The organism is Streptomyces sp. NPDC006798 (assembly GCF_040635975.1).
Taxonomy (GTDB): Bacteria; Actinomycetota; Actinomycetes; order Streptomycetales; family Streptomycetaceae; genus Streptomyces.
The window spans coordinates 57,672-114,119 of record NZ_JBEYIS010000012.1 but is presented as its reverse complement, the minus strand read 5'-3'; the positions used below and the strand labels follow the sequence as shown (position 1 = coordinate 114,119).

At 73.3% G+C, this 56,448-nt stretch carries 52 protein-coding genes and 1 riboswitch (2 of these 53 running past the window's edge); of the genes, 36 read left to right on the top strand and 16 right to left on the bottom strand.

Going from position 1 to position 56,448, the window contains the following annotated elements; translation table 11 throughout:
* Positions 1-335, top strand: the 3' portion of a protein-coding gene (locus ABZ714_RS10895; RefSeq protein ID WP_358824851.1) for a primosomal protein N'. It extends 1,816 nt beyond the left edge of the window; 335 of the gene's 2,151 nt are visible here — the last part of the coding sequence; its start codon lies off the left edge, out of view; it ends in the stop codon at positions 333-335.
* A gap of 569 nt (positions 336-904) precedes the next feature.
* On the opposite strand, the gene ABZ714_RS10890 is transcribed toward ABZ714_RS10895, so the two are convergent.
* Positions 905-1,456 carry a hypothetical protein gene (locus tag ABZ714_RS10890; protein WP_358824850.1) on the bottom strand — a complete coding sequence of 184 codons (552 nt, stop codon included), beginning with the start codon at positions 1,454-1,456 and terminating at the stop codon, positions 905-907.
* Positions 1,457-1,822: 366 nt separating this feature from the next.
* Between ABZ714_RS10890 and fmt the strand changes: the two genes are divergently transcribed.
* The 4 genes from fmt to ABZ714_RS10870 all read left to right on the top strand — a co-directional run bounded on the left by fmt (position 1,823) and on the right by ABZ714_RS10870 (position 6,079).
* Positions 1,823-2,767, top strand: a complete 945-nt coding sequence (gene fmt / locus ABZ714_RS10885; RefSeq protein WP_358824849.1) for a methionyl-tRNA formyltransferase — start codon at positions 1,823-1,825, stop codon at positions 2,765-2,767.
* 94 nt (positions 2,768-2,861) lie between these two features.
* The gene (locus ABZ714_RS10880; RefSeq protein WP_358824848.1) at positions 2,862-4,304 is read left to right on the top strand and encodes a transcription antitermination factor NusB; all 1,443 of its coding nucleotides are present in this window, start codon (positions 2,862-2,864) and stop codon (positions 4,302-4,304) included.
* Positions 4,305-4,445: 141 nt separating this feature from the next.
* The gene (locus ABZ714_RS10875; protein WP_358824847.1) at positions 4,446-4,853 is read left to right on the top strand and encodes a YciI family protein; all 408 of its coding nucleotides are present in this window, start codon (positions 4,446-4,448) and stop codon (positions 4,851-4,853) included.
* Positions 4,854-4,861: 8 nt separating this feature from the next.
* Positions 4,862-6,079 carry a DUF6596 domain-containing protein gene (locus tag ABZ714_RS10870; RefSeq protein WP_358824905.1) on the top strand — a complete coding sequence of 406 codons (1,218 nt, stop codon included), beginning with the start codon at positions 4,862-4,864 and terminating at the stop codon, positions 6,077-6,079.
* A gap of 17 nt (positions 6,080-6,096) precedes the next feature.
* Here the strand turns inward: ABZ714_RS10870 and ABZ714_RS10865 are convergent, their stop codons facing one another.
* The gene (locus ABZ714_RS10865; protein WP_358824846.1) at positions 6,097-7,839 is read right to left on the bottom strand and encodes an AIPR family protein; all 1,743 of its coding nucleotides are present in this window, start codon (positions 7,837-7,839) and stop codon (positions 6,097-6,099) included.
* Positions 7,840-8,065: 226 nt separating this feature from the next.
* Between ABZ714_RS10865 and rpe the strand changes: the two genes are divergently transcribed.
* Positions 8,066-8,761, top strand: a complete 696-nt coding sequence (rpe, locus tag ABZ714_RS10860; RefSeq protein ID WP_358824845.1) for a ribulose-phosphate 3-epimerase — start codon at positions 8,066-8,068, stop codon at positions 8,759-8,761.
* Between the two features lie 215 nt (positions 8,762-8,976).
* Positions 8,977-9,957 carry a sugar-binding domain-containing protein gene (locus ABZ714_RS10855; protein WP_358824904.1) on the top strand — a complete coding sequence of 327 codons (981 nt, stop codon included), beginning with the start codon at positions 8,977-8,979 and terminating at the stop codon, positions 9,955-9,957.
* Between the two features lie 229 nt (positions 9,958-10,186).
* Here the strand turns inward: ABZ714_RS10855 and ABZ714_RS10850 are convergent, their stop codons facing one another.
* Positions 10,187-11,563, bottom strand: coding sequence for an FAD-linked oxidase C-terminal domain-containing protein (locus ABZ714_RS10850; RefSeq protein WP_358824844.1), 1,377 nt, complete (start codon positions 11,561-11,563; stop codon positions 10,187-10,189).
* 182 nt (positions 11,564-11,745) lie between these two features.
* Between ABZ714_RS10850 and ABZ714_RS10845 the strand changes: the two genes are divergently transcribed.
* The 9 genes from ABZ714_RS10845 to fabG all read left to right on the top strand — a co-directional run bounded on the left by ABZ714_RS10845 (position 11,746) and on the right by fabG (position 21,223).
* Positions 11,746-12,765, top strand: coding sequence for a beta-ketoacyl-ACP synthase III (locus tag ABZ714_RS10845; RefSeq protein WP_358824843.1), 1,020 nt, complete (start codon positions 11,746-11,748; stop codon positions 12,763-12,765).
* An 82-nt stretch (positions 12,766-12,847) separates the two neighbouring features.
* A complete protein-coding gene (locus ABZ714_RS10840) occupies positions 12,848-13,090 on the top strand; it encodes an acyl carrier protein (RefSeq protein ID WP_358824842.1) in 243 nt (80 codons plus the stop codon).
* Positions 13,087-14,307: a beta-ketoacyl-ACP synthase II gene (locus tag ABZ714_RS10835; RefSeq protein WP_358824841.1), complete on the top strand. Its 1,221-nt coding sequence runs from the start codon at positions 13,087-13,089 to the stop codon at positions 14,305-14,307. Before ABZ714_RS10840 ends, ABZ714_RS10835 begins: the two co-directional genes overlap by 4 nt.
* A 121-nt stretch (positions 14,308-14,428) precedes the next feature.
* On the top strand, positions 14,429-16,291 hold the full coding sequence (locus tag ABZ714_RS10830; protein ID WP_358824840.1) for an acyl-CoA dehydrogenase: 1,863 nt from the start codon (positions 14,429-14,431) through the stop codon (positions 16,289-16,291).
* Between the two features lie 5 nt (positions 16,292-16,296).
* Positions 16,297-16,719, top strand: a complete 423-nt coding sequence (locus ABZ714_RS10825) for a thioesterase family protein (RefSeq protein ID WP_358824839.1) — start codon at positions 16,297-16,299, stop codon at positions 16,717-16,719.
* A gap of 1 nt (position 16,720) precedes the next feature.
* Entirely contained in the window at positions 16,721-17,641 is a 921-nt protein-coding gene (locus tag ABZ714_RS10820) for a fumarylacetoacetate hydrolase family protein (RefSeq protein ID WP_358824838.1), read from the top strand.
* Between the two features lie 91 nt (positions 17,642-17,732).
* The gene (locus ABZ714_RS10815; protein WP_358824837.1) at positions 17,733-19,328 is read left to right on the top strand and encodes an acyl-CoA carboxylase subunit beta; all 1,596 of its coding nucleotides are present in this window, start codon (positions 17,733-17,735) and stop codon (positions 19,326-19,328) included.
* A gap of 39 nt (positions 19,329-19,367) precedes the next feature.
* The gene (locus ABZ714_RS10810) at positions 19,368-20,450 is read left to right on the top strand and encodes a branched-chain amino acid aminotransferase (protein ID WP_358824836.1); all 1,083 of its coding nucleotides are present in this window, start codon (positions 19,368-19,370) and stop codon (positions 20,448-20,450) included.
* A gap of 53 nt (positions 20,451-20,503) precedes the next feature.
* Entirely contained in the window at positions 20,504-21,223 is a 720-nt protein-coding gene (gene fabG / locus ABZ714_RS10805; RefSeq protein WP_358824835.1) for a 3-oxoacyl-ACP reductase FabG, read from the top strand.
* A gap of 45 nt (positions 21,224-21,268) precedes the next feature.
* Here the strand turns inward: fabG and ABZ714_RS10800 are convergent, their stop codons facing one another.
* On the bottom strand, positions 21,269-21,838 hold the full coding sequence (locus tag ABZ714_RS10800) for an XRE family transcriptional regulator (RefSeq protein WP_358824834.1): 570 nt from the start codon (positions 21,836-21,838) through the stop codon (positions 21,269-21,271).
* Positions 21,839-21,905: 67 nt separating this feature from the next.
* On the opposite strand from ABZ714_RS10800, the gene ABZ714_RS10795 reads away from it, so the two are divergent.
* The 3 genes from ABZ714_RS10795 (at position 21,906) to ABZ714_RS10785 (ending at position 24,114) form a co-directional block, all read left to right on the top strand.
* Positions 21,906-22,589 (top strand): AzlC family ABC transporter permease, encoded by a 684-nt coding sequence (locus ABZ714_RS10795; protein WP_358824833.1) that lies wholly within the window; start codon positions 21,906-21,908, stop codon positions 22,587-22,589.
* A complete protein-coding gene (locus ABZ714_RS10790; protein ID WP_358824832.1) occupies positions 22,586-22,918 on the top strand; it encodes an AzlD domain-containing protein in 333 nt (110 codons plus the stop codon). The genes ABZ714_RS10795 and ABZ714_RS10790 overlap by 4 nt, the downstream gene beginning before the upstream one ends.
* 818 nt (positions 22,919-23,736) lie before the next feature.
* Entirely contained in the window at positions 23,737-24,114 is a 378-nt protein-coding gene (locus ABZ714_RS10785) for a helix-turn-helix transcriptional regulator (protein WP_358824831.1), read from the top strand.
* A 74-nt stretch (positions 24,115-24,188) separates the two neighbouring features.
* Here the strand turns inward: ABZ714_RS10785 and ABZ714_RS10780 are convergent, their stop codons facing one another.
* Positions 24,189-25,034, bottom strand: coding sequence for a metallophosphoesterase (locus ABZ714_RS10780; RefSeq protein WP_358824830.1), 846 nt, complete (start codon positions 25,032-25,034; stop codon positions 24,189-24,191).
* A gap of 325 nt (positions 25,035-25,359) precedes the next feature.
* Here ABZ714_RS10780 and ABZ714_RS10775 point away from each other — a divergent pair, with 325 nt between their 5' ends.
* Positions 25,360-26,826, top strand: a complete 1,467-nt coding sequence (locus ABZ714_RS10775) for a GuaB1 family IMP dehydrogenase-related protein (protein ID WP_358824829.1) — start codon at positions 25,360-25,362, stop codon at positions 26,824-26,826.
* A 283-nt stretch (positions 26,827-27,109) separates the two neighbouring features.
* On the top strand, positions 27,110-27,565 hold the full coding sequence (locus ABZ714_RS10770; protein WP_358824828.1) for an Lrp/AsnC family transcriptional regulator: 456 nt from the start codon (positions 27,110-27,112) through the stop codon (positions 27,563-27,565).
* 39 nt (positions 27,566-27,604) lie between these two features.
* Here the strand turns inward: ABZ714_RS10770 and ABZ714_RS10765 are convergent, their stop codons facing one another.
* Entirely contained in the window at positions 27,605-28,312 is a 708-nt protein-coding gene (locus ABZ714_RS10765; RefSeq protein WP_358824827.1) for a Repetin, read from the bottom strand.
* Positions 28,313-28,753: 441 nt separating this feature from the next.
* Between ABZ714_RS10765 and ABZ714_RS10760 the strand changes: the two genes are divergently transcribed.
* Positions 28,754-30,445 (top strand): NAD(P)/FAD-dependent oxidoreductase, encoded by a 1,692-nt coding sequence (locus ABZ714_RS10760; RefSeq protein ID WP_358824826.1) that lies wholly within the window; start codon positions 28,754-28,756, stop codon positions 30,443-30,445.
* Between the two features lie 49 nt (positions 30,446-30,494).
* On the opposite strand, the gene ABZ714_RS10755 is transcribed toward ABZ714_RS10760, so the two are convergent.
* Entirely contained in the window at positions 30,495-31,229 is a 735-nt protein-coding gene (locus ABZ714_RS10755) for a TetR/AcrR family transcriptional regulator (RefSeq protein WP_358824825.1), read from the bottom strand.
* Between the two features lie 149 nt (positions 31,230-31,378).
* Here ABZ714_RS10755 and ABZ714_RS10750 point away from each other — a divergent pair, with 149 nt between their 5' ends.
* Positions 31,379-32,125, top strand: coding sequence for an SDR family oxidoreductase (locus ABZ714_RS10750; protein WP_358824824.1), 747 nt, complete (start codon positions 31,379-31,381; stop codon positions 32,123-32,125).
* Between the two features lie 98 nt (positions 32,126-32,223).
* Here ABZ714_RS10750 and ABZ714_RS10745 read toward each other — a convergent pair whose 3' ends face one another.
* The 3 genes from ABZ714_RS10745 to ABZ714_RS10735 form a co-directional block, all read right to left on the bottom strand.
* Positions 32,224-32,910, bottom strand: coding sequence for a DUF5995 family protein (locus ABZ714_RS10745; RefSeq protein WP_358824823.1), 687 nt, complete (start codon positions 32,908-32,910; stop codon positions 32,224-32,226).
* A gap of 71 nt (positions 32,911-32,981) precedes the next feature.
* Complete coding sequence (locus ABZ714_RS10740; protein ID WP_358824822.1) at positions 32,982-34,451, bottom strand: solute carrier family 23 protein; 1,470 nt, start codon at positions 34,449-34,451, stop codon at positions 32,982-32,984.
* 667 nt (positions 34,452-35,118) lie between these two features.
* Entirely contained in the window at positions 35,119-36,351 is a 1,233-nt protein-coding gene (locus ABZ714_RS10735; protein ID WP_358824821.1) for an MFS transporter, read from the bottom strand.
* Positions 36,352-36,629: 278 nt separating this feature from the next.
* Here ABZ714_RS10735 and ABZ714_RS10730 point away from each other — a divergent pair, with 278 nt between their 5' ends.
* Positions 36,630-37,796: an ROK family transcriptional regulator gene (locus ABZ714_RS10730; protein ID WP_358824820.1), complete on the top strand. Its 1,167-nt coding sequence runs from the start codon at positions 36,630-36,632 to the stop codon at positions 37,794-37,796.
* Positions 37,797-38,124: 328 nt separating this feature from the next.
* Here ABZ714_RS10730 and ABZ714_RS10725 read toward each other — a convergent pair whose 3' ends face one another.
* Positions 38,125-39,237, bottom strand: a complete 1,113-nt coding sequence (locus tag ABZ714_RS10725) for a response regulator (RefSeq protein ID WP_358824903.1) — start codon at positions 39,235-39,237, stop codon at positions 38,125-38,127.
* Positions 39,238-39,271: 34 nt separating this feature from the next.
* Entirely contained in the window at positions 39,272-39,517 is a 246-nt protein-coding gene (locus ABZ714_RS10720; protein WP_358824819.1) for a hypothetical protein, read from the bottom strand.
* Between the two features lie 377 nt (positions 39,518-39,894).
* On the opposite strand from ABZ714_RS10720, the gene ABZ714_RS10715 reads away from it, so the two are divergent.
* From ABZ714_RS10715 to ABZ714_RS10675, 9 genes are all read left to right on the top strand, one after another.
* Positions 39,895-40,911, top strand: coding sequence for a D-2-hydroxyacid dehydrogenase family protein (locus ABZ714_RS10715; RefSeq protein WP_358824818.1), 1,017 nt, complete (start codon positions 39,895-39,897; stop codon positions 40,909-40,911).
* 521 nt (positions 40,912-41,432) lie between these two features.
* A riboswitch (FMN riboswitch) is annotated at positions 41,433-41,563 on the top strand.
* 168 nt (positions 41,564-41,731) lie between these two features.
* On the top strand, positions 41,732-42,829 hold the full coding sequence (gene ribD / locus ABZ714_RS10710; protein ID WP_358824817.1) for a bifunctional diaminohydroxyphosphoribosylaminopyrimidine deaminase/5-amino-6-(5-phosphoribosylamino)uracil reductase RibD: 1,098 nt from the start codon (positions 41,732-41,734) through the stop codon (positions 42,827-42,829).
* Positions 42,830-42,831: 2 nt separating this feature from the next.
* Positions 42,832-43,446 (top strand): riboflavin synthase, encoded by a 615-nt coding sequence (locus ABZ714_RS10705; protein ID WP_358824816.1) that lies wholly within the window; start codon positions 42,832-42,834, stop codon positions 43,444-43,446.
* Positions 43,447-43,496: 50 nt separating this feature from the next.
* The gene (locus tag ABZ714_RS10700) at positions 43,497-44,084 is read left to right on the top strand and encodes a nicotinamide mononucleotide transporter family protein (RefSeq protein ID WP_358824902.1); all 588 of its coding nucleotides are present in this window, start codon (positions 43,497-43,499) and stop codon (positions 44,082-44,084) included.
* Entirely contained in the window at positions 44,081-45,373 is a 1,293-nt protein-coding gene (locus tag ABZ714_RS10695) for a bifunctional 3,4-dihydroxy-2-butanone-4-phosphate synthase/GTP cyclohydrolase II (RefSeq protein WP_358824815.1), read from the top strand. Before ABZ714_RS10700 ends, ABZ714_RS10695 begins: the two co-directional genes overlap by 4 nt.
* Before the next feature lie 166 nt (positions 45,374-45,539).
* Complete coding sequence (ribH, locus tag ABZ714_RS10690; RefSeq protein ID WP_358824814.1) at positions 45,540-46,025, top strand: 6,7-dimethyl-8-ribityllumazine synthase; 486 nt, start codon at positions 45,540-45,542, stop codon at positions 46,023-46,025.
* Between the two features lie 33 nt (positions 46,026-46,058).
* Positions 46,059-46,340 carry a phosphoribosyl-ATP diphosphatase gene (locus ABZ714_RS10685; RefSeq protein WP_358824813.1) on the top strand — a complete coding sequence of 94 codons (282 nt, stop codon included), beginning with the start codon at positions 46,059-46,061 and terminating at the stop codon, positions 46,338-46,340.
* Between the two features lie 158 nt (positions 46,341-46,498).
* Positions 46,499-47,347, top strand: a complete 849-nt coding sequence (gene hisG / locus ABZ714_RS10680) for an ATP phosphoribosyltransferase (protein ID WP_358824812.1) — start codon at positions 46,499-46,501, stop codon at positions 47,345-47,347.
* A 14-nt stretch (positions 47,348-47,361) separates the two neighbouring features.
* The gene (locus tag ABZ714_RS10675) at positions 47,362-47,844 is read left to right on the top strand and encodes a PH domain-containing protein (RefSeq protein WP_358824811.1); all 483 of its coding nucleotides are present in this window, start codon (positions 47,362-47,364) and stop codon (positions 47,842-47,844) included.
* Positions 47,845-47,928: 84 nt separating this feature from the next.
* On the opposite strand, the gene ABZ714_RS10670 is transcribed toward ABZ714_RS10675, so the two are convergent.
* Positions 47,929-49,884, bottom strand: coding sequence for an AAA family ATPase (locus tag ABZ714_RS10670; protein ID WP_358824810.1), 1,956 nt, complete (start codon positions 49,882-49,884; stop codon positions 47,929-47,931).
* Between the two features lie 389 nt (positions 49,885-50,273).
* The gene (locus ABZ714_RS10665; protein WP_358824809.1) at positions 50,274-50,885 is read right to left on the bottom strand and encodes a hypothetical protein; all 612 of its coding nucleotides are present in this window, start codon (positions 50,883-50,885) and stop codon (positions 50,274-50,276) included.
* Positions 50,886-51,176: 291 nt separating this feature from the next.
* Here ABZ714_RS10665 and ABZ714_RS10660 point away from each other — a divergent pair, with 291 nt between their 5' ends.
* Positions 51,177-52,559 carry a peptidase C39 family protein gene (locus ABZ714_RS10660; protein ID WP_358824808.1) on the top strand — a complete coding sequence of 461 codons (1,383 nt, stop codon included), beginning with the start codon at positions 51,177-51,179 and terminating at the stop codon, positions 52,557-52,559.
* 134 nt (positions 52,560-52,693) lie between these two features.
* Here ABZ714_RS10660 and ABZ714_RS10655 read toward each other — a convergent pair whose 3' ends face one another.
* Positions 52,694-53,371 (bottom strand): CBS domain-containing protein, encoded by a 678-nt coding sequence (locus ABZ714_RS10655; RefSeq protein ID WP_358824901.1) that lies wholly within the window; start codon positions 53,369-53,371, stop codon positions 52,694-52,696.
* A 406-nt stretch (positions 53,372-53,777) separates the two neighbouring features.
* On the opposite strand from ABZ714_RS10655, the gene ABZ714_RS10650 reads away from it, so the two are divergent.
* On the top strand, positions 53,778-55,124 hold the full coding sequence (locus ABZ714_RS10650) for a nicotinate phosphoribosyltransferase (RefSeq protein ID WP_358824807.1): 1,347 nt from the start codon (positions 53,778-53,780) through the stop codon (positions 55,122-55,124).
* A 136-nt stretch (positions 55,125-55,260) separates the two neighbouring features.
* A complete protein-coding gene (locus ABZ714_RS10645) occupies positions 55,261-55,977 on the top strand; it encodes a response regulator transcription factor (RefSeq protein WP_358824806.1) in 717 nt (238 codons plus the stop codon).
* Positions 55,978-56,004: 27 nt separating this feature from the next.
* On the opposite strand, the gene ABZ714_RS10640 is transcribed toward ABZ714_RS10645, so the two are convergent.
* On the bottom strand, positions 56,005-56,448 hold the end of the coding sequence (locus tag ABZ714_RS10640; RefSeq protein ID WP_358824805.1) for a GAF domain-containing sensor histidine kinase. 1,272 nt of this gene lie beyond the right edge of the window; 444 of the gene's 1,716 nt are visible here — the last part of the coding sequence; the start codon falls outside the window, past its right edge; it ends in the stop codon at positions 56,005-56,007.

Below are 56,448 nucleotides of genomic sequence, written 5' to 3'. Positions count from 1 at the left end.
TGGCGGACCGGGCCGAGCTGGGCTTTCCGCCGGTGTCGCGGATGGCGGCGGTGACGGGGCGGACGGACACGGTGGCGGCGTTCCTGGCCGCGGCGGGCCTGCCGCCGGAGACCGAGGTCCTGGGCCCGGTGCCGCTGCCCGCGCCCCCGGCAGGGCGCCCCCGGCGCCCCGGCGACCCCCCGCCGGGGGAGCCGTGGTCACAGGCGCTGCTCCGGGTGCCGCCGGGCAGCGGGGCGGCGTTGGCGCGGGCGCTGAAGTCGGCGAGGGCGGCGCGGTCGGCGCGCGGCGGGACGGAGCAGGTCCGGATCCGCGTCGACCCCCTCGACATCGGCTGAACGCCTCCCGCTGAGGGGTGCCCGACTCCTGGGGCCCCGGTCCGGGCGCCCCCGCGTCGCCCGGCGGCTGAAGCCCGCTCGCGAGCCGCGGCGGGCAGTGGTGGGCTGGTCGCGCAGTTCCGCCCCCTTCGCCTGGCGGCGTGGGGGCCTCCAGCGCCCCTGGTTGCCCCCTGGGGGCCTTTGCGATGAGGGCGCCCTCCGGGCAGAGGCAGTGCCTCCTCCGGAGGAGTTTCGACCGCGAGCCGTCTGTGGCTGGTCGCGCAGTTCCCCGCGCCCCTCAATGCTCTCCCCGGCGCCGCCGCTCCACGAGGAGATCCCTCTCAAGGGCCGGCAGGTGGAGGAGGTCAGGGGCGCGGGGGAACTGCGCGACCAGCCGGCCACGGTCCGCGGACCGCGAACAAGAATCAGCGGCCGGGCGCGGCCCGGGTCGTGGAGCTCACCCGGAGGGCCGAGGCGCTGGGGGTCCCCTCATTGCCGAAGGCACAGGGCCCACGGACCGCGGACCGCGGACAACATCACGCCGCCGGGCGCGGCCCGGGGCCGGAGGACCCCGCGGCGGGAGGCGTCCGTCAGCCGTTGCGGGGGCCCGGGAAGGCTCCCGGGCGCGGGTCCGGCGCCGGCGCCGGGGTCGGGGGAGCCGCCGAGGGCGTGGGCTGCGGCGGCATGCTCCGGGCCGCCGGTACCGCCGGTACCGGCGGGAATCCGCGCGGCTCCGCCTCGGCCGGCGGCGGTGCGACCGCCGTCGCCGTCCCGTTCGCCGACGACGGCTGCGCGGTGCGCCGCGCGCCGTACCGCCGGTGTACCGCCTGCTTGGTGACTCCGAGCGCCGAGCCCACCGCGTCCCAGGAGAAGCCGAGCGAGCGGTCGAAGTCCACCGCGGCCGTGACCAGCGTTTCGACGCTGTCGCGGAGTTCCTGGGCGAGCCGGACGGTGGGTGCGGGGGCCCGGCCGTAGACGACGAACCCGGTGGAGGGGCCGGTGCGGCGCGGGCGGTACACATTGCCCAGCTGGGCGGTGAGCGTGCGCAACGCGTCCACCTGCCGGCGGACCCGTTCGATGTCCCGCACCAGGAGTTGCAGGCTGGCCCGGGCTTGGGCGTCGTGGGTTGCGTGGTCGGCCATCGGAAGCCTCTCGAACCGGCGTGGACACGTGGAAAGTGGAGAAGGGGCCGGGCCGCTGAGGGGGGCGGCGGCCCGTGTCGGCCGATCCCGCCGGGTCCGTGGTGAGCGGTTCCCCGGAGATCGGTCAATCTTTCTTGACCAACGCGGCACCCGCCGTTGTGGTCACGCTGCGGGGGCGTAAGCGCATATGTCGCGGTCGAGCGGGCTACCGTACGCCCCCCGCGCCCCCACCCGAACGGGCCCGGTCGTACGATCCGTACGCCATCCGCGCCACCCGCCGGACCGATCCGCTCGGGTGGTACACGCCCTAGACTGATGCGTCGCCCGTTCGCGTCGTTCGTACAGCCGAGAGGCAGTCAGTCACCCATGAAGCTCGTCTTCGCCGGTACCCCCGAGGTCGCCGTGCCCGCCCTGGACGCCCTGATCGCCTCCGAGCGGCACGAGGTCGCCGCGGTGATCACCCGCCCCGACGCCCCCGCCGGGCGCGGCAGGCGGCTGGTGGCCAGTCCGGTCGCCCAGCGTGCGGAGGAGGCGGGGATCGAGGTGCTCAAGCCCGCCCGGCCCCGGGACGAGGACTTCCTGGCCCGGCTGCGGGAGATCGGCCCCGACTGCTGTCCCGTGGTGGCGTACGGCGCCCTGCTGCCGAAGGCCGCCCTGGCCGTCCCGGCGCGCGGCTGGGTGAATCTGCACTTCTCGCTGCTGCCCGCGTGGCGCGGTGCCGCGCCGGTCCAGCACGCCGTGATCGCCGGGGACGAGATGACGGGCGCGGCGACCTTCCTGATCGAGGAGGGGCTGGACTCCGGGCCGGTCTACGGGGTGGTCACCGAGCTGGTCCGGCCCACCGACACCAGCGGTGATCTGCTGACCCGGCTGGCCTTCGCCGGGGCCGGGCTGCTGGCCGCGACGATGGACGGGATCGAGGACGGCTCCCTGAAGCCGGTTCCGCAGCCCGCCGACGGGGTGTCGCTCGCCCCGAAGATCACCGTGGACGACGCCCGGGTCGACTGGCGGGCCCCGGCCCTGCGGGTCGACCGGCTGGTGCGCGGCTGCACCCCGGCACCCGGCGCCTGGACCGTGTTCCGGGGCGAGCGGCTGAAGCTGGTCGCCGTCGCCCCGGACCGGGAGCGGACGGATCTGGCGCCCGGCGAACTGGCGGCGGGCAAGAACGACGTCCGGGTCGGTACCGGGTCGCACGCGGTGGAACTGCTGTGGGTCCAGCCGCAGGGCAAGAAGCCGATGCGGGCGGCGGACTGGGCGCGGGGCGTGCGGATCGCGCCCGGCGAGCGGCTCGACGCCGGTGCCGCGGGCTGACTCCGCCCGGCGGTGACCCGGGGCCCGGCGGCCGTACCGCCGGGCCGGACGTAACCTGGAACGACCCCGACTGATCGACGCACGCGGAGCACCTTTGAACGACCAGGCACGCCCCCGGGGCGCCCGCCGCCCCCGTCCCCACAAGCCCTACCGGCGCCCGGTGAAGGACCCCGTACGGATCCTCGCCTTCGACGCGCTGCGGGCCGTGGACGAACGCGACGCCTACGCCAACCTCGTCCTCCCGCCGCTGCTGCGCGCGGCCCGCGAGAAGGACGACTTCGACGACCGGGACGCGGCGCTCGCCACCGAGCTGGTGTACGGCACGCTCCGCCGCCAGGGCACCTATGACGCGATCATCGCGGCCTGTGTCGACCGGCCGCTGCGCGAGGTCGACCCACCGGTCCTCGACGTGCTGGCGCTCGGCGCCCATCAGCTGCTGGGTACCCGGATCCCGACGCACGCCGCCGTGTCGGCCAGTGTGGAGCTGGCCCGGGTGGTGCTGGGCGACGGCCGGGCCAAGTTCGTCAACGCCGTCCTGCGGAAGATCGCCCGGGACGACCTCGACACCTGGATCGAGCGGGTCGCGCCGCCGTACGACGAAGACCCCGAGGACCATCTCGCGGTCGTCCACTCCCACCCCCGGTGGGTCGTCTCGGCCCTCTGGGACGCCCTCGGCGGCCCCCGCGCGGGCATCGAGGAACTGCTGGCCGCCGACAACGAGCGGCCCGAGGTGACCCTGGTCGCCCGGCCCGGCCGGTCCACCGCCGAGGAACTGCTGGAGCCGGAGTCCGCCGAGCCCGGGCGCTGGTCGCCGTATGCGGTACGGATGACGGACGGCGGCGAGCCGGGCGCGGTCGACGCGGTCCGCGAGGGCCGGGCCGGGGTCCAGGACGAGGGCAGCCAGCTGGTGGCGATCGCCCTGGCCGGCGCCCCCGTCGAAGGCCCCGACACCCGCTGGCTGGACGGCTGCGCCGGCCCCGGCGGCAAGGCTGCCCTGCTGGCCGCGCTGGCGGCGGAGCGGGGCGCGGCCCTGCTGGCCGCCGAGAAGCAGCCCCACCGGGCCGGTCTGGTCGGCCGGGCGCTGGCCGGGAACCCCGGCCCGTACCAGGTGATCACCGCCGACGGCACCCGGCCCCCGTGGCGGCCCGGTGTCTTCGACCGGGTCCTGGTCGACGTCCCCTGCTCGGGCCTGGGCGCCCTGCGCCGCCGCCCCGAGGCCCGCTGGCGCCGCCGCCCCGAGGACATGGAGGGCTTCGCGCCGCTCCAGCGCGCCCTGCTCCGGGAGGCCCTCAAGGCGGTCCGGGTCGGCGGTGTCGTCGGCTACGCGACCTGCTCGCCCCATCTGGCGGAGACCCGGATCGTCGTGGACGACGTACTGCGCGGCCGGGGCGGCGCCCCCGTCGAGGCCGAGTGGATCGACGCCCGGCCGCTGATGCCCGGGGTCCCGGCCCTCGGCGACGGCCCGGACGTCCAGCTCTGGCCGCATGTGCACGGTACGGACGCGATGTATCTGGCCCTGCTGCGCCGTACCGGCTGAGCCCGGGACCCCGGCGGGCGGGAGGGCCCCCCGCGCGATCCGGGAAGAGGGCCGGGCGGCGATGTCGAGAACGGCCGTCCGGCTCCGTCCCAGGGGTGAGTACGGCCACCGAAGGCCGTACCGGCACCGAGGAGAGAGACCATGGCCAAGTACTTGCTGCTGAAGCACTACCGGGGCGCCCCGGCGGCGGTGAACGACGTACCGATGGAGCGGTGGACGCCACAGGAGATCTCGGCCCACGTCCGGTACATGGAGGACTTCGCCGCCGAGCTGGAGAAGACCGGCGAGTTCGTCGACGGGCAGGCCCTGGCGCCCGGCGGGACCTGGGTCCGGTACGACGGCGAGGGGCGACCGCCCGTCACCGACGGACCGTTCGCCGAGACCAAGGACCTGATCGCCGGCTGGATGGTGATCGACGTCGACGGCTACGAGCGGGCCGTCGAACTGGCCGGGAAGCTGTCGGCGGCGCCCGGCGCGGGCGGCCGGCCGATCCACGAGTGGCTGGAGCTGCGCCCGTTCCTCGGCGCGCCCCCTACCATCACGGAGTGATCCGACCGATGGACGAGGCCCTGCTGCGGAGTCTGACCCCGGTCGTCCTCGGCACCCTCGTCCGCCGCGGCGCGGACTTCGCGTCGGCCGAGGACGCCGTCCAGGAAGCCCTGGTGGAGGCCGTACGGGTCTGGCCCGACGCGCCCCCGAACGACCCCAGGGCCTGGCTGGTCACCGTCGCCTGGCGCAAGTTCGTCGACGGGAGGCGGGCGGAATCCGCCCGCCTCCGGCGCGAGGAACGCGTGGAGGAGGAACCGCCGCCCGGGCCCGTGCCCTCGGTGGACGACACCCTCCGGCTCTACTTCCTCTGCGCCCATCCGTCGCTGACGCCGTCGTCGGCGGTGGCGCTGACCCTGCGCGCCGTCGGCGGGCTGACCACCCGGCAGATCGCCCGCGCCTATCTGGTGCCCGAGGCGACCATGGCGCAGCGGATCAGCCGGGCCAAGCGGACCGTCTCCGGCGTCGCCTTCGACCGGCCCGGCGATGTCGCCACCGTGCTGCGGGTGCTCTACCTGGTCTTCAACGAGGGCTACTCCGGCGATGTGGACCTCGCCGCCGAGGCCATCCGGCTCACCCGGCAGCTCGCGGCGGCCGTCGACCACCCCGAGCCCGCCGGGCTGCTCGCCCTGATGCTGCTCCACCACGCCCGGCGGCCCGCCAGGACGGCGCCCGACGGCGCTCTGGTGCCCCTCGCCGAGCAGGACCGCGGCCGCTGGGACACCGGCCTGGTCGCCGAGGGCGTCGCCGTTCTCCAGGCGGCGCTCGCCCGCGACCGGCTCGGCGAGTACCAGGCCCAGGCCGCCGTCGCGGCGCTGCACGCCGACGCGCCCACCGCCGCCGAGACCGACTGGCCGCAGATCGTCGAGTGGTACGACGAACTGGTCCGGCTGACCGGCAGCCCGGTCGTCCGGCTCAACCGGGCGGTCGCCGTCGGCGAGGCCGAGGGCCCGTCCGCGGGTCTCGCGGCGCTCGCCGGACTGGACCCCGGTCTGCCGCGCCGTACGGCGGTGGAGGCCCATCTCCGCGAGCGCGCCGGGGACCGGGAGACGGCCGCCCGGCTCTACGCCGAGGCCGCCGGGCAGGCGACCGACACCGCCGAGCGCGACCATCTGACCCGCCGGGCGGCCCGCCTCAACACACGCCTCGCCGCCCTGCCCGGCGACGGCCCCGACGGCCCCGCCGGTCCCGAAGACACCGACGGCGCCGGTGGTCCGGCCGCGGGCTGACACCGGGCCGCCCGTGGTCAGTGCTGGATGTGGAACCGGGCCTGGGAGACCACGGACTGCCGCAACCTGCTGGTGAAGTCCGGTGTCCGGGCGATCCGGTCCACCCCGCTCGCCTTGCTGTTCCGCAGGGCGCTCTTGAAGCCGGTGTCCAGCGCGCCCGTCATCCGCCGCATCAGGTCGTCGTCCAGATGTTCGAGGTCGATATTGAGCAGATCGCGCTCGGTGGGCTGCCGCAGCCGGGTGAGGGTGTACGCCGACATCGACGCCAGCGGATAGAGCCAGTTCTCCTGCGAGTCGCCCAGCAGCGGCTGGTCGGCCGTGTACTCCTGGAGGAAGGCCCGCAGCCGGGTGTGGACGTCGAGGCAGAGCCGGTAGATGTCCAGATCGTGCCGGGTGGAGAAGATCTGGCCGTAGTACTGCTCGTTCAGCAGCAGTTCGTCGGAGTGGCGCAGCGCCGTATGCGGTTCGCGCAGGACGAAGGAGGTGAACTCCCGGGCCAGCCGGGCCATCGTGACGATCCGGTCGAGGGGCAGCCCGAGATTGCGGTAGTGGCTGGCCCGGCGTTCGTAGCGGTAGCCGCCCGTGTACGCCAGGCTCTCCTCGATGTCCTTCTGGATGGACTCCGTGGCCCGCAGGGCACCGGCGGGCAGCTGGGTCTGGCTGTTGGTGGCCCGGATGATCCGGTCGCGGGCGGTCCCCGACTCGGGCGCCACGACTATCTTGACCAGCAGGGACCGGTCCCGGTGATGTCCGCCCTGCTGGAAGTAGCTGTAGACCTCGTGGCTGGTCTGGAGGCCGTTGACGATCTGCGGGTCCTTGACCACGATCCGCTTCCCGGCGATCTGGGCGGCGTCCGCGACGATCGTCACCCCGTTGTTGAACCACCAGAAGTCCTCACCGGTACCGGACTTCAGGGTCTCGCCGATGGCGTTGTTCACCATCGTGGAGCCCGCGTAGTCCCGGACGTTGGACTCGAAGAGCTCCAGCCGCAGCGCCTCGTTGTCGGAGGTGATGAAGCGGTAGTACTCGTCCAGCCGGGCCAGGCAGACATAGCCCTCGCCGAGGGACGTACTCATCGGGGTCTCGGTGAAGACCAGCTGGGCCACCGCCTTGGCGCCCCGGGCGGTCCGCTCGCGGAGATCGGCGGCGTTGAGGTACTCCAGGTCGACCACGGTGTCCGAGGTGATCAGCGGGGCCAGCTCGCGGCGCAGCCGGTCGCCCTTCGCCTTCACATTGGGATGCGGCCCCTCCGCCGCCTTGTTGGCGTAGATGACCTTGATCCGGACCTTGGGGAACGAGGACGCCAGTTCCTCCAGGACCCGCAGGAACCGCCAGGTCCGGTCGAGCAGTTTGGCGTTGGTGTGAGGCGCCAGCTCGTCCTCGTCCCGGCTCATGTCCAGCAGGGCGGGCAGATGGAAGTGGAGCTTCTCGATCACCGACTCCTGGTAGCCCGAGGTGTTCTTCGCCTGCAGGATCACCAGCTCGATCTTGTTGGCCCTGGTCGACAGCCGCCGATGCGAGTCGGCGGTGATGAAGCGTTCGTCGACAAAGGTCCAGATGCCGTCGATCCCGCAGTCGTGGGCCCCGTCGACGATCCCGTCCATGATCTCGTCGTAGTCGAGATCCCAGTCCTGGAGGGCGTTGTCGGCGGCGAAGTAGGTGAAGAAGTCGTCCCGGCTCTTCTCGGGGGCCAGCGTGCGGTGCCGGTCCTCCAGAATCCGGTGGAGCAGACGCTGGTCATTGCTCTGTGCCGCTGTCATTCCGCGATCCCCCACGCACCGTCGGTCACCATGACGGACCGATGGTGGCAGGCCGGTGGGGCGGTGGGAACACCTTTCGCACGGTTCTGTCCGGAGAAGCGCGCCGGGAGTGTCCGTACCCCCCGACGGCGGAAGCCGTACGGGACGGAGCCCCGGGCCCGTCCCGAGGCGTACCGGAGACCGGACGGCGGCCGGGAACCGTGCCCGGACGTGGCAGGCTTGGCCCATGGCCGTACAGATCAATCCCAGTATCCTCTCCGCCGACTTCGCCCGACTGGCGGAGGAGGCCGGGGCCGTGGGGGGCCCCGGCGGCGCCGACTGGCTCCATGTCGATGTGATGGACAACCACTTCGTGCCCAACCTCACCCTGGGCGTCCCCGTCGTGGAGTCCCTCGCCCGCGCCACGGACATCCCCCTCGACTGCCATCTGATGATCGAGGACCCGGACCGCTGGGCGCCGCGGTTCGTGGAGGCCGGGGCCGGTTCCGTGACCTTCCACGCGGAGGCCGCCGCCGCGCCCGTACGGCTCGCCCGGGAGATCAGGGCCAAGGGCGCCCGCGCCTCCATGGCGCTGAAGCCCGCCACCCCCATCGAGCCGTACGAGGATCTGCTCCCCGAGCTCGACATGGTGCTGATCATGACCGTGGAGCCCGGCTTCGGCGGCCAGGCGTTCCTCGACATCATGCTGCCCAAGATCCGCCGGACCCGGGAGCTGATCGGCAAGCACGGTCTCGACCTGTGGCTCCAGATCGACGGCGGGGTCGCCGATGAGACCATCGAGCGGTGCGCCGAGGCGGGCGCGGACGTCTTCGTCGCCGGATCGGCGGTCTACGGCGCCCAGGATCCGGCCGCCGCCGTCCGGGGCCTGCGGGCAAAGGCCGAACAGACCATCGCCACGGCGGGCCGGGCCTGCGCACACTGACCGGAGGAGGTGCCGCGCGGCCGGAACCGGCCGTGCGACCGTCCGGAGCGCGCCCCGGGGTCACCTTGGGTGACCGCCGGGCCACACGGAGATGAACACGGCCCGACCGGGCTGATCCACAACCGCCGGATCTGACAGGATGACGGATCCGGAGCCGGAACAGGAGTGAGGAGAGCGCGGTGTCTGCTAGGTCGGCGGGACGGTCCGCCCTGCGGATGGGACCCGCGGAGCTCGTACAGGCGGCGGCGATGGCCCGCCGGTTCTATCTGGAGGGCAAGTCCAAGATCCAGATCGCGGAGGAGTTCGGCGTCAGCCGGTTCAAGGTCGCGAGGGTCCTGGAGACGGCGCTGGAGCGGGATCTCGTACGGATCGAGATCCGGGTCCCGGCCGAGCTGGACGCCGAGCGCTCCGACGCGCTGCGGGCCCGGTTCGGACTGCGGCACGCGGTGGTCGTCGAGTCCCCGGCGGAGGCCGACGAGTCGCCCGACCCGGAGAACCTGGGCGAGGTGGCCGCGGATCTGCTGGGCGAGCTGGTGGCCGAGGGGGACGTACTGGGCCTGGCCTGGGGCCGGTCGACCATCCATATGGCGGCGGCCCTCGACCGGCTGCCGCCGTGTACGGTCGTCCAGCTCACCGGGGTGTACGACGCGGGGACCGCGGAACGCGGCTCGGTGGAGGCGGTCCGGCGGGCCGCCCAGGTGTCGGGCGGCGACGCCCACCCCATCTACGCGCCGATGCTGCTGCCGGACGCCGCGACGGCCGCGGCGCTGCGGCACCAGACCGGGATCGCCCGGGCCTTCGACTACTTCGACAAGGTCACGGTGGCCGCGGTCTCCATCGGGTCGTGGGAGGCGGGCATCTCCACCGTCCACGACATGCTCACCGACGAGGAGCGGGCCCGCTACGCCTCCTACGGCGTCGCGGCGGAGATGTCCGCCCACCTCTTCGACCGCGACGGCCGCCGGGTCGGCCGCGATCTGGGCGAGCGGTGCATCACGGTCGAGGCGGACCGGCTGCGGCGGATCCCCGAGGTGGTCGCCATCGCCGGGGGAGTGCGCAAGGCCGAGGCGATCGGGGCGGTCCTCCGCTCCGGTCTGGTCACCAGCCTCGTCACGGACACGGCGGCGGCCGATCTGCTGCTGAACTCGCCGCCGGGTCTGCGCCCGGCCCTGGAGCGGGCCGACCCCGACGAGTGACGCGATACCCCCGGGCGGGCCGCCCCTCCCGGGGGAAACGTTTCTTGCTCTCCGGGCGGCGCGGTCCCGGCTCTCCCGGGGCCGCCCGGCCCGGGTCCTCCCGGCCCGCGCCCGCCGCCGTACCGGGCGTGTGCGGCAGGTGTCCGTAGCCGCCCGGGGTGTTCGTTCGCGCGATGCCCTCCGGGGGCGGTCGTGACGGCCGCCGGATCGGCCCGGGGCACCCTCGGCGTCAGCCGGTGAAGACCTTGCCCGGGTTGAGGATGCCCGCCGGATCCCACACCCGCTTGATGTCCCGGTGCAGGTCCAGCACCGCCGGGCCCAGTTCGTCGGCCAGGCCGCGCCGCTTCAGCAGGCCCACGCCGTGCTCGCCGGTGACCGTGCCGCCCAGTGCGAGCGCCTGGTCGACGACCTCTTCGAAGACCTCGCGGCAGCGGGCCAGCTCCCGCTCGTCGCCGCGCGGTACGACCAGCATCGGATGCAGATTGCCGTCCCCGGCGTGGGCCAGGGTGGCGATCCGTACGCCGTGCCGGGCGGCGATGTCCTCCAGCCGGCCGAGCATCTCGGGCAGGAGGGTGCGGGGGACGCAGACGTCCTCACTGAGGACCAGGCCCAGGCGCTCCAGCGCCGGGTAGACCAGCCGCCGGGCGGCGAACAGGGCGTCTCCCTCGGCCGGGTCGCCGGACCGCGCGCTCCAGGTCGCACCGGCCGACTCGAAACAGGCCAGTACGGTGTCCGCCTCCCGGGCGCCCGCCGCGCCGGGCGCGTCGCAGCGGGCCAGCAGCAGGACGTCGCCGCCGTCGGTGAGGCCCATGTTCTTCCACTCGTCGACGGCCCGCAGGGAGAACCGGTCCACCAGCTCCAGGGCGCTCGGGACCACCCCGGAGGCCACCACCCGGGCGACGGCCGTGCCGGCGCTCGGCAGGTCGGCGAAGTAGCCCACGACGGTCTGCTCCCGGGCGCGCTCGCCCCGCAGCCGTACCGTGACCTCGGTGACCAGGCCCAGGGTGCCCTCCGAACCGACCAGCAGCCCGGCGAGTTCGTAACCGGCCGAACTCTTGGCGGTACGCCGTCCCAGCCGGACCACGTCACCGCGGCCGGTGACCACCTCCAGGCCCAGCACGTAGTCCCGGGTGACGCCGTACTTCACACAGCACAGTCCGCCCGCGTTGGTGGCGACGTTCCCGCCGATGGTGGACCAGGGGGCGCTGGCCGGATCCGGCGGGTACCAGAGGCCCTTGGCGGCACACGCGGTCCGCAGGTCCTCGTTGACGACACCGGGCTGCACGACGGCCAGCCGTTCGTCCGGGTCGATCCGCAGGACCCGGTCCATCGCCGAGAAGCAGACCACCACCCCGCCCTCGACCGCGTTGGCGCCGCCGGACAGGCCGGTGCCCGCCCCGCGGGCCACCACCGGGATGCCGTGTTCCGCGCAGTGCGCCACCACGGCCGCCACCTCGGCGGTGTCGTGGGGCCGCACCACGGCGGCCGGGAGCGCGTAGGGCGCGCCCGCCGCTTCGTCATGGGCGAAGGACGCCACCCGGGACGGGTCGGTGATCACCCGTCCGGCCGGGAGGAGCCCTGCGAGATCAGTGGGTGTCGTGGTCACCCCGGCGAGGTTGGCAGCCGGGGCGGCGGTCGTTCAATTGGCCGTTGGTACAGGCACAACGCCCTGTACCAACGGCCAATTGAACGGCCCTCGGCGCTTCGGGCAGCCTTGCTCGTCGTCAGGTCCAAGCCGTGTCCACGTCAGGTCGGGGCCGGGTCAGCGGTCCTCAGGAGGGTGAGTCGATGACGGCAGTGCTGAGGGGAATCGGCGGTTTTCTCCCGCCCCTGACGGTCACGAACGACGACCTCTCCCGCACCCTGGACACCACGGACGAGTGGATCCGTACCAGGACGGGCATCCGGGAGCGGCGGTTCGTCTCCGGGGGCCTGTCGACGGGGAGCATGGCCGTGGCGGCCGGTGAGCGGGCCCTGCGGTCGGCCGGTACGGCCGCGGTGGACGCCGTGGTCGTGGCCACCACCTCGCCCGAGCGGATCTGCCCGGCGGTGGCGCCCGCGGTGGCCGCGCGGCTCGGTCTGGGAACGCTGGCCGCGTTCGATCTGACCTCGGCGTGCAGCGGATTCCTGTACGGGCTCGCCACCGCGTCCGGCCTGATCGCCGCCGGTACCGCCGATACCGTGCTCTTCATCGGATCGGAGGCGTTCACCACCTTGGTGGACCCGGCGGACCGGTCCACCGCGCCGATCTTCGGCGACGGCGCGGGCGCGGTCGTCCTGGGCCGGGGCGGACCGGACGAACCCGGTGCGCTGGGCCCGTTCGACCTCGGCAGCGACGGCGCGCTCGCCGATCTGCTGGCCATTCCGGCGGGCGGTTCCCGGCAGCGCTCCGCCGACGGCGGCCTCGGGCACGGCACGGTGCCCACGGGCGACTGGTATCTGCGGATGGAGGGCCGCCCCCTCTACACCCAGGCCGTCGAGCGGATGACGCAGTCGGCGGCGGCGGCCCTCAAGCGCGCCGACTGGTCCGTGGCGGACGTCGACTGGTTCGTCGGCCACCAGGCCAATGTGCGGATCGTGAACGCGGTCGCGGAGGAGCTGGAGCTGCCCGGGGAGAAGGTCGCGGTCAACATCGACCGGGTCGGCAACACCCTGGCCGCGTCCGTACCCCTGCTGCTGAACGACTACGCCGCCCGCGGCGAACTGAAGGCGGGCCAGCGAGTCCTGCTCTCCGCCTTCGGCGCCGGTCTGTCCTGGGGCTCGACCACCCTCGTCTGGCCGGAGATCCAGGCGGATCCCGTCGACTGACGCCGCCCGTTCCCCCTCTCCACCCGTTTCCGCTCCGCCGCCCCACCCCCCCACAGCCTGCCAGCCTCCAGGAGGAGACATCATGAGTGCAGCCCACGACTCCGTCGTCGAGGTCGTCGTCGCCCGCTTCGGTCTGGACGCCGAGGCGGTGGTGCCCGAGGCCACCTTCGACGACCTCGGTCTCGACTCCCTGTCGCAGCTCGAACTCGCCACCGCCCTCAAGAAGCGGCTGGGCGTCGTGATCAGCGACGAGGAGCTGTCCGAGCTCGCCACGGTCTCCGATATCACCGCCCTGGTCGAGCAGAGGGGCGCCTCGGTCCGATGACCGGCTTCGCGACCGCCGTCACCGGCATCGGGTTGGTGACCCCCGCCGGGATCGGCGTCAAGGAGAGCTGGGACCGCGTGGTCGAGGGCCGGCCGACGGCGGCGCACCACGCCGGCCTCGACGGCCTGCCGGTGACCATGGCCTGCCGGGTGCCCGACTTCGCCCCGGCCTCCCTCGGGCGCGCCGCCTGGCAGTGGGACCGCTACTCCCAGTTCGCCGTCGCCGCCACCCGCGAGGCGCTGGACCAGGCCGGGCTCGTCCCGGGCGAGTGGGCTGACAGCTCACGGGTGGCGGTGATCCTGGGCTCCGGCGCCGGCGGCACCGCCACACTGGAGGCGCAGCACCGGGTCCTGCTGGAGGAGGGGCCGGAGGAGATCTCCGCCATGACCCTTCCGATGGGGCTGCTCAACATGGCCGCGGGCCAGGTGGCGATCGACATCGGGGCCAACGGCCCGTGCTCGGCGCCCTGTACGGCGTGCGCGGCCGGGGCCAGCGCGATCGGCCTGGGCCGTGAGCTGATCAGGTCGGGTCTCGCCGACATCGTGGTGGCCGGTGGCGCCGAGGCGCCCATCACCCCGCTGTACGTCTCCTCGTTCGCGCGGATGCGGGCGCTGTCCCGGCGGCTCGACGACCCGTCGACCGCCTCGCGTCCCTTCGACGCGGCCCGGGACGGGTTCGTACTCGGTGAGGGCGCCGGAGTCGTCGTACTGGAGTCCGAGGAGCACGCGCGGGCCCGCGGCGTACGGCCGGTGGCCCGGATCATCGGGTACGGAGCCTCCGCGGACGCGCACCATGTGACGTCCCCGCACCCGGAGGGCAAGGGCGCCGAGCTGGCGGTCCGGGCGGCGCTCGCGGACGCCGGGCTGACCGGCCGGGACATCGACTACGTCAACGCGCACGGCACCTCGACGCCGCTCAACGACGTCATCGAGGCGGGCGTGATCAACCGGGTGGCGGGCCCCGACGCGCTGGTGAGCTCCACCAAGGGCGTCACCGGGCATCCGCTGGGCGCGGCCGGTTCGATCGAGGCCGCGTTCGCGGCGCTCACCGTGCACCACGGGGTGATCCCGCCGTCCGCGAGCACCACCGATGTCGATCCGCGGGTGGAGGTGGACGTCGTACACGGCGCGGCGCGCCGGGCCCGGGTCGAGGTGGCCCTGAGCAACTCGTTCGGCTTCGGCGGCCAGAACGCGGCCCTGCTGATCGCCCCGGCCTGACCGGCTCCGGCCCGGCCCGTTCCGACCCCCGTTCCGGGCCCCGCCCGGTCGCGGCGGCACCCTCCGCCGGTCCCCCCGACACCCCACCGCGAGAGGCACAGCCGCGGGAAAGGACCCACCCATGACCTCGTCGGCCTCCGCCGGGCTGTCCCGGCTGCTCTTCGACGGCAGGTACGAGCAGACGCACCAGGACCTGCGCGAACTGCTGCTCGACCCCGTCTTCGACCCCCGTGAGGGGCTGACCATGAACGAGGCCGGGAAACTGGCCTACGAACGGTCGAGAGCCGTACACGCCGGACTGGAACGCCCCCGGGAGATCCTGGCCGACCCATGGCGGCTGTTCGCCCTGGCCGAGTGGCCGTCGCTGGTGGACGTCTCCACGTTCTCGCTGCTGATGGTCCACTACAACCTGGCCTTCGGCACCGTCCTGGAGCACGGCGACCGGGAGGACCTGAAGGACCTCTGCGACGAACTGGACCGGCTGGACTCCTTCAGCCCGTACATGGCCACCGAACTGGGCTACGGCAACAACGTGGCCGCCCTGCGCACCGAGGCCGTCTACGACCCCGCCACCGAGACCTTCGTCCTCAACACGCCCGACGCCCTGGCGCAGAAGCACATGTCCTACAGCGGGTTCCGGGACGTACCCAAGCTCGCCGTGGTGATGGCCCGGCTCCAGGCGGACGGCAAGGACCACGGTGTCTACCCCTTCCTCGTCCGGATCAGCGACGGGAACGGACTCTGCGAGGGCGTCCACGCGGCGCCGTGCCCGGAGAAGCCCGTACAGGGCCTCGACAACGGCCTCACCTGGTTCGATCACGTCCGCGTCCCGCGCCGCCAGCTCCTCCACGGCGACATGGGCGGCTTCGGCGACGACGGTGTGTTCCGCCCGGCGTCCGGCAATCAGCGGAAGCGGTTCCTGCGCGCGATGAACCGCATCCTGCCCGGCCGGCTCTGTGTGTCCAGCGCCGCGACGGGCGCGGGCCGGGCGAGTGTGTACATCGCGCTCCGGTTCGCGGCCCGGCGGCTCACCAACGCGCCCGGCCGCAAGGACGTGCCGGTCATCGAGTACCGCAGCCACCAGCTCGCGCTGTACACCGCGCTCGCCCGGACATACGCGATGACGCTGCTGCTCAACCATGCCAAGCGGGAGTTCACGGCGGTGCCGCCGGACGCCGTCCCCGCCGAGCTGAACGATCTGATCTCCATCACCAAGGCGCTCGCCACCTGGGAGATGACCGATGTGATCGCCGTCTGCCGGGAGCGCTGCGGCGCCCAGGGCATCTTCAGCGCCAACCGGATCGCCGACTACGGGTCGCTGCTCCAGGGCCTGGTCACCGCCGAGGGCGACAGCCAGGTACTGCTGGCCACCACCGCCGGGCAGATCATCGCGCGGTACGGCGACGGCGACGGCGCAGGGCCCGCCCCGGCCCCCGACCCGGCCGGACGGGACCTGGGCGACCCCGCGTTCCTGGCGGCGGCGGTACGGCACCGGGAGGCGGAGCTGCTCCGGGAGGCCGCCGCGGCCATGGCGGACGACACCGGCGACCGGACGTACTTCGAGGCGTGGAACGGCACCGTCAACACCGGCCTGGAGATGGCCCGGGCCCGGGGCGTACGGATCGCGCTGGAACGCCTCGCCGCCGCCGTCGGCACGCTCGCGGACGAGACCGCGCGGACGGCGCTCGGCCTGCTGGCCGCGCTGTACGGGCTGACCGAGCTGCGCCGGGACTCCGGCTGGTATCTGGCGCGCGGTGTGCTCACCGCCGAGCAGGTGGAAGGGCTGCCCCGGGAGGCCGACGCGCTGTGCGCCCGGCTGGTGCCGTACACCGAGGCCCTGATCGACGGCTTCAACCTCTCCCCGGAGCTGCTGCGGGCGCCGATCGCCGCCGACGACTACGTGACCGCCTTCCAGGAGCGCACCGGCGCCTTCGGCCCGCCCGCCGCCGCTGCCGGTACCGCCGACGCCGCCGAGGGAAGCTGAGCGCCATGGGGAGACACCGCTACTTCTGCCCGATCCGCTGGTCCGACATGGACGTCTACGGCATCGTCAACAACGTCTCCTTCCTGCGCTATCTGGAGGAGGCGCGGGTCGACTTCGTCTTCCGGATGGCGCCGACCGACGGCGACGCCTTCTTCCGCGACGGATCGGTGGTGGTGGAGCACCGGATCCGCTACCGCGGCCAGTTGGTCCACCGGCACGAACCGGTGGAGATCGAGATGTGGGTCTCCGACCTCCAGTCGGCGACGGTGGCGATCGACTGCGTGGTCCGCGACGGCGACACCGTGTACGCCACCGCGACGACCGTGATGGCGCCGTTCGACTACCGGGCCGGACGGCCCCGGCGGCTCACCGACGAGGAGTTCCGGTTCTTCGAGAAGTACCTCGAACAGACCCCGGCGGCCGGCTGAGATGCGGCTGCTGCGGATCGGGCCGCCGGGCCGGGAACGGCCCTGCGCGGTGGGCCCCGGCGGCGTCGTACGGGACCTGTCCTCCTGGCTGCCGGACTGGACGGGGCCGGCCCTGGACCCCGAAGCGCTGCGGGAGACGGCGGCGCGGCTGGCCCGGGAGGCCGCCCGGCTCCCGGCGGTCGACCCGGCCGCCGAACGGGTCGGCCCGCCCGTCCGCCCCGGCGGGCATCTGCTGTCGATCGGGCTCAACTACCGGGCGCACGCCGCGGAGGCGGGCCTGGCGCTGCCCGATGAGCCGATCGTGGCCAGCAAGGCGCCGAGCACCCTGGTCGGACCGTACGACGATCTGCTGCTGCCGCCGGGCGGTGAGAAGACGGACTGGGAGGTCGAGCTGGCCGTGGTGATCGGCCGGCGCGCGCAGTACCTGCCGGACCCGGCCGCCGCGACGGGCCATATCGCGGGGTACGCCACCGGCAACGACGTGTCGGAGCGGAGCTGGCTGCTGGAACGCGGCGGGCAGTGGGTGAAGGGCAAGTCCTTCGAGTCGTTCGGCCCGCTGGGTCCGTACCTGGTCACCCCGGACGAGGTGGGCGACCCCGGCCGGCTGCGGCTGACCTGCCGGGTCAACGGCCGGACGATGCAGGACGGGTCGACCGCCGACATGGTCTTCGAGGTGTCCCATCTGCTCTGGTATCTGAGCCGTTTCATGGTGCTGCACCCCGGTGACGTGGTGCTGACCGGGACGCCCGGCGGTGTCGCGCTGGGCCGCCCCGACCAGCCCTATCTGCGGGCCGGTGACGTGGTGGAGGCGGAGGTGTCGGGTCTGGGAGCGCAGCGGCAGCGGTGCCGGGCGGCGGTCCCGGACGGCACCGGGTCGGCGTTCCCCGGCCCGCCCGCCGAGCCCGTACGGACCCGGTCGTGACCGGGCCCCCGCCCCGGCGCGGTCCGCACCGCCACGGCCCCGTCGGCCACGGCGCCGGTGGGCGCGTGGACCCCGGAAGGAGAGGGAACGGATGACCGTCCAGCAGGAGTCCACGGAGCAGCCGCCGGACACGCGTACCGGTATCCGGGCGCGGGTGGCCGACCTCCACGCGACCAGGGAGGCGGCGTGCGAAGGCCCGAGCGAGCAGGCGACCCGGACCCAGCACGCCAAGGGCAAACTGACCGCCCGCGAACGGATCGACGTACTGCTGGACGCCGGGTCGTTCAACGAGATCGAGCAACTGCGCAGACATCGCGCGGTCGGCTTCGGCATCGAGAACCGCAGACCGCACACGGACGGTGTGATCGCGGGCTGGGGGACGGTCGAGGGCCGGACCGTGTTCGTCTACGCGCACGACTTCCGGATCTTCGGCGGGGCGCTCGGCGAGGCGCACGCCGAGAAGATCCAGAAGGTGATGGACATGGCCATCGCGGCCGGTGCCCCCCTGGTCTCGCTCAACGACGGCGCCGGGGCCCGTATCCAGGAAGGCGTCTCGGCCCTGGCCGGGTACGGCGGCATCTTCCGCCGCAATGTGCGGGCCTCCGGGGTGATCCCGCAGATCTCGGTGATCCTCGGCCCGTGCGCGGGCGGCTCGGCCTATTCCCCCGCCCTGACCGACTTCATCTTCATGGTCCGCGGCACCTCGCAGATGTTCATCACCGGACCCGATGTGGTGAAGACCGTCACCGGCGAGGAGGTCAGCCAGGAGGGGCTCGGCGGCGCCGACGTCCACGCACAGGTGTCGGGGGTCGCGCACTTCGTCTACGAGGACGAGTGGACCTGTCTCGGCGAGGTCAGGTACCTGCTGTCCCTGCTGCCGTCCAACAACCGGGAGAACCCGGTGGCCGTGCCGTGCGCCGACCCCGAGGACCGGCGCAACGACGCCCTCCTCGGCCTGGTCCCGGCCGAGGGCAGGCTGCCGTACGACATCCGCCGGGTGATCGAGGAGATCGTCGACCACGGCGACTTCCTGGAGGTGCACGAGGGCTGGGCCCGCAATGTCGTCTGCGGACTGGCCCGGCTCGGCGGCCAGGTGGTGGGCATCGTCGCCAACCAGCCGCTCGCCCTGGCCGGGGTGCTCGACATCAAGGCCAGTGAGAAGGCCGCCCGGTTCGTCCGGACCTGCGACGCCTTCAACGTCCCCCTGCTGTCCCTGGTCGACGTACCGGGCTTCCTGCCCGGCGTCGACCAGGAGCACGACGGGGTGATCCGCCACGGGGCCAAACTGCTGTACGCCTACTGCGAGGCCACGGTGCCACGGGTCCAGCTGATCCTGCGCAAGGCGTACGGCGGCGCGTACATCGTGATGGACTCCCGCTCGATCGGCGCCGACCTCTCCTACGCCTGGCCGACCAACGAGATCGCCGTGATGGGCGCGGAGGGCGCCGCGAACGTCATCTTCCGCAAGCGGATCGCCGAGGCCGACGCCCCGGAGACCCTGCGGGTCCAGCTCGTCAAGGAGTACCGGTCCGAGCTGATGCATCCCTACTACGCGGCCGAGCGCGGCCTCGTCGACGATGTGATCGACCCCGCCGGGACCCGGTCGCTGCTCGTCCGCGCCTTCCGGATGCTGCGGACCAAACACGCGGACCAGCCGAACCGCAAACACGCCAACATCCCCCTGTGAACCGAGAAACCCCGTGAATCCCTGCCCCGGAGCGCACCCATGACGATCACCTTCACCACCGAGCCCGCCGTCCGCAGGCCGGTCGCCGAGCGGGCGGCACTGATGGAGTCACCCGCCTTCGGCGAGGTGTTCACCGACCACATGATCAGCATCGACTGGTCCCGGGACCGGGGCTGGCACGACGCCCGGCTGCATCCGTACGGGCCGCTGGTGCTCGACCCGTCGGCCCAGGTGTTCCACTACGGCCAGGAGGTCTTCGAGGGCATGAAGGCGTACCGCCGCCCCGACGGCACGGTGGTGACCTTCCGGCCCTACGCCAACGCGGCCCGGCTGAACCGCTCGTGCGCCCGGATGGCGATGCCGCCGCTGCCCGAGGAGACCTTCGTCGAGGCCCTCGAACTGCTGGTCGGCGCCGACCGCGACTGGGTCCCGGACCGGCCCGGGTGCAGCCTCTATCTGCGCCCCTTCATGATCGCCACCCAGCCCACCATCGGCTTCTACGGCCCTTCCCGCTCCTACCGGTTCATGGTGATCGCCTCACCCGCGGCCGCCTACTTCACGGCCGGGGCGAAGCCGCTCACCGTATGGCTCTCCCGGGACTACACCCGGGCGGCCCCCGGCGGCACCGGCGAGGCCAAGTGCGGCGGCAACTACGCGGGCACGCTGGTCGCGCAGGCGCAGGCCGGGGAGATGGGCTGCGACCAGGTGGTCTGGCTGGACTCGGCGGAACGCCGCTGGGTGGACGAGATGGGCACCAGCAACCTCTTCTTCGTCTACGGCGACCGGCTGGTGACGCCGGAGCTGTCCGGGACCCTGCTGGCGGGCGTCACCCGGGACTCGGTCCTCGCCCTGATGACCCAGCTCGGCCACCGGGCCGAGGAGGGGCGGATCAGTGTCGAACGGTGGCGCGCCGACGCCGAGTCCGGGGCGCTCACCGAGGTGTTCTCCTGCGGCACCTCGTCGATGATCACCCCGGTCGGCTTCGTCCGGAGCGCGGACGGCGACTGGACGATCGGCGGCGGTACGCCGGGACCGGTCACCGAGCGGCTGCGCGCCGAGCTCGCGGGGATCCAGGACGGTTCACGACCGGACCCGTTCGGCTGGGTCCACAAGATCGCCTGACCGGCGTCCGCCGGGTCGGGGTCCACCGAAAGCGCAGAAGGGTGAGGGAAGACATGAGCCGTTCCGTCCTCGTGACCGGCGGGAACCGGGGGATCGGCCTCGCGGTGGCGTGCGCCTTCGCGCGGGCCGGCGACAAGGTCGCGCTGACCTACCGCACCGGTGAACCGCCCCGGGCCGCGACCGACCTCGGCTGCCTCGCCGTCACCTGCGACGTCACCGACTCCGAGCGGGTGGACCGGGCGTTCAAGGAGGTGGAGGCGGCGCACGGCCCGGTCGAGGTGCTGGTGGCCAACGCGGGCATCACCCGGGACCGGCTGCTGCTGCGGATGGCCGAGAAGGACTTCACGGATGTGATGGACACCAACGCGACCGGTGTCTTCCGGGTGGTCAGACGGGCCGCGGAGGAGATGGTCGACGCCCGGTGGGGCCGGATCGTCCTGATCTCGTCGGCGGTCGGACTGCTGGGCGCGGCCGGGCAGACCAACTACGCGGCGTCGAAGGCGAGTCTGGTCGGCCTGGCCCGGTCCGTCGCCCGGGAGCTGGGCGCCCGGGGCGTCACCTGCAATGTGGTGGCACCGGGCCTGGTCGATACGGATATGACCAAGGACCTCGACGCGAAGCGGCGTACGGCCGTACTGAGCGGGGTGCCCGTGGGGCGCGGCACGGAGCCCGCGGAGGTGGCGGCGGCGGTCAGGTTCCTCGCCTCCCCGGAGGCCGCCGCCATCACCGGGGCCGTCCTGCCGGTGGACGGCGGCTGGAGTATGGGGCACTGAAGCCGGGCCGGACGCGCGGGGCGCCCACCCTCGGGCGTGTCCGGCTCATGAGTGCTCCGAGACGAGCACCGCGCGCGTCCCGGGCTCCAGCGCCCGGAAGAGGTGCGGGACATCGGCCGGATAGCTGATGTAGTCGCCAGGACCCAGTTCCACCGGCTCGTCCGCGGTGCCCACCAGGGCCAGTCCGGCGCCGATCACGACATGCTCCACGACGCCCGGCATATGCGGGGCGGAAAGGCGCTGCGGACCCGGCTCGGCCGTGATGCTGTAGACGTCCCGCCGGGCCCCGGGCGGCGAGGCGGCCAGCAGGGTGGCCCGGTAGTCGCTCTGCGCCGAACCGATGGCGGGGCCCTCACCCGCGCGGATCACCTGGACCGGGGGGCGGGAGGCGGCCAGCAGCCGGGAGAACGGGATCTCCAGCGCCACACAGAGCGCCCACAACGTCTCCAGGCTGGGATTTCCGGTGCCGGACTCCAGTTGCGAGAGCGTCGACTTGGCGAGCCCGGCGCGCCGGGCGACCTCGCTGAGAGAAAGCCCGGCCCGGACCCGCTCAGCCCGCAGGGCGGCGGCGATGACGACCAGGGGCGGCTTGAGCGAGGGGTCGGTTTCGGTCACGCGCGTTCGCTCCAATGGTCAATCGTTCACCTTGACGAACACTCTTCAGGTGTTCACTATAAATGCCATGCGTACGATATGGGAAACGCTCGGCAGGGGGCCGGTGCGGGACATCGCGCTCGTCTGTCTCGCCGTGGGGGTCATAGGTCTGTCGTACGGGGCCATCGCGGTCACCTCCGGCTTCCCCTGGTGGTTCCCGGTACTCATGGGGGCGCTCGTCCTGGCGGCGTCGTCCGAGTTCCTCTTCGTCGGCATCATCGCCACCGGGGGCAGCCCGATCGCCGCCCTCTTCGCGGGGCTGCTGGTCAACGCCCGTCATCTGCCGTTCGGTCTGGCGGTGCCCGATGTGCTCGGACGGGGCTGGCGGGGCCTGCTCGGCACCCATCTGATGAACGACGAGACGGTCGTCTTCGCCATCGCCCAGGAGGGTCCGGCCCGCAAGCGGGCCGCCTACTGGGCCTGCGGCCTCGGCATCCTGGTCTGCTGGCCCGTCGGCGCCGCGCTCGGCGCGCTGCTGGGCAGCGTCGTCAAGGACACCGACGCCCTCGGTCTGGACGCGATGTTCCCCGCCGTGATCCTGGCCCTGATCCTGCCCTCGATGAAGGACCGGGCGCTGCGGCGGACCGCGCTCGTGGGCGCGGCGATCGCCCTGGCCCTCACCCCCTTCCTGCCGGCCGGACTGCCGGTGCTGGCCGCCCTGGCCGCGCTGCCGCTGTTCCGGACGAGGAACCCCGAGGGAGCGGCGCGATGAGTGATTCCTTCCCCCTGCTGCCCGCGCTGCTGGCGATGTCCGCCCTGGCGGCCGGAACCTTCCTGCTGCGGCTCGCCGGTCCCGCCCTGCGGGCCAAGGTCGCCTTCCCGAAGCAGGCCGAGAAGCTGCTGGAGGTCTCGGCGGTCGTTCTGCTCGCCGCGCTGACGGCCACGGCCGCGCTCACCCGGGGCGAGGGCTTCGCCGGTGCCGCCAGGGCGCTCGGCGTCCTGGTCGGCGGAGTACTCGCCTGGCGCGGGGCGCCCTTTCTCGCCGTCGTCCTCGCGGCGGCCGGGACGGCGGCGCTTCTGCGACTCATCGGCATTCCCTGATGCCGTACGATCTCCCCCGGAGAGCGCCCGCCGGCACCTCTTCGCGCCATCGCCCATTTCGCGATGGTGGTGCCTCGCACGAGAATTCAAGCCTCCTGGCGAATTTCAGCCGCTCATCTCAGATATTGGATCCGGCATTGCTCAATCCGGTAGTGACCGAGTAATTTAGGCGTAAGGCGACGACCTCCAGAGGTCGGCCACCCGTGTACGCATTGCTCGGCTTTTATTCGGGATGCCGTTCCATCGAGATGCTCGGGGGGAACCATCGTGGGTGGGGGAGTAGAGCCCCTTTCGTTGCTTGCGTCGCGGGGCTCCCGTCGTACGACCCGTTCGCCTGGGGCGTTCGGCCCGCCGCCCTCTCCCCGCAGTCACCCGGAATTCCTTTCCGGTATCGACGTCGGACCCGCGCCTTAGCGGCTGCCCGAAATTTCAAGGGTGATCCGGCAGCTCGTGGACGAATTCCGAGCATTCACCGCACTCGTATCGAGCTGCCCGGGGCGAGGTGAATCCATGGATCGGGTCGGCGCCGAGTGGGCCGACTTCGAACATGCGGCCGAAAGCGGCCGGAATTCACCCGCCGCCCAGCGCAATTCGACTGGCCGAGAATTGATCTGCCCGATGCGCACCCGGACCCGACTTCATATGTTTCCCGGAACGACGACGCACCGTTCGCCACCCCCGTCCCCGCGGCCGACCGCCAGGGCGACCCGCTCTTCATGAACGCCGCGCGCCCCACCGGCGAGCCCGCACACGTCGGCGCGCGCAGAGTCACCCCATGAGACGACCGCCCGTGAGCCAGAGGACACCGAGGAACCGGCATGCGCACCGCAGAACCCTTGACCGCGTCCCGTCAATTTGCCGCCGCCCGGCAGGCGGCCCTGATCCACCAGCACGTCTGGGACGCCGCTCTGGCCCGGGTGCCGCTGCTGTCCGAGCGGGAACTCGATGTCTTCCGGATGCTGGCGAAGGGGTCGTCGAACCGGACCATCGCGACCCAGCTGGTCATCACCGAGCGCACCGCCAAGGCCCATGTCGCCCGGATCCTGGCCAAACTCGCCGTGGAGTCCCGGCTCCAGGCCGGAATCGTCGGCTTCGCCTGGGAGATCCTCACCCACAGCGCCGCGGTCCCCTGTGCCACCGATCCGACCAGATGCCACCCCCTGGGGGCGTCCCCGCCCCGCGCCGGGAGCGCGTGACCCCGGCGGGGCCACCGGTTTCCGGCCGCGGGGCGGGAACGCCCGCCGCCGGGACCCGGCGCGGCCCGGAGGTGTCACGCCTCCCGAGGGGGCAGGATCTGCCGGGCCAGCTCCGAGCGCAGGCCGTACCGGCGCCACTCGCGCGGATAGCCCAGCGACACCTCCTCGAACGGGACGCCGTCGTAGACCGTGCTGCGCGGGATGTGCAGATGGCCGTAGACCACCGCCTCGACCCCGAACCGGGTGTGCCAGTCCGCCGTTCTGACCGTGCCGCACCACTGGGCGAACTCCTGGTGGATCATCACCTCGGTGGGGGTGCGCACCAGCGGCCAGTGGTTCACCAGCACCAGCGGAAGATCGCCCGCGACCTCGGTGAGCCGCCGCTCGGTCTCCTCGACCCTGGCCGCGCACCACTCGGCCCGGCCCGGATAGGGGTCGGGGTGGAGGAAGAACTCGTCGGTGCAGACGATCCCCGCCTCCCACGCCTTGGCCAGCGACTCCTCGACCGTGCCGGTGCCCGGGGCCAGGAACGAGTAGTCGTACAGCAGGAAGAGGGGGGCGATCCGGACCGGACCGCCGGGGCCCCGCCAGACCGGGTACGGATCCTCCGGGGTGAGCACCCCGATCCGGCGGCACATCTCCACCAGCGCGTGGTAGCGCTCCACGCCGCGCAGGGGGCTGGTCTCCTGCTTGACCGTCCACAGCTCGTGGTTGCCGGGGACCCAGATCACCTTGGCGAACCGTTCCGCCAGGAGGGTGAGGGCCCACTCGATGTCCGCCATCAGTTCGCCGACGTCCCCGGCCACGATCAGCCAGTCGTCGGGGGACGAGGGCTTCAGCCCCGCCACGATGTCGCGGTTCTCGTCGTAGGAAATGTGCAGATCGCTGATCGCCCGTAACGCTCCGTCGGTTCTCGCCACGTCCGTCAGCCTAACTCGCCGCCCGTCCGGCTCTCCGTGACCGGGCCGTGACCGAACCGCCGCCGGGAGCGCGCCCGGGGTTCGGCCGGGCCGGGGTGGGGGTGCGAGCTGGGGCGTGGCCCGCTGCCGCCGCCCGCGCGGCATCGCTGATCTGTTCGGACTCGGGTAACCTTTCGACGTAAGGCAGGCCCACGGTCCTGCGCATCAGCCCCCGTATCTCCGCGGACGCCCACCGGGCGGCCTGGAGGAAAGTACAGCACGGGGGTTCTTTGTTGTGTCGTTCGTGGGAGTGACCTGCTCCGTTTCGCCTGAAAATGTGAGACTTATGCGTTTTCTTGAGCCCGGTACGGGCCGGCTGACCGCCAGCCCCGCGGTCCCCTACGACCTGACCTACGACGATGTCTTCATGGTGCCGAGCCGCTCCGCCGTGGGGTCCCGCCAGGGCGTGGACCTCTCGTCGAAGGACGGCACGGGCACCACCATCCCGCTGGTCGCCGCGAACATGACCGCGATCGCCGGCCGCCGGATGGCCGAGACGCTCGCCCGCCGCGGCGGTCTCACCGTGATCCCCCAGGACATTCCGATCGAGGTCGTCGCGGATGTCGTCGCCTGGGTCAAGACCCGGCACCTGGTCTTCGACACCCCGATCGTGCTCACCCCCCACCAGACCGTCGCCGACGCCCTCGCCCTGCTGCCCAAGCGGGCCCACGAGGCCGGGGTCGTGGTGGACGAGGACCACCGCCCGGTGGGCGTGGTCACCGACGCCGATCTGCTCGGCGTCGACCGCTTCACCCAGCTCTCCGAGGTGATGTCGCGCGATCTGGTGCTGCTGGCCGCGGACATAGACCCGCGCGAGGCGTTCACCAAGCTCGACAACGCCAACCGCCGCTACAGCCCGGCCGTCGACCAGGACGGCCGGCTCGTCGGCATCCTCACCCGCAAGGGCGCCCTGCGCGCCACGCTCTACACCCCCGCCGTGGACGACGCGGGCAGGCTGCGGGTCGCCGCCGCCGTCGGTATCAACGGCGATGTGGCGGGCAAGGCGAAGCAGCTGCTGGACGCTGGCGTGGACACCCTGGTCGTGGACACCGCCCACGGCCACCAGGAGAGCATGATCGCGGCGGTCCGCGCGGTCCGCTCCCTCGACCCGAAGGTCCCCGTCGTCGCGGGCAACATCGTCGCCGCCGAGGGCGTACGGGATCTGATCGAGGCGGGCGCCGACATCATCAAGGTCGGAGTCGGTCCGGGCGCCATGTGCACCACCCGGATGATGACCGGCGTCGGCCGCCCCCAGTTCTCCGCGGTGCTGGAGTGCGCCGCCGAGGCGAAGAAGTACGGCAAGCACGTCTGGGCCGACGGCGGGGTGCGGCACCCGCGCGATGTGGCGATGGCGCTGGCCGCCGGGGCCTCGAATGTGATGGTGGGCTCCTGGTTCGCCGGGACGTACGAGTCCCCCGGCGACCTCCAGCACACCGCCGACGGGCGGCCGTACAAGGAGTCCTTCGGAATGGCGTCGGCGCGCGCCGTCCGCAACCGGACCAGCGACGAGTCCGCGTACGACCGGGCCCGCAAGGCGCTCTTCGAAGAGGGCATCTCCACCTCGCGGATGTTCCTCGACCCGGCCCGGCCGGGCGTCGAGGACCTGGTCGACTCGATCATCGCCGGTGTCCGTTCCTCCTGCACCTACGCGGGCGCGGGATCGCTGGAGGAGTTCGCCGAGCGGGCGATCGTCGGTGTCCAGAGCGCCGCGGGGTACGCCGAGGGCAAGCCGCTGCACGCCAGCTGGAGCTGACACCCGGTCACGGCCCGGCCGCCCGGTCTCCCGGGGGCCGGGCCGCGGTCCCGGCGCCCGGCACCCCCGTGGCCCGGCGCCGGGCCGTCTCCGTCGGACCGTACGGACCCGCCCGTCACGGCCCGCGCGGCACGCTCCGGATGTGCGGCACGACCGGCGCGTCCGTGCCGGGACGCCCGAGGCCCGGCGGTGTGTTCTACTGCGTTCCAACCGGGGCGACGGCGCCGTGCCGCCCGCGCCGCCCGGGACGACCGGCCCACCGAAGAAGAGTGACCCACCCTCCGTGCGACTCAACGATCTCGACGAACGCATCGTCCACGCCCTGGCCGAGGACGCCCGCCGCTCCTACGCCGATATCGGCGCCCTCGTCGGTCTCTCCGCCCCCGCCGTGAAACGCCGGGTCGACCGGCTCCGCGACACGGGCGCCATCACCGGCTTCACCGTACGGGTGGATCCCGCCGCCCTCGGCTGGGAGACGGAGGGCTATATCGAGCTGTACTGCCGCAGCAATACGTCCCCGGAGGCCATCGAGCGGGGCCTGGAGCGCTATCCCGAAATCGCGTCGGCCTCCACCGTCACCGGCGAGGCCGATGCCGTCGTCCAGGTCTTCGCCGCCGATATGCGCCACTTCGAGCGGGTGCTGGAGCGGATCGCGGGGGAGCCGTTCGTGGAGCGCACCAAGTCGGTGCTGGTGCTCTCCCCGCTGCTGCGGCGCTACTCCTCGGGACCGCCCGCCTGACGGGCCCGGCGGGCTCTGCCCGGGCGGGGCGCGGCCGGTTCAGAGCGGCGGGTTCCAGGGCGGCACCCGGTAGTCGCCGCTGCCCGCCAGGACCTTCTCGAAGGGGGCCGGGCCCGCGCACTCCGGCACGCTTCCCATCCCGACCGGGTCGCCGGTCGAGGCCCAGCTGTGGCCCAGCCGGTCGCGACGGCCGTCGTCGTGGACCGTGATCCCCACCCGCAGGTTCGTCCCCCGGGCGATGCGCTCGATATCGGTCCTGGTCACCGTGCCGGTGACGACGGCGGCCCGGCCGCCGGTCACCAGACGGCCCACCTTCGCCTCCGCGAAGCCGCCGCCGGTGCCGTCGCAGGCGTGGTGGCTCCGGCGGAAGGTGCCCCGGGCCTTCAGGGGATCGTCGCCGTCGCGCGCCGCGAGCCGGGCGTCGAAGGAGAACGTGATCCGGTCGCCCGCGGTACGGAACAGCCGGGCCTCGCCGGTGAGCGCGGCGGCGTCCCGGGGCCGGTCGGTACCGGTCGCCGATGCCGATGCCGATGCCGATGCCGATGTCTGTGTCTGGGGCTCTGCCTGTGCCGATGCTGATGCCGAAGCCGCGCCGGGCGTTCCGGCGCCGAGTGTCAAGAGCACGGTGCCGATCGCGCCGACGGCGACGAGGACGGCCCGGACCTGCCGGGCGGCGCGCGGCCCCTGCGGGTCCGGCGGCCCTTCCCACGGGACGTCCGGGTGGTGGTGACGGGGTGGGCGGAGCACGGCGGTTCCCCTCGCTGTCGGGTGCGCCGGGCCGGGCCGGCCACGGCGGTACGCCCCGACCCTCCCGCCGGACCCCGCCGCGCCGCGTCGGCCCCGAGACGGCACCCGGCCTCCCCCGCGCGGCGGAGCCCGGCCCGGTTCCGGCCCGCCCCCGGCCGGACGGCACCCCGCGCCACCAGCGGCGACGCCCCGCGCAACGAATCGACGCCAGGGGCCCGGGAGACGCAATGAATCGTCCGCCGGGGCGCAACGGACGCGCCTTGTCCCGGATGAGGGCGAAACCGTAGGTTTCTGGGAGGCCCGGCGTACGGGCTCCACCACCCCCGTCGCCCGGATCCCGCCCCGCCGAATCCCGCCCGGACCCCGGATCCTGCCCCTTCCGAGGTGCCACCTTCCGGTGCGTCGGTCGCCTTTCGTTGTTCTCGCTAGGAGTTCGACCCCATGACGTCCACGGTGCCCACCGCCGTCCAGCACACCGACGCGCAGCCGCCGATCACCATGTTCGGGCCGGACTTCCCCTACGCCTACGACGACTTCCTGGCCCATCCCGCCGGGCTCGGGCAGATCCCGGCGACCGAGCACGGGACCGAGGTCGCGGTGATCGGCGGCGGTCTCTCCGGCCTGATCACCGCCTACGAGCTGATGAAGATGGGGCTCAAGCCCGTCCTCTACGAGGCCGACCGGATCGGCGGACGGCTGCGGACGGTCGGCTTCGACGGCGGCGACCCCGGGCTGACCGCCGAGATGGGCGCCATGCGCTTCCCGCCGTCCTCGACGGCCCTCCAGCACTACATCGACCTGGTCGGGCTCACCACCCGGCCGTTCCCCAATCCGCTGGCGCCCTCGACCCCGTCGACCGTGGTCGACCTCAAGGGCGAGTCCCACTACGCCGAGACCATCGCCGACCTCCCGCAGGTCTACCGGGACGTCATGGACGCCTGGAACGCCTGTCTGGAGGAGGGCGCCGACTTCACCGGGATGAACCGGGCGATGCGGGAGCGGGACGTGCCCAGGATCCGGGAGATCTGGGCCGGGCTGGTGGAGCGGCTGGACAACCAGACCTTCTACGGCTTCCTCTGCGCCTCCGAGGCGTTCCGCTCCTTCCGGCACCGGGAGATCTTCGGCCAGGTCGGCTTCGGCACCGGCGGCTGGGACACCGACTTCCCCAACTCCATCCTGGAGATCCTCCGGGTCGTCTACTCCGAGGCCGACGACCACCACCGCGGCATCGTCGAGGGCAGCCAGCAGCTTCCGCTGCGGCTCTGGGAGCGTGCCCCGGGGAAGATCGTCCACTGGCCGCAGGGGACGTCGCTGGCGTCGCTGCACGAGGGCGGCCACCGGCCCGCCGTGACCCGGCTGCACCGGACCGCGGGCAACCGGATCACCGTCACGGACGCCGCCGGGGACATCCGCACCTACCGCGCGGCGGTCTTCACCGCCCAGTCCTGGATGCTGCTGTCCAAGATCGCCTGTGACGACGCGCTCTTCCCGATCGACCACTGGACCGCGATCGAGCGCACCCACTACATGGAGTCGTCGAAGCTGTTCGTCCCGGTCGACCGGCCGTTCTGGCTGGACAAGAACCCGGTGACCGGGCGGGACACCATGTCGATGACGCTCACCGACCGGATGACCCGGGGGACGTATCTGCTGGACGACGGGCCGGACAAGCCCGCCGTCATCTGCCTCTCGTACACCTGGTGCGACGACAGCCTGAAGTGGCTGCCGCTGTCGGCGAACGAGCGGATGGAGGTGATGCTGAAGTCCCTCGGCGAGATCTACCCCGATGTCGACATCCGCGCCCACATCACCGGCAACCCGGTCACCGTCTCCTGGGAGAACGAGCCCTACTTCATGGGCGCGTTCAAGGCCAATCTGCCCGGCCACTACCGCTATCAGCGGCGGCTCTTCACCCACTTCATGCAGGACCGGCTGCCCGCGGACATGCAGGGCATCTTCCTCGCGGGCGACGACATCTCCTGGACCGCGGGGTGGGCCGAGGGCGCCGTGCAGACCGCCCTCAACGCCGTCTGGGGCGTGATGCGGCACTTCGGCGGCGCCACGGACCCCTCCAACCCGGGGCCGGGCGACCTCTACGACGAGATCGCCCCCGTGGAGCTGCCCGAGGACTGAGCGCCGGTCCGGCCGGAAGGCCGGGCCGCGCGCCGGCCGCCCGGTCCGGTCAGCCGCTCCGGGCGGCGGACGCGGCAGTTCCGGATCCGGCCGCTCCGGCTTCGGCCTCGGCTTCAGCGGCCGGTCGTACGGTCGCGTACGGCTCCGGAGCGGCCGGGACGTCCGGGGCCGCGGCGACCGGCGGCACGCCGCCCGTCACGGTCTCCCAGGCGGCGATCGCCCGTTCGGCGACCCGGGCCACCTCCTCGTATCCGGCTCCGTCCCTGGCCTGGACGGACATTCCCTGGATGACGGCGGTGTAGAATCGGGCCGCGGTCGCGGTGTCCGCGTCCGGCGGCAGTTCCCCGTCCCGTACCCCCCGCTCCAGCCGCTCCCGCAGCCGGTCGTTGCCCGCCGCCCTGACCTCCGCCAGGCACCGCCGGGCCGCCTCGTCGGTGGTGTTGACGGCCGCCAGGACGATCATGCAGCCGGTCGGCCGTCCTTCGCCGGTGTACGCGAGGGCGTTCCACCGGAGTACGGCGGCGACCGCCTCGTACGCCGTCGGCTCTTCGGCCAGCGCGCGGTCGATCGGCGCGCCCTCGGTGGCCGTGTACAGCTCCACCGCCTCCCGGAACAGGGCCTCCTTGGAACCGAAGGCGGCATAGAGGCTGGGGGAGTTGATCCCCATGGCGGCGGTGAGTTCGGTCAGCGACGCAGCCTCGTACCCCCGGCGCCAGAAAGTGTCCATCGCCCGGGTCAGGGCCACGCTCCGGTCGAAACTCCTGGGGCGTCCACGTCCCGCCATAACGGTCCCTCCTCGTCCTCGCCGCCACCGCCGGGGTCGTGAGGACGCCCCGGATCATTCTGTGTCGCTCGATAAAAATATACCTTGACGCGCTCCCCGGGGCGTGGTCGTATTTCTGTGTCGTTCGATATGGAAATGGGGGCGCACTCATGGGCGCACTGCTGGGCAAGGCGGCTCTGGTGACCGGCGGCAGCCGGGGGATCGGGGCGGCCGTCGTCCGCCGACTGGCGCGCGAGGGGGCGGACGTGGCGTTCACCTATGTCTCGCCCGCCAGCGCCGAGAAGGCGAAGGCGCTGGTCGCCGAGGTGGAGGCGGGTGGCCGCCGGGCGGTCGCGATCGAGGCCGACGCGGCCGACGGTACGGCGGTGACGGCGGCGGTCGACCGGACGGCGGCGGAGCTGGGGCGGCTGGACGTCCTGGTCAACAATGCCGGGGTGTTCCCGTACGGGCCGGTGGAGGACGTCACCGCCGAAGAGCTGGACCGGGTACTCGCCATCCACACCAAGGCGCCGTTCGTGGCGGCTCAGGCGGCGCTCCGGCATCTGCCGAGGGGCGGCCGGATCATCACCATCGGAAGCAACCTCTCCGACCGGGCCGTCCTGGCCAACGCCGTGCTCTACACCATGAGCAAGTCGGCCGTGACCGGGCTGACCCGGGCGCTGGCGCGCGAGGTGGGGCCGCGCGGCATCACGGTCAACGCCGTCAACCCCGGCCCGACGGCCACCGATATGAACCCGGTGGACGCCGAGGGCGCCGAGGAGGTCCGGGCCGGAACCCTGCTCGACAGCTTTCTCGACCCGGACGACGTGGCCGCGACCGTGGCCCATCTCGCCGGACCCGGCGGACGGCTGATCACGGGTACGGCGATCACCGTCGACGCGGGCGTCAACGCCTGACCGGCCCCGCGCCGTCCGGACACCCGCGCGGCCCCGCGCGTGATGTCCGGCCGCCGCGCACGCCGGATGCCGAGGGGCCGCCCCCGCCCGGCGCCCGGTCAGCGCCAGGGGGTCAGCAGACAGCGGCCGACCAGCCCGACCCCGGTATCGAGGCGCTCGGTGAACTCCTCCGTCAGCCCGGGGAGTTCCCGTACGCCCCAGAGCAGCCGGGCCGCCGACCAGGCCGCGTCCCTGGCCCGGTCCAGACTCCAGGCCCCGACCAGATGGGTCAGCGGATCGGCCACCTCCAGCAGATCGGGGCCGGGCATCAACTCCTCCCGGATCCGCTCCTCCAGCACCACCAGTGCCTCCCCGACCTGGTCGAACTCGTTCTCCAGCTCGGGCGGGGCGCAGTCCAGCGCCCGGCAGGTGTCGATCACCGCCAGCGCCAGATCGTGCCCGATATGGGCATTGATCCCGGCCAGGGCGAACTGGAGCGGCCGTACGCCGGGATGGCGCCGGTACTGGAACAGCGGCCGCCAGCAGGCCGGTGGCCGCCCGCCGGACTCGGCCCGTACCACCGCCGACAGATAGCGCTCGGCGAAGAGCACGTCGAGGGCGGTGGCCGCCCGGCGGTCCGGGAACTCGCCCCGGTCGATCCGCCGGGCGATGTCCTCGGTGACCGTGAGATAGACACGGTTGAAGACGGCCACGCCGTCACGGGCGGGCCAGCGGGCGCCGAGCGCCCGCATCCGGTCGGCCACGTCCGCCACGCCGACCGCTGCGCTTTCCTCGATCCGGACCATGGGGGCAGGGTCCCAGCCGGGCCCCCGCCCCGGGCCGGATCGCCGGGGGCGTCCCCGGAACGGACCAAGGGTCAGTCCTTGGCGGGGCCTTCGCCGGGGCGGTCGCCGCCCGGCGCGCCGGATCCGGTGGAATCCGTAGAGCCGGAGCGGGAGTTGGTGTCTGATTCGCTGTCGGAGTCGTACCGGGACGTGCCCTCGTCCAGCAGTGGTTCCTGGGTCTTCAGATGTGCCGGGGCGAAGGCCCGCAGAACGTGGTAGCCGGTAATCACGACGATGGTGCCGAGGGCGATCCCGCCCAGCTCGAAGTCGTCGGTGACCTTCAGCGACACCCCGCCGACCCCGATGATGATGCCCGCGGCGGCCGGGACCAGATTCAGCGGATTGCTCAGATCGACCTTGGCGTTGATCCAGATCTGGGCGCCCAGCAGACCGATCATGCCGTAGAGGATCACGGTGATCCCGCCCAGTACCCCGCCCGGGATCGCCGCGACGACCGCACCGAACTTGGGGCAGAGCCCGAAGAGCAGGGCGAAGACGGCGGCGGCCCAGTAGGCGGCGGTGGAGTAGACCCGGGTCGCCGCCATGACACCGATGTTCTCGGAGTACGTGGTGTTCGGCGGGCCGCCCACGGCGGTGGAGAGCATCGACGCCGCGCCGTCGGCCGCGATCGCGGTACCCAGCTTGTCGTCCAGCGGGTCCCCGGTCATCTCGCCCACGGCCTTGACGTGTCCCGCGTTCTCCGCGATGAGCGCGATCACCACCGGCAGCGCGATCAGGATCGCCGACCATTCGAACGACGGCGCGTGGAAGGACGGCAGCCCGACCCAGGCCGCGTCGCCGACCCCGGAGAGATCGAGCCGCCAGTGGTCCACGGCCTCACCGCCGCCCAGCGGGGAGTGGATCCGGCCGAAGACCCGGTCGAGCGCCCAGGAGAGGCCGTAGCCGAAGATCAGCCCGAGGAAGATGGCGATCCGGGAGAAGAAGCCGCGCAGACAGACCACGGCGAGGCCGGTGAAGAGCATCACCAGCAGCGCCGTCCACTGGTCCTGCGGCCAGTAGGTGCTGGCGGTCACCGGCGCCAGATTGAAGCCGATCAGCATGACCACGGCACCGGTGACGATCGGCGGCATCGCGGCATGGATGATCCGGGCGCCGAACCGGCGGACCGCCAGACCGGAGAGGAACAGTGCCACGCCGACCACGAAGACCGCGCCGGTGACGGTTGCGCTGTCGCCGCCGCCCGCCCGGATGGCCGCAGCGACGCCGACGAACGAGAGCGAGCAGCCGAGATAGCTGGGGACCCGGCCGCGGGTCGCCAGCAGGAAGATCATGGTGGCGACGCCGGACATCATGATCGCGAGATTGGGGTCGAGCCCCATCAGTACCGGGGCTACGAAGGATGCCCCGAACATCGCGACCACGTGCTGGGCGCCGAGCCCCGCGGTCCGCGGCCAGGAGAGCCGTTCGTCGGGGCGGACGACGGCACCCGGAGCGGGGGTCCGCCCGTCGCCGTGCAGGGTCCAACGCACGCCGAGGTTCACCGGGCGGCTCCACTTCTCACAGGGTTCGGTCCGAGGGGACCGGAGCGCGCGGCCGGGACGGTCGTCCCGGGGCGACGGCCCGGTCGATCGGTGCGCTGTCGCGGCCGATCGGCGCCATGGTAGTGGCACTTTTCGGCCGTTCGGCGCACGGCCGTGAACCGGGCGGCCCGCCGGGGCCGTTCTCCGGCCGCGGGCCACCCGGGAACGGCCGGAGTGCTTCCCCGAGGCCGGTGCCTGACGGGCCGTACGCGTCACCGGGGCCGGGACCTGGTCCCGTACGGCCGCGATCCCGGGCCCTGCTCCCGGCCGCGGGCCCGGCGGTACGGACGACGGCTGGCCGAAAACCCCCGTACCGAGGAGACGGCGAGCCGCGGGGGAGGGGGAGTGCGGCCCCGGACGGACGGGTGGCAGTGGGCCCGTCCGGGGCCGGATCGGGGGGCGGCGCCCAAGGACGCCACCGGGTGCCGGATGCCGCGTCGTCGTACCACCGCGCGGCAATCCCCTCAGGGCTGTCCCGTAATCCCCGGCGGGCGCACGACGACGGCTACGGCACTTCGCCGCGTTGTCGAATCGTCCGAATACGCCCAGTACGAGGACGACTCTCGCGCTGTGCGACGCACCGCGTCTGACGCCGTGCGCTGATCCGCCGCGGATTACGGGACAGCCGTTAGCCGCGTGGTTCCCGGGCCGCGAGATCCGCCGGAGAGCGCTCGGCGCCGCCGCCCGCCGCCTTCTCCCGGCCCGCCGAACGGAGCACCCCGGCCCCGAGGACCAGCCCGAACGCCAGCGCCGTCACCAGACCGAAGGAGACCACCAGACTGGTCACATCCGCGATTCCGCCGATCGCCGACGGCGCGATGAGGCTGGAGGTGTAGGTGATGGTGGCGACACCCGCGATGGCCTGGGCGGGCTGCGGCCCGCTGCGCCCGGCCGCCGCGAAGGCCAGCGGTACGACCACCGCGATCCCGAGGCCGATCAGTCCGAAGCCCGCCAGCGCCGTCGCGGGATGCGGGGCCAGCACCACGAGCACCCCGCCGACGGTCGCCACCAGGCCACCCGTCCGTACCGTACGCACCGGCCCGAACCGGTCCACGATCCGGTCGCCCGCCAGCCGGGCCACCGCCATGGTCAGGGCGAAAGCCGTGGTGGAAGCGGCGGCCAGCGCGGGCGAGGTGTCCAGAACGTCCCGCAGATAGACCGCCGACCAGTCGAGGCTGGCGCCCTCGGCGAAGACGGCGCAGAAGCCTATCGCTCCGATGACCACCGCCGACTTCGGCGGGATCGCGAAACGCGGCGGCGGCTCCTCGTCCGGCTCGCTGCGGACGTCGAGGACGCCCCGGACGGCCAGTACCCCCAGTACGGTGAGGACCGCGGCGGCCAGCGCGTGATGGATCCGCGCGTCGGTGTCCAGATGCGCGGCGAGGGTGCCGCCCGCCGAACCGATCAGGGCTCCGACGCTCCACATCCCGTGCAGCCCGGACATGATGGAGCGGTCCATCCGGTGCTCGACCTCGACGCCCACCGCGTTCATCACCACGTCCGAGGTGCCGGACGTGGCCCCGTAGACGAAGAGGGCGGCGCAGAGGACCCACAGATCGGGCGCGAGCGACGGCAGCGTCAGCGCGAGCGTCCACAGAGCGAGCAGCCAGCGCAGCGCCGTGCGCGCGCCCAGCCGGTGGCTGATCGCCCCGGCGAGCGGCATCGCCAGCGACGCGCCGATCGCGGGAAAGGCGAGGGCGAGCCCGAGCTGTCCGGCGCTGACCCCGGTGTGGTCCGTGATCCAGGGGATCCGGGTGGCGAAGCTGCCGGCCACCGCCCCGTGCACACAGAACACCGCGGCGAGGGCGAACCGCGCCCGCCGCAGTCGCCCGGGGTCGAGAACCTTCGCACCCGACGCCATACGCCCACCCCTCCCGGTGACTCCGAGGCCGCGGTTCCGCAGCCTCCCGTAAACTATCAGGAAGCCTGCCTGATAATTAACCGCCTGTCATCTGTTTTTCCGCGCGCCCTCGGGGAGCCCGGCCGGGGGCCGTCCGGACGGCCCGCCGGACCGGCCGAGTCCGGTACGCCGTCCTCCGGGTTCCAGGGGCCGGGGACCCGGTCCCTCTTCCCGTACGCCTCCCTCTCTCTCCGTGACCCTTCGGCCGGGCCCGGAAACCGATCTGGAAGGATTCCGGCATGGCCGCATCCCCGAGCACCGCCCGGGTCATCAACGACCGCCTCGCCCTGGGACTCCTCCAGCGCGAAGGCCCACTGACGGCAGGTGAGCTGAAGGTTCTGACCGGTCTCTCCAGGCCGACCGTCGCCGATCTGGTCGAACGCCTCCAGGATTCGGGGCTGATCCGGATCGTCGGCGAGACCGGTGCCCGGCGCCGCGGCCCCAACGCGCGGGTCTACGGAATCGTGGCCGACCGCGCCCATCTGGCCGCCCTGGACGTCCGGACCGACGGGGTGACCCTGGTCGTCGCCGACCTCCTCGGGGCGACCATCGCCGAGGCGTCCCTGCCGATCGCCCGGGACACCCGGACCGGCCCCGCCGTCGAACGGGCGGCGGCGCTGCTGGAGGACACCGCCCGGGACGCCGGGGCCGACCGGCTGCACACGGTCGCCGTCGGCGTCCCCGGACTGATCGACCCCGGCACCGGCGAGCTGCGCGAGTCGGCGCTGCCCGGCTGGCACCGCAGCCTCGCCGGCGCGCTCCAGCAGCGGCTCTCCGCGCGGATCGTGTTGGAGAACGAGACCAATCTCGCCGCGGTCGCCGAACAGCGCTCCGGAGCCGCCCGTGACCGGGACACCTTCGCCTTCCTCTGGCTCGGCCGAGGCGTGGGCGCGGCCCTCTTCCTCGACGGCAGGCTCCGCCGGGGGGTCTCCGGCGGCGCGGGCGAGATCGGCTTTCTGCCGGTGCCCGGCACCGGCGGGCTGCCGTCGGCCTCCGGCTGCGACGGCGGATTCCACTCACTGGCCGGTTCGGCGGCGATCGGCGCCCTCGCCGCGGAGCACGGACTCAAGGCGCCCGGCGCCGCGCAGTCGAACGCGTCGGCGGTCGTCGCCGAGGCCGTGGCGGCCGGGGCCGACGGCTTCCTCGACGCCTTCGCCGACCGGGTCGCGGTCGGCGCCGCGGCCGTCACCTCGGTCCTCGACCCCGGATGCGTCGTGCTCGGCGGCGAGATCGGCCTGGCGGGCGGCGCGGACCTGGCGGCCAGGGTCGCCACCCGGCTGGCCGCCCTCAACCCCCTGCCCACGGAGGTCCGCGCCGGTGAACTCGGCGGCGCGGCCATCCTCCGCGGCGCCCTCCTCACCGCCCGCGACCACGCCCAGGAGGCCCTCTTCGCCCCGGACACGTAGCCCCCGCCCCCAGCGCCCGAATGCCCCCGCTCCACCCCCTCCGCCGTCACCAACGGCCGGGTTCGGGCGCGGGGGTCTTCAGGGGCGCGGGGAACTGCGCGAGGGACCACTTGCCTCCTCGGCCCGAGCCCCGGGGCCGGGGCGGGGGAGTGTTTTTTTTGGGGGGGCGGGGAACTGCGCGGAAGGCCACGACGGCGGGACGTCGAACCGGGCACCTGAGGAGCCACTTGCCTCCTCGGCCCGAAGGGCCGGGAGAAGCCGGGTCGCGGGGCGCGCGGGGGCGCCCCGGGCTGACCCGACTGCCCGGGGCACCCCCGCCCCCCTCCGCTCAGCGCGCGGCGTCCCCGTGGCGCTCCAGGTAGATGCCCGTGAAGACCGCCACCTTCGCCCGCAGCACCCATGGGTCGAACGGCTTCCCGATGTAGTCCACCGCGCCCGCCGCGTAGCCCCGGGCCGAGTGCTCGGGATCGGCGCCCATCGCGGTCAGGAAGATGATCGGTACGCTGCTGCTCCGGCCGCGCCGCTTGATGTGCGCCGCCGTCTCGTAGCCGTCCATCAGCGGCATCTGGACATCCATGATGATCACAGCGAAGTCGTCGTGGTCGAGCAGCGCCTTGAGCGCGTCCCGTCCCGACGAGACCGCCACCAGCTCCTGGTCCAGCGTCGACAGCACCGCCTTCATGGCCATCAGATTGTCCTTCTGGTCGTCGACGATCAGTACCTTCGGCAGGCTTCGCGCGACCGGCCCCGCCGTCGGGACCAGCGGCGGGAGACCGTCGCCGCGCTGGACCTTCTCCATGGCCTCCAGCTGCCGCTCCAGCAGCCCGCACCGCTGTTCGGCCCGGTCCCGCTGGAGCCGGGTCGCCGCCAGTTCCTCCGCCAGCCGCCCCACCTGGGCCTGGAGGGTGTCCCGTTCCCGTAAGAGATCCGATACGTCGGGGGCCGCCTCGGCCAGCCGGTCGGCCCGCTCGCGCTCGGCGCTCCGGTCCGCCTCCAGCTCACTGATGCGTACCTCCAGATCGGCGATCTGGTGCTGACGGTCCAGCAGCGCCTCGCCCAGGACGTCGCCGCGGACGGTCGAGCGGCGCGAGATCCGGTCGGCGTCGGCCAGCTGCCGCTCCAGCACCTCCACCGCCTGCCCGGGCGAGGGTGCCGAGGTCGCCAGCGCCTCCCGGTGGAGCCGGCGTACCAGCTCGACCGTCTGCGGGGTGACCGCCGTGCCCCGGTGCTCGGCGAGATCCGTGAAGAGGTCCATCACCACCTCCCACGGCGGCACCCGGGTCCCGTTGAGATAGCGGGAGAGCGTGCCGGGGTCCCGCAGCCGCCGTGCCGCGTACCGCCGTACGGAGACTCCCAGCGCCCGGAACAGCCCGCGCAGCTCCTGGGCGAGCGCCCGGGCCTGCGGAGTCAGCCCCGGGCCCAGCGCCTTCAGCTCGGTCACCCCCCGCACCCCTTCGGCCACCCCGCTCACTCCCTCAGCCACGGCCCTCGCCTCCGGTCCCGGCCCCGGCACCCGCCGTGTCCGCGCCGCCGGGCCGCTCGGCCGGTCCCACCAGCCGGTCGAAGAACGGCACCGCGAGGCCCGAGGCGGCGAGTCCGCACAGCACGCTGCGCGCCGTGCCCTCGCCCGCGACCCCGGCGAGTACCCCCGCCCCCACCCCGGCGAGTACCGCGAGCAACAGCACGAGGGTGGCTCTCAACGACAGCAGCGGGCGCTCCATGGCGTCCCTTCCTTCCTACGACGCCCCACCGGACGCGGCGGGGGCGGGCCCCTCCGGACGGGTGCCGGAAGGTGAGGCACAGCATGGGGCGCGGCCGGGGTGTTGCGCCGCCGGAGCCCGGTGACTGGCAACGACACGACCATCGGGTGTGTGCCGCCCCGTGCCGTGCAACACCGCGTCGCCGCAGGTCCGGTGGGGTTCGACAGGTCCGGCGCCGGGCCGGGGTCGCCGGTGTTGCCGTGCAACGCGCCCGGCGTCGCCCGACAACGGCCGAACTCGGTTGTGCGCCGGGGGCGTGCGGATGTGCATTACGCTCCGCTCGATCGGCGACCGAGGAGGCTGACGGGATGACGGAACCGGCGAGAGCGGTGGAAACGGTGGAAACGGCCCGAGTCGCGGGCGCGGCGGACGCGGGGGAGCCCGCCGGGCGGAACGGGACCCTGAGGTGTGCCGTACTCGACGACTATCAGGACGTCGCCCGGTCCCTCGCCGACTGGGACCGGCTCGGCGACCGGGTCGGGACCCGGTTCCTGCGCGATCCGCTGCCCACCCACGACGCGGTCGTCTCGGCCGTCGGCGACTGCGAGATCGTCGTGATCATGCGGGAGCGCACCCCCTTCCCCGCCGAACTCCTCGCCCGGCTGCCCCGGCTCCGGCTGCTGATCACCTCCGGGATGCGCAACGCGGCGATCGACCTGGCCGCGGCTGCCCGGCACGGGGTCACCGTCTGCGGCACCGCCAGCAACCCGGAGCCGCCCGCCGAACTGACCTGGGCCCTGATCCTCGGACTCGCCCGGGGCGTCGCCGTGGAGAACGCCGCCCTGCGCTCCGGCGGCCCCTGGCAGCAGACCCTCGGCGCCGATCTGCACGGCCGCCGGCTCGGGGTCCTCGGCCTCGGCAAGATCGGGACCCGGGTCGCCCGGGTCGGTGCCGCGTTCGGGATGGAGGTCGCCGCCTGGAGCCGGAACCTCGACCCGGAGCGCGCGGCGGCCGAGGGCGTGATCCCGGCCGGGTCCAAGGAAGAACTGCTGGAGACCAGCGACTTCGTCACCGTCCATCTGGTGCTCGGCGACCGCACCCGGGGTCTCGTCGGGGAGCCCGAGCTGAGGCGGATGCGCCGTACCGCCTTCCTCGTCAACACCTCCCGGGCGGGCATCGTCGACCAGGAGGCGCTGCTGCGGGCGCTGCGCGAGGGCTGGATCGCGGGCGCGGGCGCGGATGTCTTCGCCACCGAACCGCTGGCGGCGGACGATCCGTGGCGTACGGCCCCGAACTTCCTCGGGCTGCCGCACCTCGGCTATGTGACCCGGCGCAATTACGAGGGGTACTTCGGTCAGGCGGTGGAGGACGTCGAGGCGTTCCTGGCGGGGCGTCCGGTCCGGGTCCTGGGCTGACTCGGGGGCGGCGGCGAGGACGCGCCGGGACGCCCGGCGGCGGCAAGGGCCGGGACTCCGCCGCCGGGCGCAGGCACCCCGCGCGCGTGTGAGTGCGGAGTGGCGCCGACACTAAATGGACTAGACCAGTGCGTCAATAGTCCGTCCCGGCCGTTCCCGCGACGCGGGGCGCCCGGCCGCCTGCCTCCGGCTCCTCGGCGCACCGCCCCGGGATCCGGGCCCGCCCCGGCGGCCTGCTGTTGTTCCCGGCCTGCGGCCCGTGCGTGGCCGGTCGCGCGGTTCCCCGCGCCCCTGGTCGCCCTGCTCGCCGCCCCGGTGGACGACGGCCCCCTGCCAGGGGCCGGGAGTGGAAGAGCTTTTGGGGCGCGGACAACCACAGGCGGGGCGCGGGCCGGGAGCAACTCCAGGCCGCCGGGCGCGGCCCGGAAGTCCGGGGACCGGCGCGGCCTGTGAGTCAGGCCACAGCGAATCCTCCATTCGGCCCACAGTGCCCCGTGGCACACTGGGGCCTGTATCAGCAGCAGCGCACTCCGGGGTCGGTGCAATTCCGAGCCGGCGGTTAAAGTCCGCGACCCGGCCATCGCCAGTGGCCGGTTGACCAGGTGAAACTCCTGGACCGACGGTGAAAGTCCGGATGGGAGGCAGTGCGCGGCGGGCGGCCCTTCGGGCCCGTCGGCCGTACGGAGCTGATCGCCGCCCTTCTCTGGGCCGGCGGTCGCCCGTCCACGGCCCGGCGCGGCCGTGTTCACGAATGGACCGCGCGTCCTTCTGTCGTCATCGACAGGCCCCGGAGTCCGTGCCCGAGAGGCAGGAGGACCCGGTGGCGACCGCAGCCGACACCGCCGCCATGCGCCGAGCGATCGCGCTCGCCGCCCGCGGCCTCGGCTCCACGAGCCCCAATCCCGTCGTCGGCTGTGTCGTCACGGACGACACCGGCCGGATCGTCGGCGAGGGCTATCACCGCCGCGCGGGCGGACCGCATGCCGAGGTCCACGCCCTCACCGACGCCGGTGACCGGGCCCGCGGCGGTACCGCGTACGTCACGCTCGAACCGTGCGACCACACCGGACGTACCGCCCCCTGCGCCCGCGCCCTGATCGAAGCCGGGATCCGCCGGGTCGTCTACGCGGTCCCCGACCCCACCCCGCAGGCCACCGGCGGCGCCGCCACCCTGCGGGCCGCCGGGATCACCGCCGAGGAGGGGCTGCTCGGGGCCGAGGCGCGGGACGGGAACACCGCCTGGCTCACCGCCGTCCGGACCGGCCGCCCGCATGTGCTGTGGAAGTACGCCGCCACCCTCGACGGCCGGATCGCCGCCGAGGACCGCACCAGCCGCTGGATCACGTCCCCCGAGGCCCGGGCCGACGTCCACCGGCTGCGGGCCGAGGCGGACGCCGTCGTCGTCGGCTCCGGCACCCTCGCCGCCGACGATCCCCAGCTCGCGGTCCGCGGCGTCCCCGGCGCCGTCCAGCCGCTGCGGGTCGTCCTCGACAGCCGGGCCACGATCCGCCCCGGCGCCCGGGTGCTCGACGACACCGCGCCCACCCTGGTCGCCGTCGGCGAGGACGCCGACACCGGCGGGATCCTCGGGGCCGATGTCGTACGGCTCCCGGCCGCCGGCACCGGCACCGGGCTCTCCGTCCCGGCCCTGCTGGCCGAGTTGTACGGGCGGGGCGTCCGCTCCGTCCTCCTCGAAGGCGGCCCCACCCTCGCCGGTGCCTTCGTCGCGGCGGGCGCCGTCGACCGGGTCGTCGGCTATCTGGCCCCCGCCCTCCTCGGCGCCGGACCCGCCGCCCTCACCGGCGCAGGAATCGGCACGATCGCCGACGCGTTGCGTCTCGACATGACCGAGGCCGTCCGGATCGGTCCCGATCTGCGGATCACCGCCGTGCCCGCCACCACACCCAAGGAGCGCTGAGAGTGTTCACCGGAATCGTCGAAGAACTGGGCCGGGTCACCGCCGTCGAGCACCTGGGCGACGCCGCCCGCTTCCGGCTGCACGGCCCGGTCGTCACCGACGGCGCCCGGCACGGCGACTCCATCGCCGTCAACGGCGTCTGCCTCACCGTCGTCGAGACCGCCGACGGCGAGTTCACCGCCGATGTGATGGCCGAGACCCTGAAGCGCTCCAGCCTGGGCGCCCTTGAGCCCGGCGCCCGGGTCAATCTGGAGCGCCCCACTGCCGTCGGCGGACGGCTCGGCGGCCATATCGTGCAGGGCCATGTCGACGGCGTCGGCACCATCACCTCCCGTACCCCGTCCGAACACTGGGAGACCGTCGAGATCGCCCTCCCGGCCCAGCTGGCCCGCTATGTCGTCGAGAAGGGCTCCATCACCGTCGACGGGGTCAGCCTGACCGTGGTCGACGCGGGCGACGACCGGTTCACCGTCAGCCTCATCCCGACCACCCTCGCCCTGACCACCCTCGGGGTGAAGGGCCCCGGAGACCCGGTCAACCTGGAGGTCGACGTGATCGCCAAATACGTCGAGCGGCTGCTCGGCGCCCGTACCGGAACCGGGGAGAGCGCCCCGTGACCGCCTCCTGGCTGAACGCCGAGGCGTTCACCGCCTTCGGCCAGTCCATCATGTGGTCCGACATGATCGGCAATGTCATCGGACTGCTCGCCCTGGCCCTCGGCTGGCGCCGCTCCATCTGGACCTGGCCCGCCCAGCTGGCCTCCGGCGCGGTCCTCGTCACCGCCTACGCCTCCGCCCAGCTCTCCGGCGGCGTCGGCAAACAGCTCCTGGTGATCGCGGTCGCCGTCTGGGGCTGGCGGCAGTGGACCCGGGGCGAGCGGCTGGCCCGGGACGGCTCCGTCGCGGTCCGCTTCGCCACCTGGCGCGAGCGCGCCCTCCTCGCGGGCGGCGCGGCCGTCGGCACCGCCGCCGTCGGCGGGCTCTTCACCCTCTACCCGTCGCTCTCCTGGAGCCCCTGGGCCGATGCCTACATCTTCGTCGGCACGGTCGTCGCGATGATCGCCCAGGCCCGCGGACTGGTCGAGTTCTGGTTCGCCTGGCTCCTGGTCGACATCGTCGGCGTACCGCTCGCGTTCAACAGCGGGCTGGCCTTCTCCGGCCTGGTCTACCTGATCTACTTCGCCCTCGTCCTGTGGGGACTGCGCGACTGGTGGCTGCGCTCCCGTACCCCCGTACCGGAAGGAACACCGGCATGATCCCGGCACCCACGTGGTACTCCACCGACAATGTCGAGGACTTCGCCCTCGACCCCGTCGAACAGGCCGTCCGCGAGATCGCGGCGGGCCGCCCGGTCGTGGTCGTCGACGACGAACGCCGGGAGAACGAGGGCGATCTCGTCATCGCCGCCGAGAAGGCCACCCCCGAGATCGTCGCCTTCATGATGCGGGAGTGCCGGGGGCTGATCTGCGCCCCGATGGAGAGCGACGAACTCGACCGGCTCGACCTCCCGCAGATGGTGGAGCGGAACACCGAGTCGATGCAGACCGCGTTCACCGTCTCCGTCGACGCCGCGCCCCGCTACGGCGTCACCACCGGCATCAGCGCCGCCGACCGCGCCACCACCCTGCAACTGCTGGCCTCCGGCACCGTCGAACCGTCCGACCTGGTCCGGCCCGGCCATGTCTTCCCGCTCCGGGCCAAGCCCGGGGGAGTGCTCGCCCGCCCCGGCCACACCGAGGCCGCGATCGACCTGGCCCGGCTCGCCGGACTCCGCCCCGCCGGGGCGATCGTGGAGATCGCCGGTGCGGACGGGGTGATGCTGCGGCTGCCCGAGCTGATCCCGTTCGCCCGGCGGCACGGGCTGACGATCATCTCCATCGAGGACCTCATCGCGTACCGCAAGGCCACCGAACCCACCGTCCTGCGGGAGGCCGAGGTCGATCTGCCCACCGCCTTCGGCCGGTTCACCGCCTACGGCTACCGCTCGGTCCGCGACGGCGTCGAGCACGTCGCCCTGGTCCACGGCGATCTCTCCGACGACCCCGACGACGTCCTGGTCCGGGTCCACTCCGAATGCCTGACCGGCGACGTCTTCCACTCCCTGCGCTGCGACTGCGGCCCCCAGCTCCAGGAGTCCCTGCGGCGGATCGCCGACGAGGGCCGGGGCGTCGTGGTCTACCTCCGCGGCCACGAGGGCCGCGGCATCGGGCTGCTGCCCAAGCTGCGCGCGTACGAACTCCAGGAACGCGGCGCCGACACCCTCGACGCCAATCTGGAACTCGGCCTCCCCGCCGACGCCCGGGACTACGCCGCCGGGGCCGAGATCCTCGCCGACCTCGGGGTCCGCGGACTGCGGCTGATGACCAACAACCCCGACAAGATCAGCGCCCTCGCCGGCCTCGGGCTCACCGTCCACGGCCGGGAGCCGATGCCGGTCCAGGCCGGTGAGCACAATCTGCGCTATCTGCGGACCAAGCGCGACCGGATGGGTCACGACCTGCCCTGGCTCGACCCCTCCGCCGTCTCCGCCTGCGGCAATCAGTGACCCCTTCCGTACCACCGGCTCCATCCGTTCCACTGGTACCGGATACCGGGTACCGGATCGGCCGAACCAGTCGAAACCAGGCGGATCGGCCGAACCATCCGTACCTCCGCACCACAGGCATGACCCGTTCCACCCGATCGATCCATCCGACCTCCCGAGGAGAAGCGTGAGCGGCAAGGGCGCACCCGAACTGTCCGTACGGAACTGCGGAGACCTCCGGGTCGCCGTCATCGCGGCCCAGTGGCACGAGAAGGTCATGGACGGCCTCGTCGACGGCGCCCTGCGCGCCCTGCGCGAGCTGGGCATCGACGAACCCACCCTGCTGCGGGTCCCCGGCAGCTTCGAGCTGCCCGTGGTCGCCAAGGTCCTCGCGGGCCGCGGCTATGACGCCGTCGTCGCCCTCGGCGTCGTCATCCGCGGCGGCACCCCCCACTTCGACTACGTCTGCCAGGGCGTCGCCCAGGGCCTCACCAAGGTCTCCGTCGACACCGGGGTGCCCATCGGCTTCGGCGTGCTGACCTGCGACACCGAGGAGCAGGCCCTCGACCGGGCCGGGCTGCCGGGATCCCGCGAGGACAAGGGCCACGAGGCCGTGACCGCCGCCGTCGCCACCGCCGCGACGCTCCGTTCGGTGAGCGAACCCTGGCGCTGAGCGGCCCCCCGGACCCCGTACCCTGAGACCATCATGGCGAACACGACCCGCAAAAGCTTCGAAGAACTCTTCGCCGAGCTGCAGCAGAAGGCGGCGACCGGCGACCCCGCGACCTCCCGCACCGCCGAACTGGTCGGCAACGGCGTCCATGCCATCGGCAAGAAGGTCGTCGAGGAGGCCGCCGAGGTGTGGATGGCCGCCGAGTACGAGAGCAAGGAAGCCGCCGCCGAGGAGATCTCCCAGCTGCTCTACCACGTCCAGGTGATGATGGTGGCCAAGGGGATCTCCCTCGACGACGTCTACGCCCATCTCTGAGCCGGGCCGTCGCCCGCCGGCGGGCCGGGGGCCGTCCCCCGGCCCGTTCCGCTCACCCGAGCCCGTGCCCCGGTCCTGAATCCAGAAGCCCCGAAGTCCTGAACTCCCGAAGTTCCGAAGTCCCGTAATCCCGTACGTCACGTAAGGAAGCCGATCCCATGCTGCGCATCGCCGTCCCCAACAAGGGCTCACTGTCCGCACCCGCGGCGGCGATGCTCCATGAGGCGGGCTACCAGCAGCGCAAGGAGTCCAAAGAGCTGGTGCTCGTGGACCCGGAGAACGAGGTGGAGTTCTTCTACCTCCGCCCGCGCGATATCGCGATCTACGTCAGCTCCGGACGGCTCGACATCGGCATCACCGGCCGTGATCTGCTGCTGGACTCCGGCGCCGACTCCGAGGAGATCCTCGAACTCGGCTTCGCCCGCTCCACCTTCCGCTACGCCACCCGGCCCGGCACCGCCGGCGGCCCGCAGGACTTCGGCGGGATGACGGTCGCCACCTCCTACGAGGGCATCGTCGCCCGGCACCTGGCGGAGAACGGGATCGACGCCTCCGTCGTCCACCTCGACGGCGCCGTGGAGACCGCGATCGAGCTGGGCGTCGCCCAGGTCATCGCCGATGTGGTGGAGACCGGTACATCGCTGCGGAACGCCGGTCTGGAGGTCGTCGGCGACCCGATCATGACCTCCGAGGCCGTGGTGATCCGCCGCCGCGGCGCGGGCACCGACGACCCCAAGATCCAGCAGTTCCTCCGCCGCCTCCAGGGCGTCCTGGTCGCCCGCGCGTACGTGATGATGGACTACGACTGCCGGGTCGAGCACCTGGAGCAGGCCGTCGCCCTCACCCCCGGTCTGGAATCCCCGACCATCTCCCCGCTGCACCACGAGGGCTGGGTCGCGGTCCGCTCGATGGTCGCCGCCAAGGAGGCCCAGCGGATCATGGACGACCTCTACGACCTGGGCGCCCGCGCCATTCTCACCACCGCCATCCACGCCTGCCGGCTCTGAGGAACCCCGTGACCATGTCCGCATCCGCGTCGTCCGCCCCCGCCCCGGCCGGGCCCGCCGGGCCGCCCGAGCTCCCGGTCACCTTCCGGCCCCACCGCACCCGGATCGTGCTGCTCTCCGTCGGCGCGGTGATGTTCGCCGTGATCGCCGGGACCGGACTCGTCCTGGAGAAGCTCAGCCTCGGCGAGCGGATCAGCTTCGTCACCACCGCCGCGGCCTTCCTCTTCGTGCTCTGGCTGCTGGCCCGCCCGAAGGTGGTCGCCGACGACGAGGGTGTCACCGTCGTCAACTTCACCCGCACCCGCAGGCTGGCCTGGGCCGAGATCGTCCGGGTCAATCTCCGCCGGGGCGACCCCTGGGTCTTCCTCGACCTCAGCGACGGCAGCAGCGCCCCGGCCCTCGGCATCCAGCCCGGCATCGCCCGGGAGCAGGCCATCGCCGACGCCCGCGCCCTGCGCGCCCTGGTCGAGGCCAGGAGCACCGCCGGGACCGAGTGACCGTACGCCCCCGGTACGATCCCCCGGGCCCGGGGGATCGTACGACCCCGGGACCGGACGGTACGGCCCCGGGAGACGCCCCGCTCATGGCGCGGGCGGCTCCCCGGGGCCCCGGTCCAGCGGTCCGCGCCCCGACAGCACCTCGCCGTACGCCTGCATCAGATCCGGCAGCCGCAGCGTCGACAGATCCTCCCGGGTCGGGGTCCCCGGATAGCCGGAGAGCCGCAGATCCCGGTAGGCACAGCTCTTCTCGTAGAGCGTCCGCAGAAAGCGGCCGTTGCCCAGCTCGTCGACCCACCGCTGGTCGACCACGTGGCCGCAGATGGAGCGCAGCTCCTCCACCGCCTCCTCGTCCCACCCGTCACCGTTCTCGGCCGCCAGCACCTCACCGATCCGGGTCAGTTCCAGCGGCCGGTACGAGGGGAAGTCGACCCGGGTGGTGAACCGCGACGCCAGTCCCGGATTGGCGGCCAGCAGCCGGTCCATCCCCTCGGGATAGCCCGCCAGGATGACCACCAGATGGTCCCGGCTGTCCTCGGCCCGTTTCAGCAGCACCTGGAGCGCCTCGTCGCCGTAGGCGTCGCCTTTGGCGTAGCCGGAGTTCGAGAGGCTGTACGCCTCGTCCACGAAGAGCACCCCGCCGAGCGCCGAGTCGATCAGCTCATTGGCCTTCACCGCCGTCTGGCCCAGGAACTCGCCGACCAGATCGGAGCGCTGGGCCTCCACGAGATGGTCGCCGCCGAGCAGCCCCAGCGCGCAGAAGACCCGGCCCAGTATCCGGGCGACCGTGGTCTTCCCGGTCCCGGAAGGGCCCGAGAAGACGAAGTGCCGCTTCGGCGGCTGGACGGGCAGCCCCTGGTCGGCCCGCAGCCGGGCCATCTCCAACTGCGCCGAGAGCGCTTTGACCTGCCGCTTCACCGGCTCCATCCCCACCATGCGCTCCAGCTCGGCCAGCGCCTCGGCGAGCAGCGCCGGGTCGGTGGGTCCCGAGGGGCAGGGGGGAGCCGGGGCCGGGGCCGACCGCGTGCCGCCCGGCGGCTGCGGTCCCGGGGCGGGCACCGGGGGCGACACCGTGCCGGACGGCTGGGCGGCCGCCGGGTCGGTCCCCGCCCGGGGGCCGTCCGGGGCGGTTGTGTCGGCCTCCGCGTCCGCGGTCTCCTGTCCCGGCCCGTAGCCGGCCAGGGAGACCGCGAGACCGGCCCCGGAGGGGGTGTCGTAACCGGCGGCCAGGGCGGCGGCGACCCCGTCGCCCCCCAGTGGATCCAGCGGGTCCATCCCGTCGTACTCGGCGATCGCCGCCAGCCGGGCGGAGGTGTCCATGAAGCCCGGATCGACCCGGTGCACGGCCCGGTACAGCGGCAGGGCCGCCGCCGTCCGCCCGGTGCCCTCATGGGCCCGGGCCAGCCAGTACCGCAGCTCCTTGCGCTGCGGCTGCTCGCTGCGGCAGCGCATCAGCGCCGTCGACAGCAGCGGCTCGGCCTGTCCGTACATCTCCAGCCTGACCCGGGCCATCCCGGCGAAGAGACCCGCCTCGATCCCCAGCAGCGGATCGTTCACCAGCGGCTCCGTATGCCGCACCAACTGTTCCCAGTCCTTGACCAGATAGGCGCGGCAGGCGTGCAGAAAGCGCACCTGGGGATCGGTGTCGACCGGCGGCAGCCCGGCGAGGGCGCGGTCCAGTTCCGGTACGTGGCGGCCGTCGAGCCAGTGCGAGGCGTGCGCCAGCAGCAGATCCCGCGGGCTCTCCAGCACCGGCTGCACCCACCAGCCGAGCCAGTACCAGGAGTTGAGCGTCCGGCGGTGGCGGGCGCGCTGTTCGCCGAAGCGGTCCCGGGCGCGGTACATCCGCAGCAGGGCGTCGGTGGTGTCGACCCGCAGGGCGTGCAGCCCGAGCCAGCCGTCGGCCATTCCGGGATCGAGCCGGACCGCGGCCCGGAACTCCTCCTCGGCCTGGGGATAGGCGCCCATCGTGTACGCGTCCACTCCGCGTACCCAGGCGAGATCGGCCGGGGCCGGAGCGCCCTGCGTGCCGAGGTCCATCAGGTCCCCCATAAGTACACCGACTGAACCGCCTCGGCGCCGGACGACGCCGACCTACGGGGACGGGAAGCGGTCCCACGCGAGGGAATCGTACCCGCGCGCGGTCACCGGGCTTAAGGGCACGGAACCCATCGCGCGGCGGTGACCGAGGGTTAGGGCACCCGGGCGACGGATGGCGCGGGAGGGGCGGCCGAGGGCAGAACGAAGCCCCCGATCACGGGGGAACAACCGGGGGCTTCGCGTCTGCGGCGGCTCGGAAAGCCGCACATTGAGAACGTAAGACCTGTACACCCCCCGGGTCAAGCGGAGTTCAGGCACTCGTGAGGCGGATTCCCGACACCTTTGTACGACCGGGAGCGATGGTCACCCTATGTGATGAAGTGATGCTCTCATGCGGTCGCGGAGGGTCCCGGGAGCACCCGGTATCCCTCATGGCACTCCCGTATCAGAGTGTCGGCATAGGGGCGGGACGGATCGGCCAGGAAATGACCGGTCTCGGCCACGGTCCAGGAGTCCCAGAAGGCCGAAAGTCCGATGCCGTCCCGGTCGCGGCCCCGGGGCCAGGACTCCTCGGGCGCCCGTTCCATCCAGAGCAGCCGGGCCAGCCGGGGCCGGAGCGCGGCCCGGCCCGCGCCGACGCCCTCGATCAGGATCACGGGGGAGGGCGGCAGGGCGCGTGGCGCGGTGAAACGGCGCGTGTTCCAGTCGTACGGCTCGTAGTGCGCGCGCACGCCCCGCGAGAGGGGTTCGATCACCTGGTCGAGCAGTCGCCCGGTCCAGTCGAAGTACGCCTCGTGACTGGCGAGGTCGTCGAGACGGAGCACCCCGACCGGGGTGTCCGTACCGCCGGGCGCCCGGGCGGCGAGCGCCGCCGCGAACCGTCCGGTGAAGGTGCTCTTGCCGGATCCGGCGTGGCCGTCGACCGCGACCAGCCGGACCGGGCCGCAGGACGGCTCCGCCGCGTACACCTCCCCGGCCAGCCGGTCCAGCGTGTGATCCATGGGTCCAGCCTAAACGTGGCCGGTGGCGGGGGAGCGGTCGCCAGTGGTCCGACCAATGTTGGTGCGCGGCCCGGGCCCCGGAACGCTGGCCCCGGGGGCGGCGGCCGGGTGATAGTGGGCCCGTCGCGGTCCGGCGGACCCGGTCCGGCGGATCTCGCCGACACCGGGAGCCCCACCGGTCCACCGATGAATCCCGCTCCGCCGCCGGTCGTTCCGGGTTCCGTTTCCACCCGGCCGTCCCGGCGTTCGTCAGCGCCGTCTCCGGCGGCGCGTCCGACTTTGGGGGTCACCATGGCCAGAGCCACCACGCGCAGGACCGTGCTGGGCGCCGCGATCGCGGCCGCCGCCGGCGCGGGGGCCTTCACCGCCGCCACCCGGGCCGCGGCCCTGCCCGCGCCGTCCACCGCCCCGGCGTCCCCCGCCGCCGCTTCCGCGCGGACGGCCCGGCTCGTGGACAACCGTTTCTGGACCTCCTACACCGACTGGCGCCGCGGGGAGGCCGACGGGGCCCGGGTCGTCGCGGGCCGCCGCCCCGGTATCGCGTTCGGCCGGCCGGCCGGGGTCGCCGACTACACCGATCCGCACACCGGTCGCTCCGAACCCTGGGAGTACGCGGTCTGGGTCTCGCCCGAGCACCGCCCCGACCTGCCGGCGACCGAGATCATCCCCTCCTGGAACGCCCACACCCCGGCCGGGACCTGGCTCACGGTCGAACTCCGCGGTACCTACGCCGACGGCGCGAAGACCCCGTGGTTCGTCCTGGGCCGCTGGGCCGCGGGCGACGGCGACATCCGCCGTACGTCCGTCGACGGCCAGACCGACGGCCGGGCCACCGTCTGGACCGACACCCTCTCGGTGGACGACGCGGCGAGCGGTACCCGGCTGGTGGCGTACCGGCTGCGGCTCACCCTCCACCGCAGGCCGGACAGCCGGGCCACCCCCACGGTCTGGCGGCTGGGTGCGATGGCCTCCGATGTGCCGGATCGTTTCACCGTGCCGGAGACCACCCCGGGACCCGCCCGTGAGCTGGCCGTACCGCGGTACTCCCAGAACATCCATACCGGCCGCTACCCCGAGTACGACAACGGCGGCGAGGCGTGGTGCAGCCCCACCTCCGCCCAGATGATCATCGAGTACTGGGGCCGCAAGCCCACCGCGGACGAACTGGCCTGGGTGAACCCGGCGTACGACGATCCGCAGATCTGCCACGCGGCCCGGTTCACCTACGACTACCAGTACCAGGGCTGCGGCAACTGGCCCTTCAACGCCGCCTACGCCGCGACCTACCCCGGTCTGAACGCCGTGGTCACCCGGCTCGGCTCGGTCACCGAACTGGAGCGTCTGGTCCGGACCGGGATCCCCGCCATCACCTCCCAGTCCTTCCGCGCGGAGGAGCTGACCGGCGCGGGCTACGGCACGGCGGGCCATCTGATGACCGTCATCGGCTTCACCCCCGACGGCGATGTGATCGCCAACGACCCGGCGTCCGACGACAATCCCGCCGTCCGCCGGGTCTACCGGCGCCGGGAGTGGGAGAACATCTGGCTCCGTACCAAGCGCTACGACGCGGGCGGCCGGGTCAGAAGCGGAACGGGCGGGGTCTGCTACCTCTTCTGGCCCGAGCGGCCCACCCCCGCCCAGCGCCGAGCCCTGGCCGCCCACGGCATCCACTGAGCCAGTGGCGCCCCGGCCGGTCGTCCACCCGTCCGGGCCGCCGCCGGGGCGACGGCGGCGGCCCGGTGGGCGGCGGCGAGACTCTCGCGGGAGCCGTCGAGGCCGACGGCGACGGGGGCCGGGTCCACGGGGCCTCACCTCCGGCGGGGGCCGGCGGCCGTGCCGGGGGTCTTCGCTCCGACCGTGATCCGGGTGTCGACGGCGACCACTCCGTCCACCGCGTGACAGAGCCGTTCGGCGAGCGTGACCAGGGCCGGGTCCGGCACGGTTCCGGTGAGCGCGACCCGGCCGTCGTGCACCTCGGCGGTGACCGAGGAGGCGATCCCGAGGGCGTCCGCGAGGACATCGGCCCGGATCTCCTCGCGGATCTCCTCGTCCCGCCGGAGGAACACCCGTAGGACGTCCGACCGGCTGATGACGCCCACCAGCCGGTCGGCTCCGTCCACGACGGGGAGACGCTTGACGTTCTGCGCCGTCATCAGCCGCGCCGCCTCTACGACGCCCCACTCCGGGCGGGCACACACGGCCGGAGCCGACATCAGCTCTTCCGCCCGGGAGCCCTCCGCCCTGACCAGGTCCCACGCCGGGACGTCCGGCAACGGGACCAGACCGGCGGCGTCCGGCCGGTCGGCCGTCTTCGGCAGCAGATCGGCCTCCGAGACCACCCCGATCACCCGTCCCGCCGCGTCGACGACCGGAACGGCGCCGACCCTGTGTTCTGCGAGCTGCCTGACGACGTCCTTGAACGGCGTGTCGCCGCGTACCCGTACGACCTCCGTGGTCATGAGGTCGGCGACGGTCCGGTGATGCAGCATGCTCCCGCTCCCCTGCGACGGTGGTGGGGCGCCTCACCATCCAGCTTCCCAGGGGTGCGCCCGGTCCGCATCGGGCCGGCCCGCCCCACGGGGCCCGGTCCGGGGCATCCCGGCCGTCGGCGCCCGGGCACGGACGGTGTCCCCGCTCCGGGGCGACGGGAGGCCTTCTCCGCCTCCCGCTCGGCCCACGCGCGGTGCGCCGCCCGGGACCGCTTCTCCGCGCCCCACAGGGCCTCCCCGCTCCCGGCACACCACGGCCGGGTGGCGCGGCCCCGGGCCGGGCGCCGGGCCCCCGGTTGGCGGAGGACGGGCGACCGCCGCAGAGTGGAAGGGCGCCGGCCCGCCAGTCCCTCGCCGTCCGGGCGTCCGGAGGCACGCGCCGCCGGAGCGGGAGAAGCCCCTGATGTCCGATGCGCTCACCACCGACCTGTACGAGGTCACCATGGCGCTCTCGTACCTCCGCGAGGGCATGACGCGAGCGGCGACCTTCAGCCTGTTCGTCCGGAATCTGCCGCCCGAGCGCGGCTTCGCGGTCTGCGCGGGCGCCGAAGCCGTCCTGGAGTTCCTCCGGGAGTACGAGGTCGGCGATGCCGATCTCGAAGCCTTCGCCGAGGTCCTCCAACGCCCCGCCGCCGACCTGGAACCCCTGCGCGGTCTGCGCTTCACCGGGGAGGCTCGGGCGGTACCCGAGGGGCGGATCGTCCTCGCGGGCGAACCGCTGCTGGAGATCACCGCGCCGCTGCCCGAGGCACAGCTCGTCGAGACCCTCGTCCTCAACCGGCTCAACCACCAGACCGCCGTCGCCTCCAAGTGCGCCCGCTGCGTCCTGGCCGCCCGGGGACGGCAGGTGGTGGACTTCTCGCTCCGCCGCACCCACGGGCCGGAGGCGGGCTACCAGGCGGCGCGGCTGGGGGCGATGGTCGGCTTCGCGGGTACCAGCAATGTGGCCGCGGCCCACGCGGAGGACCTGCGCGCCGTCGGCACGATGGCCCACTCCTACATCGAGGCGTTCGGCTCGGAGGAGGCGGCGTTCCGGGCCTTCGCCCGTGCGCATCCCGGCCCGGTGACGTTCCTGGTCGACACGTACGACACCCTCACCGGGGCCGCCACCGCCGCTCGGGTGCTGCGGGACCTGGGCCTCGGGCCCGGTTGCGCGATCCGCCTCGACAGCGGGGACCTGGGAGCCCTCGCCGTTCGGTCCCGAGCCATCCTCGACGCCGCCGGGCTCCCCGACACCCGGATCGTGGCGAGCGGCGGCCTGGACGAGTACGCCGTGGACCGGCTCGTCCGCTCCGGAGCGCCCATCGACGTCTACGCGGTGGGGACCCGGATCGGGGTCGCGGCCGACGCGCCCTATCTGGACTCGGCGTACAAGCTGGTCGAGTACGCCGGGCGGCCCGTGATGAAGCTCTCCGCCGCGAAGGTCACCGCGCCGGGCCGCAAACAGGTCTTCCGGCGCCCGGGTTTCCGCGATGTGGTCGCCCTCTACGGCGAGGAACCACCGCCGGACGGCGAACCGCTGCTGGAGGTCCTGATGCGGGACGGACGGCGGACCGGCCCCCGGGCCGCGATGCGCGAGTCCCGGCGGCGGTACGAGCGGGATCTGGCCGCCCTGCCCCCGTCGGCCCGGACCGTCGACGCGCCCTCGGCCCCGGCGGCGGCGCTGTCGCCCCGGCTGGCCTGCCTCGCCGCGGAGGTGCGGGCGCGGCTGGAGGGCGCCGTACGGCGGCGGCCCGATCGCGGCGGCTGAGCCACCGGCAGCCGCCGCGATCGGGCCGCCGCGGATTCCCGCCGTGGCCGGTGACGCCCCGACCCGGTGCCCGGTGCCGGGGAGGGCCGTGCGGGGAAGGCGATGATCGAGAAGGGGCCGAGGTCAGGAGGACACCATGGCCGAGCAGGCAACCCCGCCCCCGCCGTCCGGGCACCGGATCCGGCTCTTCCTCGTCGACGACCACGAGGTGGTCCGCCGGGGGCTGCGCGACCTCTTCGAGGAGGAGCGCGGCATCGAGGTCGTCGGCGAGGCCGGGACCGCCGCGCAGGCCGTGGCCCGGGGCCCGGCTCTCCGTCCGGACGTCGCCGTGCTCGACGTACGGCTGCCCGACGGGGACGGCGTCACGGTCTGCCGTGAGCTACGGGCCCGTATGCCGGAGCTGGCCTGTCTGATCCTGACGTCCTTCGACGACGAGGAAGCCCTGCTGGACGCGATCATGGCGGGCGCGGCCGGCTACGTACTCAAGGAGATCAACGGGTCCGACCTGGTGACCGCGGTCCGCACGGTCGGGGCGGGGCAGTCGATGCTTGACCCCGCCACCACGACCCGGCTCATCCGCTCGCTGCGCGGGCCCGACGAGGAGCCGCCCCGGGACCCCAGGACCGCGGCGCTCTCCGAACGGGAGCGCGCCGTGCTCGACCTGATCGGGGAAGGGCTCACCAACCGGGAGATCAGCAAGAAGCTCTATCTGTCGGAGAAGACGGTGAAGAACCACATCTCCCGTCTGCTGGCGAAGCTGGGAGTCGAGCGCCGGGTCCAGGCCGCGGTGATCGCCGCGCATGTCCACGACGCCGAGGCGCGCGCCCGCGACGGCGCGGAGCGGGAGTCCTGACCGCCCGCCTTCCCTCCCTCACCCCGGCTATTCGCTGATCGGTACCGACCAGATCAGCCGGGTGCCCCGGTCGCCCGCCGGGGAGAGGGTCATCCACCCGCCCAGGGCCTCGGCCCGCTCGGCCAGGTTCCGCAGCCCGCCGGACCGCCCCGGAGCCGTACCGCCGATGCCCCGGCCGTCGTCGGTGACCTCGACCCGCAGCTCGCCGGAGCGCGCCGTCACGGCGACCTCCGCCCGGGAGGCCCGGGCGTGCCGGGCCACGTTGGACAGGGCCTCGCCGACGACGGCGACGGCATCGGAGGCGGTGTCCGGAGGCACGTCGCTGTCCACCAGGCCCTCCAGCCGGAGCGCCGGAGTGAAGCCCAGGGCCGGGACGGCGTGCTCCAGCGCCCGGACGGTCCTGACCCGCAGCCCGGCCGGGGCCGACGGGTTCTCCGTCTGCCGCAGCCCGAAGATCGTCGAACGAATGAT

Coding starts and splice junctions, on each gene's coding strand:
- ABZ714_RS10890 (WP_358824850.1), bottom strand. CDS start 1,456: ATGGCCGACCACGCAACCCACGACGCCCAAGCCCGGGCCAGCCTGCAA.
- fmt (WP_358824849.1), top strand. CDS start 1,823: ATGAAGCTCGTCTTCGCCGGTACCCCCGAGGTCGCCGTGCCCGCCCTG.
- ABZ714_RS10875 (WP_358824847.1), top strand. CDS start 4,446: ATGGCCAAGTACTTGCTGCTGAAGCACTACCGGGGCGCCCCGGCGGCG.
- ABZ714_RS10870 (WP_358824905.1), top strand. CDS start 4,862: ATGGACGAGGCCCTGCTGCGGAGTCTGACCCCGGTCGTCCTCGGCACC.
- ABZ714_RS10865 (WP_358824846.1), bottom strand. CDS start 7,839: ATGACAGCGGCACAGAGCAATGACCAGCGTCTGCTCCACCGGATTCTG.
- rpe (WP_358824845.1), top strand. CDS start 8,066: ATGGCCGTACAGATCAATCCCAGTATCCTCTCCGCCGACTTCGCCCGA.
- ABZ714_RS10855 (WP_358824904.1), top strand. CDS start 8,977: ATGGGACCCGCGGAGCTCGTACAGGCGGCGGCGATGGCCCGCCGGTTC.
- ABZ714_RS10845 (WP_358824843.1), top strand. CDS start 11,746: ATGACGGCAGTGCTGAGGGGAATCGGCGGTTTTCTCCCGCCCCTGACG.
- ABZ714_RS10840 (WP_358824842.1), top strand. CDS start 12,848: ATGAGTGCAGCCCACGACTCCGTCGTCGAGGTCGTCGTCGCCCGCTTC.
- ABZ714_RS10835 (WP_358824841.1), top strand. CDS start 13,087: ATGACCGGCTTCGCGACCGCCGTCACCGGCATCGGGTTGGTGACCCCC.
- ABZ714_RS10830 (WP_358824840.1), top strand. CDS start 14,429: ATGACCTCGTCGGCCTCCGCCGGGCTGTCCCGGCTGCTCTTCGACGGC.
- ABZ714_RS10825 (WP_358824839.1), top strand. CDS start 16,297: ATGGGGAGACACCGCTACTTCTGCCCGATCCGCTGGTCCGACATGGAC.
- ABZ714_RS10820 (WP_358824838.1), top strand. CDS start 16,721: ATGCGGCTGCTGCGGATCGGGCCGCCGGGCCGGGAACGGCCCTGCGCG.
- ABZ714_RS10815 (WP_358824837.1), top strand. CDS start 17,733: ATGACCGTCCAGCAGGAGTCCACGGAGCAGCCGCCGGACACGCGTACC.
- ABZ714_RS10810 (WP_358824836.1), top strand. CDS start 19,368: ATGACGATCACCTTCACCACCGAGCCCGCCGTCCGCAGGCCGGTCGCC.
- fabG (WP_358824835.1), top strand. CDS start 20,504: ATGAGCCGTTCCGTCCTCGTGACCGGCGGGAACCGGGGGATCGGCCTC.
- ABZ714_RS10795 (WP_358824833.1), top strand. CDS start 21,906: ATGCGTACGATATGGGAAACGCTCGGCAGGGGGCCGGTGCGGGACATC.
- ABZ714_RS10790 (WP_358824832.1), top strand. CDS start 22,586: ATGAGTGATTCCTTCCCCCTGCTGCCCGCGCTGCTGGCGATGTCCGCC.
- ABZ714_RS10785 (WP_358824831.1), top strand. CDS start 23,737: ATGCGCACCGCAGAACCCTTGACCGCGTCCCGTCAATTTGCCGCCGCC.
- ABZ714_RS10775 (WP_358824829.1), top strand. CDS start 25,360: ATGCGTTTTCTTGAGCCCGGTACGGGCCGGCTGACCGCCAGCCCCGCG.
- ABZ714_RS10760 (WP_358824826.1), top strand. CDS start 28,754: ATGACGTCCACGGTGCCCACCGCCGTCCAGCACACCGACGCGCAGCCG.
- ABZ714_RS10755 (WP_358824825.1), bottom strand. CDS start 31,229: ATGGCGGGACGTGGACGCCCCAGGAGTTTCGACCGGAGCGTGGCCCTG.
- ABZ714_RS10750 (WP_358824824.1), top strand. CDS start 31,379: ATGGGCGCACTGCTGGGCAAGGCGGCTCTGGTGACCGGCGGCAGCCGG.
- ABZ714_RS10745 (WP_358824823.1), bottom strand. CDS start 32,910: ATGGTCCGGATCGAGGAAAGCGCAGCGGTCGGCGTGGCGGACGTGGCC.
- ABZ714_RS10735 (WP_358824821.1), bottom strand. CDS start 36,351: ATGGCGTCGGGTGCGAAGGTTCTCGACCCCGGGCGACTGCGGCGGGCG.
- ABZ714_RS10730 (WP_358824820.1), top strand. CDS start 36,630: ATGGCCGCATCCCCGAGCACCGCCCGGGTCATCAACGACCGCCTCGCC.
- ABZ714_RS10720 (WP_358824819.1), bottom strand. CDS start 39,517: ATGGAGCGCCCGCTGCTGTCGTTGAGAGCCACCCTCGTGCTGTTGCTC.
- ABZ714_RS10700 (WP_358824902.1), top strand. CDS start 43,497: ATGTGGTCCGACATGATCGGCAATGTCATCGGACTGCTCGCCCTGGCC.
- ABZ714_RS10695 (WP_358824815.1), top strand. CDS start 44,081: ATGATCCCGGCACCCACGTGGTACTCCACCGACAATGTCGAGGACTTC.
- ABZ714_RS10685 (WP_358824813.1), top strand. CDS start 46,059: ATGGCGAACACGACCCGCAAAAGCTTCGAAGAACTCTTCGCCGAGCTG.
- hisG (WP_358824812.1), top strand. CDS start 46,499: ATGCTGCGCATCGCCGTCCCCAACAAGGGCTCACTGTCCGCACCCGCG.
- ABZ714_RS10675 (WP_358824811.1), top strand. CDS start 47,362: ATGTCCGCATCCGCGTCGTCCGCCCCCGCCCCGGCCGGGCCCGCCGGG.
- ABZ714_RS10670 (WP_358824810.1), bottom strand. CDS start 49,884: ATGGACCTCGGCACGCAGGGCGCTCCGGCCCCGGCCGATCTCGCCTGG.
- ABZ714_RS10665 (WP_358824809.1), bottom strand. CDS start 50,885: ATGGATCACACGCTGGACCGGCTGGCCGGGGAGGTGTACGCGGCGGAG.
- ABZ714_RS10660 (WP_358824808.1), top strand. CDS start 51,177: ATGGCCAGAGCCACCACGCGCAGGACCGTGCTGGGCGCCGCGATCGCG.
- ABZ714_RS10650 (WP_358824807.1), top strand. CDS start 53,778: ATGTCCGATGCGCTCACCACCGACCTGTACGAGGTCACCATGGCGCTC.
- ABZ714_RS10645 (WP_358824806.1), top strand. CDS start 55,261: ATGGCCGAGCAGGCAACCCCGCCCCCGCCGTCCGGGCACCGGATCCGG.